The organism is Vibrio sp. 10N.286.49.C3, from assembly GCF_041469545.1.
GTDB lineage: Bacteria > Pseudomonadota > Gammaproteobacteria > Enterobacterales > Vibrionaceae > Vibrio > Vibrio tasmaniensis_A.
In genome coordinates this window covers 58,738-106,322 of sequence record NZ_JBFRKT010000023.1, presented here as the reverse complement: position 1 = coordinate 106,322, position 47,585 = coordinate 58,738, and the positions used below count along the sequence as shown (strand labels likewise).

The window sequence follows — 47,585 nt, the reverse complement described above, 5'->3', positions numbered from 1 at the left end:
AATTAGAGATAAAATAGTGAGTACATAAAATTCATTATTGGCTACTTAGCTCAGTTGGTTAGAGCACATCACTCATAATGATGGGGTCGCAGGTTCGAATCCCGCAGTAGCCACCATTCTTTCTTTATGAAAGAAAAAATACAAACAACGTTATATTGAATCACCAATATCGATATAACTATAAAGATTTGCTGCGGTCGTGGCGGAATTGGTAGACGCACCAGATTTAGGTTCTGGCGCCGAGAGGTGTGAGAGTTCAAGTCTCTCCGACCGCACCATCATTGAATAGAACCCAGCTTTTTAGCTGGGTTTTGTTTTATCTGGAATATGTAAATCTGCAAGCCAAGTCACCAAGTATTCTCTCCTATAACCTCACTTTTACTACAATTTTATTAGACAATGTCTGCTCCATTTCCTAACTGAGTATGACTGTCTATGAAAACCCTCCCTTTAACGATCGGTTGCTACACAGATTCTCCAAGTAATAGCCAAGGTGTATATCAAACTCAGTTAGATCTAGAAACGGGAACGCTGTTGCCTTTAGAGCTTATAGCGGCCTGCACTAACCCCTCGTTTATTACCACGACAAAGTTGGGGGTCTACACAGCTTCTGAAGTTGACCAAAAGATGCAACCACAACTGATTCATATACCGAATTCTGATTCAACAATAGCGTCAAATACTGGGCCAATCTCAGGAGATCACCCTTGTCATATCACGATAGATCCCCACAATAAGTTTGCTATTACATCGCAATATTCATCAGGGACATTCGATATCTTTAGTTTAAGTATCAATGGCAATATCGATAAACGGCTCAAAACACTCAAAATGGTTGGTTCTGGACCTAATGCAGAAAGACAAACAGGCCCACATGCACATCAAAGCCTTTTCCTAAAGAACTCTCCGCAGTTTGTCACCGTCGATCTCGGAGCCGATCGAATCAACTTCTATTGCTTTGACGAAGAGCAAGAAGAGTTCCTTGATGAACCAATGCAATCTATCAAAGTACGTGCAGGGAATGGACCTCGTCACTTAATCTTTAATCAAGCTGAAGATAGAGCCTATGTGATGTGTGAGCTCTCTGAAACAATATTGATTTTAGAAAAGTCTTTGGGCATTTGGAATGTAGTGGAAGAGATTGATGCATTGCCTAATATGGAGAAAGGAGAAGCCGCAGCTGCGATTAAGCTATCGCCAGATGAGCAATTCCTTTATGTGTCTTGCCGACATCAATCCAGAATCAGTTGTTTTAGAATAGACTCCGTCACTCAAAAGCTCATTTTTATGGATAGTTACGATGTTGAAGGTAAGTTCCCTCGCGACTTTCATATCACTAAAGACGGGCAATGGCTTATCGCCGCAAACCAGCATTCCAACAACCTCACATCATTCAAACGAGATATTGAAGATGGCTCCCTCACCTATACTGGATGCTCTTTAGCCATCGATGCACCTGTGTGTGTAACGCAATAGTATTAAGATACTAAGCACTAAGCACTAAGCACTAAGCACTAAGCACTATCACGAAATCAAAAAAGGAGAGCCTCAGCTCTCCTTCTTTTTATAACTCAATAATTTGGACTAACCAATCACAACCCTAAAGCGTATTTAAGTACCTGTGATTTAATCGGCCCTGAGTTTTCTGCTAGCTTTAGTGCAGCATTACGCACAAACTTAAGTGGGCCAATGTCATTGCTAAACGTTTTGTAGAAAAAGTCCATGCCACTTTGCATCATTAGATTGTCACCTCTTCTGATCACTTCATAGCGTCTCGCCACAGATTGATTCAATTCACCTTTCCCTTGGGTGATATCCAATAGTGCTGCCACATCTTTAAAACCCAAGTTAACACCCTGCCCTGCTAGAGGGTTAATCGTATGTGCAGAGTCCCCGACTAAAATACAGTTATTCTTTGAGTATGATTGAGCATGACGTCGTGTCAGAGGAAAAGAACCCGAGTTCAAAACTTTGATATCACCTAACTCTTTAGGAAAGTGAGTAAGTACTTCATTACGTAATTTTTCAGGGGGCATTGCTGACAGTTGCTTAATACGCAGTGGAGAATCATACCAAACTAACGAGCCCTGCCCGACTTCTTGATCGTCAGAGATTAGAGAACACAAAGGCAAAAATGAACGAGGACCACTTGGTAAAAATTGCTGCCAAGTAATATCTTGCTGAGGCTGTTCTGTTTCTACGTTGATAAGCATGCAGTGCTGTCGGTAATCCCAAGCCGTAATACCAATCCCTGCTTGCTGACGGACGGTTGAATTTGCGCCATCAGCGCCAACCACCCACTTCGCGGACAACTGAGTACCCGACTGAAGCTTGACTATATTGGTCTCACCAAACTCAATCTCATCGAGCTTTTCTGGACATAACAGTTCGAGATTGTTGTAGGCATCAAACTGAGCCCATAAACCCAATTGGATTAATCGATTCTCAACGATGTAACCTAAACGAGGTAAATCAAGAGATGCAGCATCAAACCGAGTACGACACTCTGGGTGTTCCCAAGTTTCCAATCGCTTGTAAGAACAGACGCGCATCGCTGCAATACTTTGCCATGCACCAAGATCTTCAAGCAAATCGACCGATGCTTGAGAAATCGCTGACACACGAATGTCCATCGCTTGCGACTCATCAAAAGCTTGTGGGGCAAAACCTTCGATCACCGCAACACTCAGACCTTGCTTTGCAAAACCGATTGCTGTTGCTGCACCAACCATGCCGCCACCGACGACTACAATATCGTAACTGTTCATATTTTGTACTTATCAGTTTGATTCTTTGACTGTTTTTGATTGTACTTTTTCATAACGAACTTGTAACCAAAAACCTTATTCGAAAGAAGGGTTATCCCTTATGGCATATGGCGTTAACGATAATAAAAACCACTACATAAGAGATTTGTTCAGACTACTAGTCAGTCGGTTTTGAAACCAGTACAATACGCCGCTTGCCGCTAGAGCCTGTCATAAAATTGAATACCGAATTATGACGAACGGAGCTAGCGGATGAATAATGGGCGATTTGCTCCCTTAAATTAAACTAACGATCGAGCGAACATATAATGAGTAAGAAACTGCTAATTAAAACTTGGGGCTGTCAGATGAATGAATATGATTCATCAAAAATGGCCGACCTGCTTAACGCTGCAAATGGCTATGAGCTAACTGAAGTACCTGAGGAAGCAGACGTACTACTATTGAATACTTGTTCTATCCGCGAAAAAGCGCAAGAAAAAGTATTCCACCAGCTTGGTCGTTGGAAAACGCTTAAAGATAAAAAAGAAGGTGTGGTGATCGGTGTGGGTGGCTGTGTAGCGACTCAAGAAGGTGATCACATTCGTCAACGTGCACCTTACGTAGACGTTATCTTTGGCCCACAAACATTACACCGTTTACCAGAGATGATTAAGTCATCACTGTCTAACGAAAAGCCAGTAATGGACATCTCTTTCCCAGAGATCGAAAAGTTCGATAACCTGCCAGAGCCAAAAGCAGACGGCGCAACAGCCTACGTTTCTATCATGGAAGGTTGTTCTAAGTACTGTACTTACTGCGTTGTTCCATATACTCGTGGCGAAGAAGTTAGTCGTCCAATGGATGATGTGCTATTCGAAGTTGCACAACTTGCAGAGCAAGGCGTACGTGAAGTAAACCTGCTAGGCCAAAACGTAAACGCATTCCGAGGCCCTACTCACGAAGGTGACATCTGCACATTTGCAGAGCTCCTTCGCCTAGTTGCGTCTATCGACGGTATCGACCGTATTCGTTTCACAACAAGCCACCCGCTTGAGTTTGGTGACGACATCATTGAAGTTTACAAAGATACCCCTGAACTAGTGAGCTTCCTTCACCTACCAGTACAAAGTGGTAGTGACCGTATTCTTACGATGATGAAGCGTCCACATACGGCTATCGAGTACAAATCTATTATCCGTAAACTGCGTAAAGCTCGTCCTGACATTCAAATCAGCTCTGACTTTATTGTTGGTTTCCCTGGTGAGTCTAAGCAAGACTTCCAAGATACAATGAAGCTAATTAAAGAAGTTGATTTCGATATGAGCTTCAGCTTTGTTTTCTCTCCACGTCCAGGTACGCCAGCGGCAGATTACCCATGTGATGTACCAGCACAAGAGAAAAAAGATCGTCTGTACGAACTGCAACAAACAGTAAACACACAAGCTATGCGTTTCTCTCGTCTAATGCTAGGCACAGAGCAGCGTATTCTTGTTGAAGGTCCATCAAGAAAGAATCTCATGGAACTGCGTGGCCGTACTGAAAACAGCCGTGTTGTGAACTTCGAAGGTTCTGCAGACCTAATCGGTCAGTTTGTAGATGTGAAGATCACTGAGGTTTACACTAACTCACTACGTGGTGAGCTAGTTCGCACAGAAAAAGACATGGGTCTACGCGTTGTAATGACTCCAGCAGAAATGATGGAAAAAACAAAGCGTGAAGACGAGCTAGGTGTAGCGACATTTACGCCATAGGCAATACAACTGTTTGAGCACAAAGCGCAAACACAAAGCTTGAAATTACCTAACTAAGTGACCATCTTAGAAATAGGGATATCACCATCAAAAGCCCGGTCTAAATCGGGCTTTTTGCTCTTTTTTATATTTAAGAGTGAGTGGCACAAAATGAGAGGCTAATTTGAGCAATAAAATCGTTACCTTAGAGATAAATCTAGAGCCAGCAGACAACAAGCGCTTGGCAAGTTTATGCGGACCATTTGACGACAACATCAAGCATCTTGAGCGTCGTCTGGGCGTTGAGATTAATTACCGTAGCAACTTTTTCACGATTGTCGGTAAGCCTCACACTACAGCCGCCGCTTTAGACATCATCAAACACCTCTATGTTGAAACGGCTCCAGTTAAAGGCAACATAATCGATATCGAACCAGAGCAAGTGCATCTGGCGGTCACTGAGTCTGGCATTTTGGAGCAACACGTCGAGTCTGAAATCGACTACGGCAAAGAAGTGACCATTAAGACTAAAAAAGGCGTCATCAAACCTCGTACGCCAAACCAAGCACAATACCTAATGAATATGGTCACTCATGACATCACTTTTGGTATTGGACCTGCTGGTACTGGTAAAACGTACTTAGCTGTTGCGGCTGCGGTTGATGCACTTGAACGTCAAGAAGTTCGTCGAATCCTACTGACTCGTCCTGCTGTTGAAGCTGGTGAGAAGCTTGGTTTCCTACCAGGTGATTTAAGCCAAAAAGTAGACCCATATTTGCGTCCGCTTTACGATGCACTGTTTGAAATGCTTGGCTTTGAGCGTGTTGAGAAACTGATTGAGCGTAACGTAATTGAAGTTGCTCCACTGGCTTACATGCGTGGTCGTACATTGAATGATGCGTTTATCATTCTTGATGAGAGCCAAAACACCACGGTAGAACAGATGAAAATGTTCTTAACCCGTATCGGTTTTAACTCACGCGCTGTGATCACAGGTGATATTACACAAATCGATTTACCTCGTGGGGCAAAATCAGGCCTACGTCATGCAACTGAAGTACTCAGTGAAGTGGATGATATTAGCTTTAACTTCTTCATGTCTGAAGACGTCGTTCGTCACCCTGTGGTTGCTCGTATCGTTAATGCGTACGAGAAGTGGGAAGCCAAAGACCAAAAAGAGCGTAAAGAGTTTGAGGCTCGCAAACGAGAAGAACGAGAAGCCAAACTTCTTGAGGCTCAGCAAGCTGTTACGACACAATTAGCAACACAAAATAGTTCTGTCATTGCAGAGCAAGGTGATAAATAGATGTCTATTGAACTAGACCTGCAATTAGCAGTCGAAAATGAGCAAGGTCTTCCAACTGAGCAAGATATTCAACTTTGGTTAGACAAGACAATTCCTCAGTTTCAAGAGAGTGCCGAGTTGACGGTTCGTATTGTTGATACACAAGAAAGCCACCAGCTCAATCATGACTATCGTGGAAAAGATAAGCCAACTAACGTGCTGTCTTTCCCATTTGAAGCACCACCAGGAGTGGAATTAGATCTACTGGGTGACCTCATTATTTGCCGCCAAGTTGTCGAAAAAGAAGCAGAAGAGCAAAGTAAGCCTCTGCTAGCACACTGGGCTCATATGGTTGTACATGGCAGTCTGCATCTGCTAGGTTATGATCATATCGAAGATGATGAAGCTGAAGAGATGGAGTCACTCGAAACAGAAATCATGCAAACTATGGGGTTTGAAGACCCGTATATTCTAGAAAAGTAAATCGATTCTAGTAAAGTAGGTTGCAGAGAAACAATAACTCATCGAACCTGTGATTTTCGCAGGAATCTGAGTTGTAACGTGTGCTATCACACTTCTGATAGCGTTATTTTTTGAGAAATCATGAACGAAGGTAACCCCCCCACTTCTGAGGGAAGTAAAAAATCTGAAGGTCCGAGTAGAAAGTCCTTCTTTGAACGCCTAGGCCAACTATTTCAAGGTGAAGTAAAAGATCGCCAAGAGCTCGTAGATGTAATCCGCGACTCAGAAATTAATGACCTAATTGACCACGACACACGCGACATGCTCGAGGGTGTTATGGAAATTTCAGAGATGCGAGTACGCGATATCATGCTGCCTCGCTCTCAAATGGTTACAGTTGAACGCACCGATGATCTAGATACATTGATTGCGCTCATTACTGATGCTCAACACTCTCGCTACCCAGTGATCAGTGAAGATAAAGACCATGTTGAAGGCATTCTATTAGCGAAGGACCTACTTAAGTATTTGGGTTCAGAAAGTGCCCCATTTGATATCGAACAAGTGATTCGCCCTGTCGTGGTTGTTCCTGAAAGTAAGCGTGTTGATCGCCTACTCAAAGAGTTCCAAGAAGAGCGCTACCACATGTCTATCGTTGTCGATGAGTTTGGCGGAGTTTCTGGCCTGGTAACCATTGAAGATATCCTCGAAGAAATCGTTGGTGAAATTGAAGACGAGTTCGACGATGAAGAAGAGCTAGATATTCGTAAGCTGAGCAAGCATACTTTCTCTGTTAAAGCTTTAACCACTATTGAAGAGTTCAACGATACGTTTAACACTGCCTTTAGTGACGATGAAGTGGATACGGTAGGCGGCATGGTTATGACAGCACTCGGTCACCTGCCAGTTCGTGGCGAAATTGTAGAAATCGAAAACTACCATTTCAAAATTACGTCTGCAGATAACCGTCGTGTGATTCAGCTACAGGTAACGATACCTGACGAACAACCTCTTCCGACTATCGAAGAATAACAACTTCTCTCTAAAGAGATGACAGAAATTAGATGACTAAGACCTTTATTCATCGCCTATTACGGCCGCTAGCGGCCGTTTTTGTTGGCGCTATAACCACCCTTTCATTCGCTCCATACTCTATATGGCCTCTTGCTATTCTCAGCCCAGCTTTGTTGCTGTTACTGATCCACAACCGTTCTCCTAAAAGTGCGCTTTGGATTGGCTACGGATGGGGTTTAGGCCAATTCGCAACAGGTATCAGCTGGGTATACGTCAGCATCGATCATTTTGGCGGCATGCCACTGGCAGCCAACCTGTTTTTGATGGCTTTGCTCATTGGCTACCTAGCGGTTTATTCAGGCCTATTTACCTGGAGCTTAAACAAGTACTTCCCTGCTAATAACCTAAGCCGCTTTTTCCTCGCAGCTCCTGCATTGTGGTTAATCAGTGATTGGCTGCGTGGTTGGGTAATGACGGGCTTTCCTTGGCTTTGGCTTGGCTACAGCCAAATCGATTCTCCACTAGGCTCGTTTGCACCGATTGGCGGTGTCGAGTTAATTACTCTGGCAGTCATTGTCTCTGCATCTGCACTCGCTTATATGGTTATCAATAAAGCATGGAGTGTTGGCATCATCCCTGCGATCGTATTCAGTGCAGGTTTTGGCATTCGAAATATCGATTGGGTGACACCGAACCCTGAAAAAACAACCTCAGTGGTATTGATTCAAGGCAATGTAGATCAAGACAGTAAATGGCTACCAAGCCACCGCTGGCCTACGATGATGAAGTACACAGATCTAAGTAGAGAAAACTGGGATGCCGATATCATCATTTGGCCTGAAGCCGCTATTCCAGCATTCGAAGTTGAAATTCCATCTTTCTTACGTAACTTAGATAGCGCAGCGAAGATGAACAACAGCTCAATCATCACTGGCGTACTCAATCAGTCTGAAGATAAGAAGTACTACAACAGCGTTCTTTCTCTAGGTGTCAATCCATACGGTGAATACAGCTACGATCCAGACGAACGCTACCATAAACATCACCTATTGCCATTTGGTGAGTTTGTGCCGTTTGAAGATATCTTGCGCCCATTGGCACCGTTCTTCAACTTGCCGATGTCATCATTTAGCCGTGGCGATTTTGTTCAACCAAACATCGTGGCAAATGGCCGTCACTTAGCACCTGCGTTGTGTTATGAGATCGTCTTTAATGATCAAGTTAGACAAAGCGTGACTGATGAGACGGACTTTATTTTAACGCTCTCTAACGATGCGTGGTTTGGTCGTTCGATTGGTCCACTGCAACATATGGAAATCGCACAGATGCGTGCTCTAGAGCTTGGTAAGCCGCTTATTCGCTCTACCAACAATGGTGTGACGGCTGTTACCGATTATAAAGGCAACATCATCAAACAAGTGCCTCAGTTTGAAACGGCCGTATTAAAAGCTGAACTCATTTCAACGGATGGTCAAACGCCTTATCACACAGTTGGTACTTGGCCACTGTACATCTGGGCGTTGCTCAGTTTGGTGATGGGTTGGGTAATTAGAAAGCCAAAGAGCTAGATTCGAAGAAAAGTGATTAGAGGGTTGACTGATTGAGTCAACCCTTTTTTATTGCCGCAGTTTGAAGTTAATTACATGTTTACGGTTTAAGGGCTTTACGACTAAACCCTTTAAAACCACATTTAATGCATGGAATGATATTGGTTGGGTGGTTATATTCGGTTTGATGACCACACTCGTCACATACCAAAGTACCTAACCCAATGACTTCACCCGCTTGATATAGGCCCTGATGCTCTAAATCTTGGAACAGTTCAACCCATTCCACCTTAGTTCGATCAGTGATGTCCAACAGGCCTTGCCAAATAGAGTCTGCAATCATCAAATAAAACGGACCACTTTTGCTCTCTTCATAGCTTTCGGAAAACTCTTTTAAATCCGATTTTACGTAAGCGGAAATCAACGACAGCTCGTCTTTGGTCATGTCATTGGCTGCTTTCGCAAATTTACCTGACGTTTCGATTTTGTTGTTGAGCTCTTCAGGACTATGCTTCAGCGTTTCGATGACCTCTTCAACCACTTCTTCATAGAGTGCTTTTTTCTTCGGCATAACAACCTCCTTAAGATAACCAACTTTTACGCGGGCAAACGGATGTGCCGCAATGCACTCCCGCTCACAAACAAATGCAATTCATACTCTTAAGTATAGTTGCCCTGCGAAATTCAGTGAAAATTACGCCATCTACTAGGTAGCAACTGCAAGTATGAAGGGTATAACTATTGTTGTACTAGGCTCCTTTAGGTATTCTATGACGATCTGTAAGATTCTGTTCTAACCGAACTCACAAATTCCAAGATAACCGGATACCATCGATGCAAGAACAATATAACCCGCAAGAGATTGAACAAAAGGTTCAACAACACTGGGATGGCAGCGAGACTTTCGTTGTAAGTGAAGACCCAAACAAAGAAAAATTCTACTGTCTTTCTATGTTCCCGTACCCAAGTGGCCGACTTCACATGGGTCACGTGCGTAACTACACCATCGGTGATGTGGTATCTCGTTTCCAACGTCTACAAGGCAAAAACGTAATGCAGCCAATCGGTTGGGATGCATTCGGCCTACCAGCAGAAAACGCAGCTGTAAAAAACAACACAGCGCCTGCTCCGTGGACTTACGAAAACATCGAATACATGAAAAACCAGCTTAAACTTTTAGGCTTTGGTTACGACTGGAAACGTGAATTCGCAACATGTACTCCAGAGTACTACCGTTGGGAACAAGAGTTCTTCACTAAGCTTTACGAAAAAGGCCTAGTTTACAAGAAGACTTCTTCTGTGAACTGGTGTCCAAACGACCAAACGGTTCTTGCGAACGAGCAAGTAGAAGACGGTTGCTGCTGGCGTTGTGATACTCCGGTAGAACAAAAGAAAATTCCTCAGTGGTTCATCAAAATCACTGAGTACGCTCAAGAGCTACTAGATGATCTAGACAACCTTGAAGGTTGGCCTGAAATGGTTAAGACCATGCAGCGCAACTGGATCGGCCGCTCTGAAGGTGTTGAGCTATCTTTCGCTGTTAACGGTGAAGAAGCGCCACTAGAAGTTTATACAACTCGCCCAGACACACTGATGGGTGTTTCTTATGTTGGTATCGCTGCAGGTCACCCACTTGCAGAGAAAGCATCAAAGAACAATCCTGAGCTTGCAGCATTCGTTGAAGAGTGTCGAAACACCAAAGTGGCTGAAGCAGAACTAGCAACGATGGAAAAGAAAGGTATGGATACTGGCCTAACGGCTATCCACCCTCTTAACGGTCGTGTTGTTCCTGTTTACGTAGCTAACTTCGTTCTTATGGATTACGGCACAGGTGCTGTAATGGCGGTTCCTGCTCACGATCAGCGTGACTACGAATTCGCAACTAAGTACGGCATCGATATCATCCCAGTAATCAAACCTGAAGACGGTTCTGAGCTAGATGTGTCTGAAGCGGCTTACACTGAGAAAGGTGTACTGTTCGATTCTGGAGAATTCGACGGTCTTGCGTTTCAAGAAGCATTCGATGCAATCGCTGCGAAACTGGAAGCTGAAGGCAAAGGTAAGAAAACAGTAAACTTCCGCCTACGTGACTGGGGTGTATCTCGTCAGCGTTACTGGGGTGCTCCAATCCCAATGGTAACCACTGAAGACGGTGAAGTTCACCCAGTACCAGCAGACCAACTGCCCGTTATTCTTCCAGAAGACGTGGTAATGGATGGCGTTACTAGCCCAATCAAAGCTGACAAATCTTGGGCTGAAACAACATTCAATGGCGAACCTGCGCTACGTGAAACTGATACGTTCGATACGTTCATGGAATCATCATGGTACTACGCACGTTACTGTTCACCACAAGCTGATGACATTCTAGATCCAGAGAAAGCTAACTACTGGCTGCCAGTTGACCAATACGTTGGTGGTATTGAGCACGCTTGTATGCACCTGCTTTACTCTCGTTTCTTCCACAAGCTTCTACGTGATGCGGGTTACGTGACATCTGACGAACCGTTCAAGCAACTTCTATGTCAAGGTATGGTTCTAGCTGACGCGTTCTACCACACCAACGAGAAAGGCACTAAAGAGTGGATTGCTCCAACTGACGTGACTATCGACCGTGATGCGAAAGGCCGCATTGAAAAAGCTGTCGACAACCAAGGCCGCAACGTTGAGCACTCAGGCATGATCAAAATGTCTAAGTCTAAGAACAACGGTATCGACCCACAAGAGATGGTAGACAAGTACGGCGCTGATACAGTACGCCTATTCATGATGTTTGCATCGCCTGCAGACATGACGCTTGAGTGGCAAGAGTCTGGCGTTGAAGGGGCAAACCGTTTCCTTAAGCGTGTTTGGAAACTGGTTCACGCTCACTCTTCTAAAGGTGCAGCTGAAACTGTGGATGCTTCTGCTCTATCTGGTGACCAGAAAGCACTTCGTCGTGATATCCACAAAACTATCGCGAAAGTAACGGACGATATCGGCCGTCGCCAAACGTTCAACACAGCAATCGCTGCAATCATGGAGCTGATGAACAAGCTAGCGAAAGCGCCTCAAGAGTCTGTACAAGATCGTGCAATTCTTGATGAAGCACTAAAAGCAGTTGTACGTATGCTTTACCCTATGACGCCACACATCTCTTACGAAATGTGGATTGCATTGGGTGAATCAAACGTAGACTCAGCAACATGGCCAACTTTCGATGAGAAAGCGCTAGTTGAAGACGAGAAGACTATCGTTGTAATGATCAACGGTAAGCTACGAGCAAAACTAACGGTTGCTGCTGACGCGACAGAAGAGCAAGTTCGTGAGCTTGGTCTAAATGATGAGAACGCTAAGAAGTTCCTAGATGGGTTAACTATCCGTAAAGTTATCTTCGTACCTGGTAAGCTTCTAAACATCGTTGCGAACTAATTTCGCTAACATTGTGCAATTGCTAAAGAATTAAAGAACTTAATTCATCAAAAGCAGTCTGTAGACAGGGTAGCTAATAACCCTGTCTACTTATTTAAGCGCTTTAGACTTGAGCCTAACAACTCTAACTAACTAAAGCTTTTTAATAAGTATTCTACCTTCATGAGAGCCATCAAATAATGCGCCTGAATTCACTATCTTCATTGAAAGTTACTATTGTTGTTCTAACCGTTAGCCTACTGAGCGCCTGTGGTTTTCACCTGCGCGGTGATTACTCTGTGCCAGAAGAACTCAACAAAATCTCTGTGACCAGTTACGACCAATACAGTACGTTTACACGTATGATGAAAAGCCAGCTGCGTATGAATGATGTAGAAATCGTGCCACCTGCTGAGAACACACCTAACCTGCACATCATTAGCGAAGGCGTCGGTGAGCGAACGCTGTCTCTTTATCAAGGTTCTCAAAAAACAGGTCCTCGAGCAGCTGAAAAAGAGCTAACGTTCAAAGCAAGATACCGCGTAACTATCCCGGATTTAGGCTCAAAGACATTCTCAACCAGCGTAACCCGCAGTTATCTAGATAACCCGTTAACTGCACTTGCGAAATCGGTTGAGCGTGACATGATAGAAGACGAAATGCGCAAACTTGCTACGAGCCAAATCCTTCGTCAAATGGCTCGATTAAAAGCTAACATTGCAGCTGATAGTATGAACCTAGAAAAGCTTGAACAGGTTCAAGTAAAAGAGCTTGAGAAACAATACAACATCAAAAACATTGAAATTGAAGACGTAGAGATCACTCCGACTTCAGAAGAAGAGTCAACGTTAAGTGAATCAGCTGAGCAATAGGTTTATTTAATGCGTATTTTTGCTGATCGTTTATCTGAGCAACTTGCTAAGCAGTTAAGCAACGTTTACCTAATTTTTGGTAACGAACCTTTACTACTGCAGGAAAGCCGAGAAGCGATTCAAAAGACAGCCAAAGAGCAAGGTTTCGAAGAACGCCACCGCTTTGCTATTGATAGCAGTCTCGACTGGAATCAAGTTTACGACTGCACTCAAGCATTGAGCCTATTCTCTAGTCGTCAGCTCATCGAACTTGAATTGCCAGAGTCCGGGGTCAATGCCGCAATAGCAAAAGAGCTGCTCGCAATTTCAGAGCATATTCATAGCGACATCTTGTTGATCTTGGTGGGTACCAAGCTCACTAAAGCTCAAGAAAGCGCTAAGTGGTTTAAAGCACTCTCGAATCAAGGCCACTGGATCAGCTGCCTAACCCCAGACGTTAGCCGATTACCTCAGTTTGTTCAAACACGCTGTCGTCAGATCGGCTTATCACCGGATCCTGAAGCGATACAAATGTTGGCGCAATGGCATGAGGGTAATCTATTTGCGCTCACCCAAAGCCTAGAAAAACTGGCTCTCCAATACCCAGATGGAAAGCTCACATTAGTACGTTTAGAAGAATCGCTGAGTCGACACAACCACTTTACGCCATTCCATTGGAGTGATGCGTTATTAGCAGGCAAAGGCAATCGTGCACAGCGAATCCTGCGTCAGTTAGAAGCCGAAGGTGTCGAACCCGTTATCTTATTGCGCAGCATACAACGTGAGCTTGCTCTGCTATTACAAATGCAGCAACAAATGAAGCAGATGCCAATCGCGCAGGTATTTGAAAAGCACCGTGTCTGGCAATCCAAAAAAACTATTTATAACGCTGCGCTAACAAGAGTTTCGATATCTCAATTACACTCCCTGTTTGCGCTACTCACTCAAGTAGAATTAATGACAAAAACGCAATATGAACAGTCGCCTTGGCCACTAATTCATCAGTTAAGCGTAGAGTTTTGTACCCCTTCAGCTTCAATCCCATTTCACGCATAAAAGCGTGGTATATTCTAGGGTCAACAGACCCTAAAAAGCTAAACTCAGATTAAAGGAACACCCCGTGTTACGTGAAGAACTAAAAGATTTTCTTGCAGACAAAGCCGACGACATGAAAGCAGAATCGATTGTGACTATCGATGTAGAAGGCAAATCAAGTGTTACTGACTACATGATTGTTTGTACTGGTACATCTAAGCGCCATGTTGCCTCTATTGCACAGCATGTTGCTGATGAAGTGCGCAAGGCTGGCATGAATCCCCTTGGCATGGACGGCCAAAAAGAAGGTGAATGGGTTGTTCTAGACATGGGCACAAGCATGCTTCACGTTATGCAAGAAGAGCATCGTGAGCTGTACCAACTAGAAAAACTTTGGGGCTAAGCTTTGAAGATCCAGTTAATCGCAGTTGGTACAAAAATGCCAAAGTGGGTTGAAGAAGGCTTTAAAGAATATAAACGCCGCTTCCCTCATGATATGCCATTAGAACTCATTGAAATCACTGCGGGAAAACGCGGTAAAAATGCCGATATTGCACGTATTCTTCAAAAAGAAGGCGAAGCAATGTTAGCTGCAGTTCCAAAAGGTAACCGCATTGTCACACTCGATATCCCAGGTAAAAAGTGGGATACGCCTCAACTCGCAGAGCAATTGGAAAGTTGGAAGCTGGATGGCCGTGACGTTTCTATCCTTATTGGCGGGCCCGAAGGATTAGCACCAGCATGTAAAGCGGCAGCAGACCTAAGCTGGTCTCTATCAGCACTTACTCTCCCTCACCCATTAGTACGCGTTATCATGGCTGAAAGCTTATATCGAGCTTGGAGCGTCACTGCTAACCACCCTTATCATCGAGAATAAGCGTTAATGTTACGTAAACGTAGCCAAATTCGTGATTACAAAGCAGAAGCACGACTATTTACTAGTCGTGCTTTTGTTGCGTTTGCAGGGATTATAGTGATGATGAGCTTGCTGGTTGTGAACCTTTACAACATCCAAGTTAATCAATATCAGGACTATAAAACCCGCTCCAACGACAACCGCATCAAGGTCGTTCCAATCGCACCCAATCGTGGTTTAATTTACGACCGCAACGGTGTACTTCTTGCAGAAAACCGGCCTGTTTTTAATCTGGAGATCACCCCAGAAAAAGTCAAAAACATGGAAGATACGCTTGTTCGTTTACAAGCGTTAATCGACATACCACCGGAGCGTATCGAACGTTTTAATCGTGATCGTCGTAATTCACGTCGCTTCAAATCAGTACCTATTCTTAATCAGCTTACCGAAGAACAAGTGGCGGTCTTTTCTGTAAATCAACATAAGTTCCCAGGCGTTGAAGTGACAGGGACGCTAAAACGTTTCTACCCTTATGGTGATGTGTTAACTCACGTGATTGGCTACGTATCTCGCATCAACGACCGTGATATGCAGCGCTTGGTTCGTGAAGAGAAAGACGCCAATTACCAAGCCACCCGCGATATCGGTAAACTCGGCATTGAGCGCTATTACGAAGACATGCTACACGGCACCGCTGGCTATCAAGAAGTCGAAGTAAACAGCCGTGGACGAGTGATCCGCACTCTTAAATTTGTACCTTCGGCTCCGGGGAAAGATATCGTGCTCAACTTGGATATCAAACTTCAGCTATACGTGCATAAACTGCTTGATGGACGTCGTGGTTCAGCCGTGGTTCTCGACCCGAAAGACAATGGCGTATTAGCCATGGTTTCCAGCCCAAGCTACGACCCAAATGCCTTTGTGCATGGTATTTCCTCGAAAGGTTATAATGCCCTGCTTCAAGACAAAGACCGACCTTTAGTTAACCGTGCAACGCTAGGAATTTATCCGCCAGCATCGACGATCAAACCCTTCATTGCCGTCGCAGCTCTACAAGAAGGCGTAATTACTCCGAACACGACGCGTAATGACCCGGGCTATTGGAAGATTCCAAACTCAAAAACGAAGCCGTTCCGCGACTGGTTACGTTGGGGACACGGTGTCGTTGACATAGAGAAAGCCATTGAAGAATCGGTTGATACCTTCTTCTACCAAATTTCATTTGATTTAGGCATCGATCGCTTATCTAAATGGATGATGTTATTCGGTTTTGGTGATTACACTGGCATCGACATTTACGAAGAAAGCAAAGCGAATATGCCCACTCGCGAATGGAAAATGGCCAGACACCGTGTACCTTGGTATCAAGGTGACACCATCCCTGTCGGTATTGGCCAGGGCTACTGGACAGCAACACCAATGCAGATTGCAAAAGCGACTTCAGTATTGGTCAATGAAGGAGAGGTAACCGCTCCCCATTTACTACGCGCGACAATTGAGAACGGTCAACCGTTCGATGAACAAACGATATCTGAAATCGAAACGTACCCTCCGGTAACTGGTGTTAAGCAGAGATACTGGGATATCGCGCAAGAAGGCATGAGATTGGTAAACCACGGAAAGAAAGGCACAGCAAGACGCTCATTCCAAAAAATGTCTTATCAAACTGCTGGTAAATCAGGTACTGCACAAGTATTCGGTCTAAAAGAAGATGAAGAATACAACGCAGATGAAATCGCAGAACATTTACGCGATCATGCCCTCTTCACCGGTTATGCGCCTTTTGAAGATCCTGAAGCGGTCGTAACTATCGTTTTGGAGAATGCCGGTGGTGGTTCATCAAATGGTGGCCCAGTTGTAAGAAGAATTTTAGACCATATTATTCTTGCAGAAGATTATGAAAGTGAGCCAATAAAATAATGAAACTTGATCCTTCAACTGGACGAAATAGAGCCCTATTTGAACGGCTGCATATCGACCTTCCGCTATTGCTTGGCATTCTGGTTTTAATGGGCTTTGCCCTATTGATCATGTACAGCGCAAGCGGACAAAGCCTTGCGATGATGGATCGCCAAGCGATGCGTATGGTGCTGTCTTTAGGTGTGATGATCTTTTTAGCGCAAATCTCGCCTCGTACTTATGAGACCTTGGCTCCACTACTGTTTGCGGGCGGCGTTATTCTACTACTCGGAGTGTTGTTCTTTGGCGAGGCCTCTAAAGGTGCACAGCGCTGGTTAAACTTCGGCTTTATTCGATTCCAACCCTCTGAACTATTGAAGCTTGCAGTACCTTTGATGCTGGCTCGATTTATTGGTAAGCGCTCACTGCCACCCACTTTCCAAACTTTAGCTATCTCATTAGTGATGGTGTTTGTACCTACAATCCTTATCGCTAAACAGCCCGATTTAGGCACATCGATACTCATCGCAGCGTCCGGTATCTTCGTGATATTCCTGGCAGGTATTAGTTGGAAGATCATTGCCAGTGCCGCGATTGCACTGGGTGGGTTTATTCCAATCTTATGGTTCTTCTTGATGCGTGAATATCAAAAAGTTCGTGTAAGAACCCTTTTTGACCCTGAATCAGATCCATTAGGTGCAGGCTATCACATCATCCAAAGTAAGATTGCAATTGGCTCTGGTGGTATATCAGGAAAAGGTTGGCTGCAAGGTACTCAATCTCAACTAGAGTTCATTCCAGAGCGCCATACCGACTTTATTTTTGCGGTCATCGCCGAAGAGTGGGGCATGATTGGTATTTTGTTTTTGCTCGCTATCTACCTGTTCATTATTGGCCGTGGCTTAGTGCTTGCAAGCCAAGCTCAAACAGCATTTGGGCGAATGATGGGCGGCAGTATCGTACTGAGTTTCTTCGTCTATATTTTCGTAAACATTGGTATGGTAAGCGGCATTCTACCTGTGGTTGGTGTCCCTCTACCTCTGGTCAGCTATGGCGGTACCTCTATGGTTACCCTTATGGCCGGTTTCGGTATTTTAATGTCAATCCATACACACAGAAAAGCATTCTCAAAGGCGACCTAATTGATGTCTGTTAAAGTAACTCCTATAAAAACATCTTTGGTTAATGAGCTGCCAATAAAAAAACTAGTGTCTATAGTGAGCCTAGCCGTTGTTATAAACGGTTGTTCTTCGACAGAACCAACAGGCCGCTACGATATAGATTCAGATATTGCACCAGACGCACCGATCTCAGTAGAGCATCTCGAGGATGCTCACCCTCAGTATGAACCTTATAGTTTAGGTGGTAACACGGATTACACTTTGCGTGGCGAAGACTACAAGATCGTAAAGAAGACAGAAGGGTTTACTGAGAAAGGCAAAGCCTCTTGGTACGGTAAGAAATTTCATGGTCATTTAACGTCGAATGGCGAGATCTACGACATGTATTCGATGTCTGCGGCACACAAAACATTGCCGATTCCGAGCTATGTAAAAGTGACGAATACCGACAATGACAAAACGACGATTGTGCGCATCAATGACCGAGGCCCATTTCATGAAGGGCGAATCATTGACCTTAGTTATGCCGCAGCATACAAACTCGATGTATTGAGAACAGGCACGGCAAATGTTGAGATAGAAGTCATCACTGTGGCTATGCCAACTGACGCAAATAAAAAGGCGGCTTTACCTCAATTTATTATTCAAGTAGCCACTTCCCAACATGAAGATAGAACCGAGAAGTTAGCCAAAGATCTAGGCGAAAAGTTAGCTGTAGCAACGTTCTTGCAGCCAAATGATGATAACTACCGCCTGATGCTTGGCCCATTTCATGACTATGCTCTGACTCAAGAAAAATTAGAACAAGTTAAGCTAATGGGTTACCCGTCAGCTTATATAAAAAAACACACGCTAACTCGCTAATTTATCTAACAGTTACTTCTGGTAATCAGCGCTCTGGTGTGACAGAGTGATTCTGTTAATATATGAATAGTTCACCTAATAATTGCATTCAAAATGATTAAATCTAATAAACTTGTTAAATCGATTTTTGCTACTTCAGTTGCACTTTCTGCAACGATAGCAACATCGTCATTCGCCGCTCCTATTATTGTTCCTGACGCTCCTCAAATCGCTGCTAAGGGATTTGTTCTGATGGATTACCATTCAGGCAAAGTACTCGCAGAGAAAGAGATGAACACTCAACTTTCTCCAGCAAGTTTAACCAAGATGATGACGAGCTACGTAGTCGGCCAAGAGCTAGAGCGCGGCAACATCAACCTAAACGACGATGTTGTTATCAGTGAAAATGCTTGGGCTAAAAACTTCCCTGATTCATCTAAGATGTTCATTGAAGTGGGTACAACCGTTAAAGTTGAAGAGCTGAACCGCGGTATCATTATTCAATCAGGTAACGATGCTTGTGTTGCGATGGCTGAACATATTGCTGGCTCTGAAGATGCATTTGTTGACTTAATGAACGCATGGGCGAGCTCTATCGGAATGAAAGACACGCACTTTGCTAACGTACACGGTCTAGACAACCCTAACCTTTACTCAACGCCTTACGATATGGCGCTACTAGGTCAGGCGCTGATTCGCGATGTTCCTGATGAGTACCGTATCTACTCACAAAAGAAATTCACTTACAACGGCATCACCCAGTACAACCGCAACGGTCTGTTATGGGATAAGAGCATGAACGTTGATGGCATTAAAACGGGCCACACAAGCAATGCAGGTTACAGCCTAGTAAGCTCAGCAACCGAAGGTAAAATGCGCCTAGTTGCTGTTGTTATGGGCACCAAGAATGCTAACGCTCGTAAAACAGAAAGCAAAAAACTGCTTAGCTACGGTTTCCGCTTCTTCGAAACAGTGGCACCACACACCGCTGGTGAAACCTTCGTTGAAGAGAAGATCTGGATGGGTAGCAAGGACACGGTTGCACTCGGTGTCGACGAAGATACGTTCGTGACTCTGCCTCGTGGCCAAGCTAAGAACCTGAAGGCAAGCTTCGTTCTTGAGAAAGAGCTAGAAGCACCAATCAGCAAAGGCGACGTTGTGGGTAAACTATTCTACCAAGTCGACGGTGAAGACGTTGCTGAATACCCACTACTTGCACTTGAAGATGTAGACCAAGGCAGCCTATTTAGCCGCCTGTGGGATTACCTAGTACTGCTGTTTAAAGGTTTGTTCTAAACCAGTCAACAGTTTGTTCTACGTAAAATCTAAGCTTGCTGTATAGCTAACCTAATGAGTAGGTTCATGATTTGCTCATTAGCTAAACAAAAGCCGCCATGTGCGGCTTTTGTTGATCTTGAGTTCGGTGATATTTACACGTAATATTCCGCCTTATTACTCGTGTCTGTTGACCGAACACGCTTTTTATCGACATTTCGCCAATTTGCGAGAGTCTAGCCTTTTGGAGCTAATCATGAACATCAATTCTGATGCAAAACTAAAAGACCTCTTAGAGTTCCCTTGTTCATTCACTTACAAAGTTATGGGCTACGCTAAGCCAGAACTTACTGAACTAGTGCTAGAAGTGATCCAGCGTCATGCTCCTGGTGACTACAGCCCAACTCTAAAACCGAGTGCGAAAGGTAACTACCACTCTGTTTCTATCAATATTACTGCGACTTCAATTGAGCAAGTAGAAACGCTATATAAAGAACTGGGCGAAATCGAAATCGTTCGTATGGTTCTGTAACTTTCGATTACGCATGAAAAACAGCGGCTTATTGCCGCTGTTTTTGTTTGAAACCCTCGCTCCCCTTCCAAAGCATTCAACTTAATTTTCAATAAATACAAAGAAAGTTGAAAAACCTTGCTGTCCGTCTGTAGTTAGAAACCTGTTTCGCGTTTATAATGCGCTCACTTTATTAATCCTTGAGGAAGTGCCGCTTTGCAAAATAAGCTAATCGTAAAAAAATTAGGTCGTCAGGATTACGAACCTGTATGGAAAGCCATGCATAAGTTCACAGACGAACGCACGGATGAAGACGTAGACCAAATTTGGTTGGTTGAACACAACCCAGTTTTCACTCAAGGACAAGCAGGTAAAGCTGAGCATGTATTAAATGCTGGTGATATCCCTGTGATACAAAGCGATCGCGGTGGCCAAGTGACGTACCACGGGCCCGGTCAGTTAGTCGCTTACTTCCTGATAAACATCCGCCGCAAGAAATTCGGAGTGCGTGATTTGGTTACTCATATTGAGAACCTCGTAATCAATACTCTGAAAGCTTACAATATAGATTCAACTGCCCGACCTGACGCTCCTGGTGTTTATGTCGATGGCAAGAAAATCTGTTCACTCGGATTACGAATTCGACGCGGCTGCTCGTTCCACGGGCTAGCACTCAACGTCGATATGGACTTGTCTCCATTCCAACGTATTAACCCATGTGGTTACCAAGGGATGGAAATGGCGCAAGTAAGCCAACTCGGCGGTCCAAGTGAACTAGAAAACGTTGAGCAACAGTTAATACAAGAGCTCGTAGAACTACTCGGCTATGACCAAGTAGACATTCAAGCCACCAGTAACATTACAGCAGAAGCATAAAATCATGAGCAAACCAATCCAAATGGAAAAAGGCGTTAAATATCGTGACGCTGACAAAATGGCATTAATTCCCGTAAAGAATATGCCTGCTGAACAGAAAGAAGTTTTACGTAAGCCTGCATGGATGAAGATTAAACTTCCTTCAGACAGCCATCGTATTCAAGAAATCAAATCTGCAATGCGCAAAAACAACCTGCACTCAGTTTGTGAAGAAGCGTCTTGCCCTAACCTAGCTGAGTGTTTTAACCACGGCACGGCAACGTTTATGATTCTTGGCGCTATCTGTACTCGTCGCTGCCCGTTCTGTGATGTTGCCCATGGTCGACCGAATGCTCCAGAAGCCGAAGAGCCGAAGAAACTGGCTAAGACGATTAAAGACATGAAACTGAAGTACGTTGTAATCACTTCAGTAGACCGTGATGACTTACGTGATGGCGGTGCTCAACACTTTGCTGATTGTAACCGTGAAATTCGCGAGCAAAACCCAAACATTCGTATCGAAACACTGGTTCCGGACTTCCGTGGTCGTATGGACGTTGCGCTTGAACTAATGAAAGACAACCCACCAGATGTTTTCAACCACAACCTAGAGACAGCGCCGCGTCTATACCGTAAAGCGCGTCCAGGTGCGAACTACAAGTGGTCTCTTGATCTGTTAAGAAAATTCAAAGAGCAGCATCCAAGCATCCCAACCAAATCAGGTGTGATGATGGGCCTTGGTGAGACGAAAGAAGAGATCGTTCAAGTATTGAAAGATCTTCGTGAACATGGTGTAACGATGCTGACTCTAGGCCAATACCTAGCACCAAGCCGTCACCACTTGCCAGTTGAACGCTACGTGCCGCCTTCTGAGTTTGATGAGTTGAAAGAGATTGCTCTAGAGCTAGGCTTCACTCACGCAGCATGTGGTCCGTTTGTACGTTCTTCTTACCATGCAGACTTGCAAGCACAAGGTATGGAAATTAAGTAATCACGATTGCTTAACGAACAATACAAAGGCGCTGAATTTTATGTTCAGCGCCTTTTTTCTATCGAACAAGCTTGTTCGATACAAAAACAACAAAGCCACTCATTAAGAGTGGCCTTGAACTGCAAGTCTAATCATCTAGATGTTAAATGCTCTACTAGCCAAAAGATGCCCAGATAACCGTTGCGACTAAAATTGGGCACACGAGCTTCACATACATTGGCCAAACCTTACCAAACCAACCAAGTTGAAAGTCAGGACAACCTTGCTCAAGCTCTTTCACTTTTGACGCTCGGCTCCATACCCAACCACCAAACACACAGAACATCAGTGCAGCGACTGGTTGAAGGTACTGAGTCGCAATCATCGCTACCATGCCAAACATCGCAGCAAAGTTGTAAACAATCACCACACTGAACAATGCGATAGCACCACCAATTACCCAACTTGTTGGCGTTCGTCTGGTCTTGAAACGCTCACTAACAAGAGCGACAGGGGCTTCCAACATTGAAATCGATGAAGTAAGTGCAGCAATCGTTAGCAATAAGAAGAAGACAATTGCGAAGACCTGACCCAGCATACCTAAGCTATCAAACATCAAAGGCAGAACCGTAAATACTAGGGTATCAGAGCTCAGTAATGAGCCATCTTCAGCATAGATTTGAACACCTTTTTGCATCGCAACAAACATCGCAGGCATCACGACTAAACCCGCAATAAAAGCAACCGCGGTATCAACTAAGGTAACGTTCATTGCCATTTTGGGCAGGTTCTCTTTCTTACTTAAGTAAGAGCCATAAACCAACATCGAGCAACCGCCAATAGTGAGCGAGAAGAAGCCCTGTCCCATTGCCGCCAGAATCAGTTTTCTATCCCACACTTTCTCAAAGTCTGGAACAAGGTAATGTTTTAGGCCTTCCATCGCGCCAGATTGCGTCATGATGTAAACAAACAATAAGCCAAATAACACAAATAGCGCAGGCATCAAACGGGTCGACCATTTCTCGATCCCCTGCTTAACACCGCCCTGAACAATCAAGATAGTCAGTACATAGAATGCGACGGTACCAAAAACATTGCGCTCAACACTGAAGCCTTTAAACCAATCAGCAGCAGCCTCTAGACCAATCAGGTCAGCGACAGCACCAATTAGGAAGCAGATCAACCAACCACCGACAATGCTATAAAACGCTAGCACTGCACTTGGAACACTCAACCCAATCCAACCGACAAATTCACCGACTTTCTTGCCTAACGGGTTTGTAGTCAAAGAACGCATGCTATCGACAGGATTTGCTTGGCCATGTCGACCAATAGCCATCTCAACCACCAGCATCGGGAAAGCAACCACGAAAATCATAATTAGGTAAACAAGCAGAAAAGCACCACCGCCGTTACTGGCGACTTGGGTTGGGAAACCCCAAATATTACCTAAGCCAACAGCTGCACCCGCCGCTGCTAAAATAAAACCCAAACGAGAGCTAAAGTGCTCTCTTGAAGAGGAAGATTGTTGGTCCATATTGCCCGCATTAAAAATCAGTGAACTAGTTGAGAAGTACAGTAATCAAAAGCAATGATAGGTACAACTAATAAATGAGCAATCTTCTGATTTTTACAACAAACACGCTATTTAGAACCATTAAATTAACAAATAACTGGTCTTATCGTTTACCAAAAAGCAGTAAAGCAAGGTTCAGGACTAGACAAATCATGGATTTAATTGAGATGAATACTCGTCGTATTGTTCAATTTATACGAACAAAAAGAGCACCAAATGGTGCTCTTGTGACTTATAGTTAGATTCAGATTAGATCGTGAAGACTTGATAGTCTTTTAGGTTCGGAATGATTTCATGCAGCTGTTGCTCTTGTTCTGCCATCTCATCAAGAGAATCACAGAACTCATTCGCTTCCTCTTGCACTTGTTGAGAGTGTTCTTTCATGCGCTCTTCAACTTTAAGCTTTAATGCAGCCATGCTGTCAGCCAATTCAGTAAGATTTAAGCCACCATCTTGTTTCATTTTTTCTGACATCGCATTAAAAGCGCTAGAGATAAATTCTTGGTTAAAGATCTCCTTAGCCTTCTCGAAATCTTCAGACCAACCATTGGCCATCGAATCAAAACTGTCTGCTGGTAAAACTAACTCGCCATCTTTGTAGTAACGAGCTTCCAGTTCAGCAAAGTAGGTTTTCATTGACTCTTTTACATTATCAAATGATTCCGGTGAATCTAGGCTAGCAGCAATGTCATCAATAACATCATTCGCTAACGCTAAACCATCGTTAGCCATTTGTTTCGCTCTTGGTAAGTACTCACTCATTTTTTCGCGGTATTTCTCAATCGCCGCTTGTTGGTCGGCATCAAGCTCAACCTTCTCACCATGGATATATAAGTCGTTGTTACCATCAAAAACGGCAGTATCACCATTCACTTGATGGATTTCGACTTTCTGGTCATCGATTCGCAATTCATTTTTCAAATCAACTCGACACTGAGCAGCAAAAGTTGGCAGGCTCACAACAGAGATTACCGCTGTTAACGATGCGATTAATACATTGTTCTTCATAAACATTTTGTTTTTCATAAATACATTGTTTTTCATAACATCCTCTCATCAATCTGACAGATTACTATACCCTTGGTATATGCTTCTTTGTCAGAGAAACGTTTTATATATATCCGTTACTCAGTTAGTCGATAGATATTACTTCATAGCAAAACTGTTTATCTGCGACCTTAAACTCAATCTCATCACCGACTTCTTTCCCCATTAGAGCCTGACCAAAAGGTGCATTTTCCGTCACGATAGCAACTTCATTGTTATTCCACGTAACAGAAAGCCCACCGACTCTCGGCCCCATGAAAAAGTGTTTATATTGATCATGCTCGTCAATGACCACTACATAGCTGCTCACTGTAATCTTCTCACTATCACGCAGCACTAAGTTACGATAACACTGAATGTCACCTTCACACTCTTGCACTCTTACTGCTTGACCGTGGGCAAGATACGAAGCTTCTAGTGCCAATGTATCGTACTTATGCTCAGGCACAGTCTCTTCATCGGTCGCCGCATCAATAGCGCGTTGAGTCGCAGATTGTGCGATACGTAATCGGGATTCAAGTTGCTCTATGATTATTTGGCGAAGCTCAGACTTATTCATACTATTGGGGTGCTTTTCTATAGGAGCTACAGAATAGAATTAGGTACAATCAGGTGCAAGACATTTGATTCATCAAGCGACGCAATCATCAATAGGCGCCCGCTTTAACATCAATACGACACTTAATAACTCAGGTAGAACATAAATGATTGAGCAGAAGCTAAAACAAGTATTCGGATTCGACTCACTGCGTAATGGGCAAAAGCAAGTCATTGATAATGTTCTATCTGGTCACTCGACTGCCGCTATATTCCCAACAGGCTCAGGCAAGTCGCTTTGCTACCAATTGCCAGCATTAGAGTTGCCGCACTTAACCTTAGTGATATCACCATTGTTAGCCTTAATGAAAGACCAGCTCAGCTTCTTACACAGTAAGGGAATAAGCGCGGCTGCAATCGAATCAAGCCAAGACAGACAAACCACACAACAGGTGATGCAATCCGTGCGTAACGGGGACACCAAAATCCTAATGATCTCTGTTGAGCGCTTGAAGAATGAACGCTTTCGTCAGTTTATCTCCCAAGTTCCCATCTCGTTACTGGTGGTCGATGAAGCGCACTGTATTTCAGAATGGGGGCACAACTTCAGACCAGACTACCTGAAGCTTCCCCAATACCAAAAGCAGCTCAATATTCCACAAGTACTGCTACTGACAGCTACTGCAACGACATCGGTTATCCAAGATATGAAGTCGAAGTTTGATATCGATGAGGAGCGCGTGGTGGTTACGGGTTTCTATCGTCAAAATCTTGATCTGTCGATTCAACCTTGCGAACAAACCAGCAAACTAGAAACCTTGTGCAATGTCGTTAACCAAGCTTCTCTCGCTCCGACTATTGTTTATGTCACCCTTCAACAGACAGCAGAGATGGTGGCTCAGCAACTCCGTAATGCTGGCGTTAATGCCGTGGCTTACCATGCCGGTCTTAAGCCTGAAAACCGAGATGCCATTCAACATCAATTCATGAATGATGAAGTGAGCTGTATCGTGGCAACCATTGCTTTTGGTATGGGCGTGGATAAGTCCAACATTCGCCGAGTGATTCACTTTGACTTACCAAAATCGATAGAGAACTACTCACAAGAGATCGGCAGAGCTGGCCGAGATGGGAAAGCATCTGAATGTATTTTACTGGCTAACAAACATGGTTTGAGCACACTCGAGAACTTCGTTTTTGGTGATACGCCAGACAACATATCAATTCAAACGGTCTTAAAAGAAATATACGAAAACCAAAACATTGCGGTTGCTGGCGCAAACCAATGGGAAATCATGCTCAACCAACTATCGCGTGAGTCCAACATTCGTCAGTTACCACTTAAAACGCTACTGGTGTATCTCGAAATTGAAGGCGTGATTGAGCCTAAATACAGCTACTTTGCTGACTACAAATTTAAATTCATACGTACTAAGCAGCAGATCATCGAGCAATTCCAAAGCGAACGTCGCCATTTTGTAGAAGCAATTTTCCAATGCTCTCCTCAAGCCAGAGTTTGGTGCCAAGTCGATTTCGATGCCCTTTGGACTCACTTTCAAGCAGATCGTCAGCGTGTGATTGCGGCTATCGATTACTTCAATGAACAAGGTTGGATTGAGTTGGAAAGTAAGCAGATCACAGATGTGTATGCGATCCACAACACCACTGAAGACATGATGCAGTTATCGGAACGTCTAACTGAATTGTTTAAGGCAAAAGAGAACAGTGAGATAAACCGCCTTAACCAAATGCTGAGCTTCTTTGAGGCTGATACCTGCCTAAGCTCTTGCCTTGCGAGTTACTTCGCCGATGATAAAGCGCCAGCCAAGTGTGGTCACTGCTCAGTATGTCGCGGTCAAGTAGCAATATTACCAACCGTTGATGTTGAGCCTATTGATGATGAAACGGTAATGACATGGATTCATGAATTTGTATCTAAGAGTCAACAATTGATCACCGACGAAGCTATTACTCGTTTTCTATGCGGAATCGCAACTCCACTTTCAACCAAGCTTAAAGCCAGCAAAATGGTTGGATACGGAAAGCTAGAGCAACAACCATTCAGTGATACCTTAGCGCGAGTTAAACAACTTCCTAGATAAGGCATATCACGTATTGATATAGAAGCTGGCTAGGCTGTGGAGTCTAGTCGCTATTCAAACTCTAACCCTTCCAGCAACACCTCTAAATCTAAACTCTCAGCGCCTTTCCCTAGAAGAAACTCAATTGACGCATTTGGTCTTTGGGTTGTAGCATTACGCTTAAACCAAGTAGGCGTATTTCTCGCCCTTGCTGCCTTTTAAGTATCTCACTCAACAGTTCTTTAAAGTGCTCTCGATCGAGAGAGGCGTGTATGTGCTCAATAGTGGTTTGCTGGAAGTCGGCAAACTTGAGCTTAATGCCCTGCTTGATGATCGCTTTACTTGGGCTAGCTTTCTCTAGACGTGCTTCAAGCTCAGGAAAAAGCTTGTCTTCAATTACCTGCCAACATTCTGCGTAAGTAGAAATATTCTGAGTAAAAGTTCGCTCCACGCCTACCGATTTTCGTTCACGCTCAATAATAACTTCTCTGTCATCAATACCATGGCTGCGCTTCCAGAGTGATGCGCCTTGACGGCCAAACCGGAGCAATAGATCTCGATAGTCAGATTCCTTAATGTCCTTACAAGTAAAGAAGCCAGCTTGATGGAGCTTTTCAATACTGACCTTGCCAACGCCTGGGATTTTTTCGAGTGGCAGCTCATCAATCACTGATTGAACATCCTGTGGAGGAATAACAAACTGACCATTGGGCTTGTTTAGATCCGAGGCCACCTTCGCCAAAAATTTAATCGGCGCAATACCAGCAGAAGCGGTCAGGTTAAGTTCATTCCAGATATCGCTACGAATTGCTTCGGCAATAAGTGTTGCCGAACCACGACACAGCGTCGAATCCGTGACATCAAGAAAAGCTTCATCTAAAGACAGGGGTTCAATGATGGATGTATATCGAGAAAAAATCTCGCGAATCTTTTTCGATATCTCGACGTAGACCGACATCCTCCCAGGAACAACCAACAGATTGGGACAAAGCTGCAGCGCCTTTCCCGTCGGCATTGCAGAACGAATACCAAACTTGCGAGCTTCGTAATTACAGGTACTCAAAACGCCACGCTGCTTTTCATGCCCCCCTACTGCAAGTGGTCGATTTCGGTAAGCGGGATTATCTCTCATTTCAACAGCTGCGTAAAAACAGTCCATATCAACGTGGATTATCTTTCTTACTTTCTCTTCACCCGCACTACACATCTAGGAATAACCCAACCTTACAACTGTATTTATAAACAGTATAATCAATTATTCTCAGATTTAAAATGATCTGGAGCCCAGCTAAATAGCTTTAACTTCATTAGCCACTTACTATTCTGATAGTATTGTTAGAGAGTATTTAACCTATAAGTAGGGATAACTTTTGAGTGATAAAATACTAGTAGTCGAAGATAGTCGTGCATTCAGAAACTACCTGTACCAGCAATTGAAAAATGATGGCTATGAGGTTGCGCTGGCTGAATCAGTGGCTGAAGCTGAAGCAATCTTAGAACAAGATACGGATTTCTTGTGCGCGGTGCTCGATTACTGCTTACCCGATGGTCAAGATGGCGAGATCATTGATTTGGTACTCGGCTATCAACAAAAAATTATAGTCCTAACCGGCATGTTCAACAACACACTTCGAGAACAAGTACTCGCGAAGGGTGTGATTGATTACATCCTCAAAGACAGCATGTCATCAGTCAGTTATTTGCTTCCTTTGGTTAATCGAATCTCAAATAACCGATATCATAAAGCCTTGGTTGTTGATGATTCTGCGGTTGTTCGTCGATATGTAGTGCAACTTCTTGAGCACCAATATATTCAAACGATTCAAGCGGAAGATGGCGAACAAGCACTAGAGCTTCTCCAAAACGACCCCGACATCACTTTCGTCGTTACCGATCATGACATGCCAAACAAAGATGGCATTTCGATGACCCGTGACATTCGAGTACACCATGATCGTAATCAACTCGCTATTCTTGGGCTATCTGGCAGTGACGACCGAACCATGACAGCTCGTTTCCTTAAGGCTGGTGCCAACGACTTCCTTTACAAGCCATTTAACCAAGAAGAGTTTTTCTGCCGTATTCATCAGCTACTCGATATGAAAGAGGCCACCAATGAACTATTTCGTCATGCAAATGAAGATGCTCTGACCGGGCTTTGGAACCGTCGTTATCTATTCAATCAAACATGTAAAGGCTGCGAACATCGCAGCATCGCCATGATGGATATAGACTTCTTTAAAAAGGTGAATGATACCTACGGTCATGATGGTGGCGATGCGGTACTCATTGAAGTCGGAAAGATCATCAAAAATCATTTTAAAGATGATGTCGCCGTTCGTTTCGGCGGTGAAGAGTTCTGCATTCAATCATGCCGACCATTTGAAGAATTTGTCGACACGCTAGAGTCAATGAGGATTGCGATACAAAACCAAGAAGTTATTCATGACTCACAACGGATTAAAGTCAGCATGAGTATCGGGTTAAGCGACTTAGTTGGCAGTTTGGATGAGCAAATAAAAGCCGCGGACGAACTACTTTATACTGCAAAAGAACAAGGTAGGAACCAACTGGTCTTTGCGCGCAATAACATGCAAATCGACCACTAGAAATTCGTTTTTGTTTCCGTTTTTAGCATTCCAAAATAGACAGTTCACTCAAACAAAAAAAGCTCAAGACGATAATCTTGAGCTTCTTATTCTAAGGGCATAGACAACTCTATTCCCCTATGACTGTCACCAATTAAGCGATACGGTCTTTACTCCAAGCCGCTTCTTTTTGTTGACGTTCTGCCAGTTTCTCTTCACGGTATGCTTCACGTGCTTCACGTTTTTTACGCGCATCACAAGGTTCAGGGCAGTTACATACTTTATCAATACCAACAGCACCTAAGCCACCACAGCTACCTTTCACAACTTTCTTTTGGATAATATAGCCAATTGACATCGCTGCGATTACTGCAAGAAAAACACCAAATGTAATCAGAAATGTATTCATAATTATCTCGCTTACCTTATTTACCTAAGTATGGCTTAAATGCTTCTGAAGCAATTTCTTTAAAGCCATCAGCTGTTTTTACCACCATGAACACTGGGATGTTATGTTGGTTTGCGACTTCCAGTCCTTTTTCTTCACCTAAGACCATAAGGCCAGTAGATAAACCGTCTGCAGTCATTGAAGACGGGTTTAAAACAGTCACTGAAACCACTTTGTGATGAAGCGGCTTACCTGTTTCTGGGTTGATGATGTGTGAATAACGAACACCATCACGCTCAAAATAGTTTCGGTAGTCGCCAGACGTTGCGATCGCCATATCACCAGGCTCGATGATCTCTTGAATGTTGCGCTCGTCAACACTTGGCTTCTCGATGGCGATACGCCAACCCACACTTTCACGGTTTAAGCCCTTCAAACGGATTTCACCGCCCACTTCTACCATGTAGTTATGAATGCCAATTGAATCGAGGTAGTCAGCAACGACATCCACGCCCCAACCTTTTGCGATAGTCGAAAGGTCAACATACAAGTTAGGCAAATCTTTGCTTAGCTTATTACCTTCAACGCTTAAGTGGTGAATACCAATCTTAGCCTTACGAGCCGCAAGCTCTTCGTCTGATGGAACCACTTCAGGACGTGCTTCTGGACCAAAACCCCACAAGTTAACTAATGGACCAACCGTCACATCCAACGCACCTTCAGTAAGACCGTTCAAACGAATCGCTTCTTTCACAACGATAGCGGTTTGTTCAGATACTTCGAATGCGTCCGCACCTTTATGTTGGTTGAAACGGCTCAGCTCTGAATCTTCACGGTAAGTCGACATTTGATCATTTACTTCTTCAAGTAGACGATCGATCTCGGTATGAACTTCTTTAGACTCAGGAAATTCATCGCCATTGATGTACTTAATGTTATAACTGGTCCCCATTGTCGGACCACTTAAATGTACTTGCTCTCTTGCCTGCTCACAGCCCGCAAGAAAAATTAAAGAAGTTAATGCAACAAGCCAAATTCTCACTTGCTTACTCCTGTCTAATGTTGAGGATTTATATAAGGAAAAATAAGAGTGAAAAATAGGTATTTTAAATGCCTTACTCTTTCTTATATAAGCCAGTTTGTTGTCACGAGTAGTCTTAGAAAAACAAATGGCTGACTCGTAAGAGTCAGCCATAATATCAATCACTTAAATGGATTAACCACCGAAGTCATCTAGTAGGATGTTTTCATCTTCTACACCAAGATCTTTCAGCATGCCGATCACAGCCGCGTTCATCATTGGTGGACCACACATGTAGTACTCACAGTCTTCAGGAGCTTCGTGATCCTTCAGGTAGTTTTCGTACAATACGTTGTGGATGAAACCAGTGTAACCGTCCCAGTTGTCCTCTGGTTGAGGATCAGACAGAGCACAATGCCACACGAAGTTTTCGTTTGCAGCTGCTAGGCCGTCGAAGTCTTCAATGTAGAACATCTCACGCTTAGAACGTGCACCGTACCAGTAAGACATCTTACGAGTAGAGTTAAGACGCTTAAGTTGGTCGAAGATATGTGAACGCATTGGCGCCATACCTGCACCACCACCGATGAATACCATTTCATTGTCTGTGTCTTTAGCAAAGAACTCACCAAATGGACCAGAAATAGTACATTTGTCGCCTTCTTTAAGAGACCAGATGTATGAAGACATCACACCAGGAGCTACGTCAGGGTTGTTTGGCGGCGGAGTTGCGATACGCACGTTAAGCTTGATGATGCCTTTCTCTTCTGGGTATGAAGCCATAGAGTAAGCACGGATCGAATGCTCTTTAACGATAGACTCGTAACGGAACAAGTTGAACTTATCCCAGTCACCACGGTATTCCTCAGGAATATCGTAATCTGCGTATTTCACGTGATGTGGTTCAGCTTCAATCTGAATGTAACCACCCGCGCGGAACGGAACTTCTTCACCTTCAGGGATAGCTAGAGCCAATTCTTTGATGAAAGTAGCTTCGTTATCGTTAGAGATAACAGTACATTCCCACTTCTTCACACCAAAGATATCTTCGTCTAGTTCAATCTCCATGTCAGTTTTCATAGCAACTTGACATGCAAGACGTTCGCCTTCGCGAGCTTCACCTTTTGTGATGTGATCAAGTTCAGTTGGAAGGATGTCGCCACCACCAGACTTAACTTTTACACGACACTGACCACAAGAGCCACCGCCACCACAAGCAGAAGATACGAAGATACCTGCGCCAGCTAGGGCACCAAGTAGCTTGCTACCAGGCTGAGTAACGATCGCCTTTTCAGGGTCGCCGTTTACAGCAATAGTGATGTCACCTGATGGTACTAGCTTAGACTTAGCGAAAAGAATCACTAGTACTAGAGCCAATACAATAATGGTAAACATCGCTACGCCAAGAATAATGCTTTGCATTTGTTATTCCTTATTACTGGGTGCTTACCCTACAGTTGAACACCAGAGAAAGACATAAAGCCTAACGCCATCAGACCAACAGTAATGAACGTGATACCAAGGCCACGAAGACCTGGAGGTACGTCAGAGTACTTCATCTTCTCACGGATACCCGCAAGAGCAACGATAGCTAACATCCAACCCACACCAGAACCGAAGCCGTAAACAACAGATTCAGCAAAGTTGTAGTCACGCGTTACCATGAAAGATACACCACCAAAGATTGCACAGTTAACTGTGATCAGTGGAAGGAAGATACCTAGTGCGTTGTACAAAGGTGGGAAGAAACGGTCTAAAACCATCTCTAGGATTTGTACAAGTGCCGCGATAACACCGATGAATGCGATGAAGTTAAGGAAACTTAAATCGACACCTTCAACAAGCGCGTTTTCTTTCAGGATGTGTGTGTAAACAAGGTTGTTTACAGGAACAGCAATTGTAAGTACTACAACTACCGCAACACCAAGACCAAAAGAAGTTTTAACTTTCTTAGATACCGCTAGGAACGTACACATACCTAGGAAGAAAGAAAGCGCCATGTTTTCGATGAAAATCGATTTAACTAGCAGACTAATATAATGTTCCATGACTACCTTACCCCTTCGCTTCTACTTGTTCTGGTTTGAACACACGAATTGCCCAAATCAAGAAACCAATTAGGAAGAATGCTGAAGGTGCTAGAAGCATCAAGCCGTTTGGCTGATACCAACCACCGTTGCTCACTAGAGGTAGTACTTCCATACCAAATAGTTTGCCAGAGCCTAGAAGCTCACGGAAGAAACCAACAGTGATAAGAACGAAACCGTAACCAAGACCGTTACCAAGACCGTCGATAAACGATGGGATTGGCGCAGACTTCATTGCGAATGCTTCAGCACGACCCATTACAATACAGTTAGTAATGATTAGGCCAACGAATACAGATAGCTGCTTAGAGATATCGTATAGGTATGCTTTAAGCACTTGGTCTACCACGATTACTAATGATGCGATAATTGCCATCTGAACGATGATACGCACACTGTTAGGAATGTGGTTACGGATTAAAGAAACGAAGAAGTTAGACAGAGCAGTAACGAACATTACCGCGATAGTCATAACAAATGCTGTTTCTAGCTTAGTGGTTACTGCAAGAGCAGAACACACACCAAGAACCTGTAGCGCGATTGGGTTGTTATCCAACACAGGCGCTAAGATGCTCTTTTTAATTTCTTTTGCACTAGACATTAGTTCAGACCTCCGTCACGAACTTTTGCTAGGAACGGACCAAAGCCCATATCACCTAACCAGAAGTCAAATGTATGTTGAACACCAACGCTAGTCAGTGTTGCACCAGAAAGGCCATCTACACCGTGCTCAGAACCTTGAGGAGCGCCACCTTTAACAACCTGAATAGCAGGTTTGTGGTTTTCGTCGAATAATTTCTTACCAACGAATTGAGCGCGCCAAGTTGGGTTCTCAACTTCACCACCAAGTCCAGGAGTTTCACCTTGCTCGTAGTAAGTGATACCAGAAACTGTGTTGCCATCAGTTTCTACCGCAACGAATGCGTACATCATTGACCAAAGGCCGTTACCGTGAACAGGGATGATAACTTTAGAAGTCTCAGCGCCATCTTTCACTAGGTATACAGTACCCGTGTTAGCACGACGAATGATCTTAGCGATGTCATCTTCAGCTGAAAGCTTGATTGACTGAGCTGGATCTTTTGCCGCTTTACGTTGGTCGTATGCAGCGGCATCGCCGTCAACGAAATCGCCAGTAGCGAAATCAACTAGACGAGGTTCGATGTTCTCTGCGTAGAGTGCTGGGATATCACCTGCAAGCTCAATACCCGCAACTTCAAGGATCTTAGTTTGCTGATCCAGAACTGCGTTAGCTTGCTGCTTAGGTTTAAGAACAACTGCAGCTGTTGAAACGATGATTGAGCACACTAGGCTCAATGCGATAACAACAAACAGCGTCTTTTTAATGCTATCGTTATTACTTGCCATAGCGCGCTAGTCTCCGCTTAATGTTCTTCTCGATTACAACGTGGTCAAACAGAGGAGCAAATAGGTTTGCGAATAGAATCGCAAGCATCATGCCTTCTGGGTATGCAGGGTTAACTACACGAATCATTACACACATTGCGCCGATTAGGATGCCGTACCACCACTTACCTTTGTTGGTAAATGAAGCTGATACTGGGTCAGTCGCCATGAAGAACATACCGAATGCGAAGCCACCTAGAACTAGGTGCCAATGCCAAGGCATGCTGAACATTGCGTTAGTATCAGAACCGATCACGTTGAACAGCGTAGACACAGCAATCATACCGATCATTACACCGGCAATGATACGCCATGAAGCGATACGCATGTAAACGATCATCGCTGCACCAATCATAAGTGCTAGAGTTGATACTTCACCGATAGAACCTGGGATGTTACCAATGAATGCGTCCATCCAAGTGATTGCTTCACCTGATGTCACGTTCATTAGTGCGCTACCGCCACCTTGAGCCCATTGGCTAAGAGCAGTTGCACCAGAGAAACCATCTGCAGCAGTCCAAACTACGTCACCTGAAATCTGTGCAGGGTATGCAAAGAATAGGAACGCACGGCCAGCAAGTGCAGGGTTCAGGAAGTTACGACCCGTACCACCGAAGATCTCTTTCGCCACAACAACACCGAAGGTAATACCTAGTGCTGCTTGCCATAGAGGAAGCGTTGGCGGAACGATAAGCGCGAATAAGATAGAAGTAACAAAGAAACCTTCGTTTACTTCGTGCTTACGCACCATACAGAACAGAACTTCCCAGAAACCACCTACGATGAATACCGTTGCGTAGATAGGTAGGAAGTATGTCGCACCAAGTAGCATCTTGCTGCCAACACCTGCATCGGCTCCTAAGGAGGCTCCAAGCATTTCGGTTAGCCAGTAGTGCCAGTTACCACTGATAACAGATGCTAGTTCAGCGCCTGCGTACATATGGTTAAGTGCAGCGATAGCTTGGCCACCCGCGTTGTACATACCCCAGAACATTGCTGGGAATACCGCGAACCAAACCATGATCATGATACGTTTTAAATCAACGCTATCACGAACGTGCGAGCTTTTCTTTGTAATAAGACCTGGCGTGTAGAACACTGTCGCTGCTGCTTCGTAAAGCGCAAACCACTTCTCGTGTTTACCACCTGGCTCAAAATGATGCTCGATGTCTTCAAGAAACTTTTTAAGGCCCATGAAAATTACCCTTCCTTCTCAATCGTATCTAGGCATTCACGAAGTAGTTGACCGTACTCGTACTTACCTGGACATACAAAGGTACACAATGCTACATCTTCTTCGTCTAGTTCTAGCGCACCAAGTGCTTGAGCACTATCAATGTCGCCTGCACATAGATCACGAAGCAGCAATGTAGGTTCCATATCTAGAGGCATTACGCGCTCGTAGTTACCAATTGGAACCATTGAGCGGTCACTACCGTTTGTCGTCGTTGTCATGTTGAACAACTGACCTTTAAACAGGTGACCAAGGAATGAACGAGTAACAGAGAACTTGTTCTTACCAGGCATAGCCCAGCCGAATAGCTCTTTATCACGACCTTCACGTAGAACAGAAACTTGCTGATGGTAACGACCAAGGAAAGCATGTGGACCTGTTGCTTCAGTACCCGTAAGTACAGAACCAGAAATCACACGAACTTCGCCTGGCATTAACTCGCTGTCTGTCAACTCTTCAAGGCTAGCACCAATTTGAGTACGAACTAGACGTGGGTTATTCACCACTGGACCAGCCAGAGAAACAACACGCTCAGAGTAAATCTCACCAGTAAGGAAAAGCTTACCGAATGCGATAACATCTTGGTAGTTAATGCTCCACGCTACATTTTGTGCATTTACCGGATATAGGTAATGCATATGCGTGCCTGCAAGACCTGCAGGGTGTGGGCCATCAAAAACATGTTCTTCAACGTTAGACTGAGCTGAACGAGGTAAGCTAGTACCTTTTTTACAAACGTACACTTTACCGTTAGTCAGAGTTGAAAGAAGATCTAAACCAGCAACAAAAGCATCAGACTGCTCGTTAATGATTAATTCTGGCTCAGCTGCTAGCGGATTAGTATCCATAGCAGTAACGAAAATAGCCTGAGTTTCAGAATCAACTGCTGGAACCTTGCTGAACGGACGAGTTCGCAAAGCGGTCCATGCGCCAGACTCAACTAACTGAGTTTTAACCGTTTCACGGTCAAGACTTACTAGTTGGTTAGCTTCATAGCTATTGAACGTGATTTGCTCATTGCCTGCTACTTCAATCACTACTGATTGAAGAACACGCTTAGCACCACGGTTCACTTCAATAACTTTACCGCTTGCTGGAGAAGTAAATACAACACCTGGGTTCTTTTTATCTGCAAAAAGAACTTGGCCTTTCTTCACTTCATCACCAACGCGAGCATGCATCGTAGGACGCATACCAACGTACTCTTCGCCAAGCAAGGCGACTTTAGTGATGGACTTACCATCATTAATCACCTGGGATGGAGTTCCTGCGATAGGAAGATCCAAACCCTTCTTTATTGTAATCATACGCACTTGCACTACTTTATCGGGAAAAAGATTCTTTTAATTGCGTAAATTCGGGACGTTTTAAAATCGCCCTTAGACACGACATTACAGTGTCCGGTTTTGGTAAATTAGAGATACCAAAATCGCAACATTACATTAATAAACTCATCACAAAGATTATGTGAGATTTATCAGGTGCCGTATTCTAGCATTTTTTGACAACTTGATGCCATGACCAATAACTTGAATACGGCCTTAATTTGGTGAGATTTGAAGCATATGGACTCTCAAATATGTATAAATTTGACGAACCGCACAGATAAAATGGCTTTTGAATCGTGTTTTAAACAAGAGATTAATACTCTGTCACAAACTAATATTTTACGAGTTATGTTGAAACACTGTTAATAAAAACATTACTCATTGTGGGTATTTAAAGACGCCTAATTTGACATCAATTTGAGTAATATAAACCCTAAAAACACATCAGCCTGGCGATAAAAAAGGCAGCATCGCCACCTCTTCTATCAGTTAGTTTTATTACTTACCACCGCCCATACACATAGGGCTGTCTGGCACGTTATCGAGTTGCTTCATCCATTCATCTTTTGTATAAGTGTGAATAGATAGTGCGTGAATATTATTCGCTAGCTCTTCTGAAAGTGCTTTATTTACCGCTCGATGACGACCAATAAGGCGCAAGCCTTCAAACGCATCGCTGACAACAATCACTTTAAAATGACTCTCAGAACCAGCCGGAACATTGTGCATGTAGCTCTCATTGACCACGTTTAAATGACTTGGTGAAAACTCATTGTGCAATTTTGTTTCGATAACTTCTTGGATCATTATGATTCCTTAATAACGTATTGGCATTATCTGTGGGGGAAGTATAAACCCTAACTGGTCGACTGTCTGAGTATTTCATAACGAACGACTTAGGTTTGGTTGAGTTTTTTCTATCTTGTTCAGGCTGCATTTGAGACAATATCTTTGTTATTTCTTACATAAGTATCTCAAGCTATGAAAACCGAACTTACTCTTCTCGATAGAACTTTGACCTTACATCGTTTCCCCAACCGTTCAAATGAAACCCTTCAAGCTTGGGATGCGGGCGACGAATACATTATTAGTCACGTTGAAGAGATGAATCTGGAACCTGGCAAACACATCCTGATCATGAACGATAGCTTTGGTGCCCTGTCGGCATGGTTCTCTAAAGATCATGATGTCACCATGATGAGCGACTCGTTTATCTCTCATCGCGGTGCGCTAAAAAACTTGCAGCGCAATCAAAGTAACCGTGTGAACTTCCTGAATACGATGGATGATATCCCACACGGTATCGATCTTGTGATCATGCAACTACCGAAAACAAACCGTCATCTAGTATGGCAATTGAGCCAACTACGCCAAGCGTTGCCAGAAGGCTGCCAAGTCATCGGTGTAAACAAAGTAAAAGATATCCACACATCTACACTTAATATTTTCGAAAAGTACCTAGGTGAAACCAAAACTTCTCTAGCGAAGAAGAAACATCGCTTGGTTTTCTCTTCACCAAATTGTCAGCCGATTCAAACGGTCGAACCTTTTGTTGAATGGGATGTAGACGGTGAAGATATTCGCCTGAAAAATTTACCGAACGTTTACTCAGGCGAGGCACTCGATCAAGGCGCTCGCTATATGCTAGAGCACATCCCTCAAGATCCTGAACTGCGTCATATTATCGACCTAGGTTGTGGCAACGGTGTATTGAGTGTAAAAGCTGGGCAATTAAACCCACAAGCGCGTATCACCTGTGTTGATGAAAGCTTTATGGCAGTGGAATCAGCGCGCCAAAATATTAAGGATAACCTTGGCGAAGAAGGTAATTTCCAGTTCATCGCCAATAACTGTTTAGATGGTTTTAAGAAAAACAGCACTTACTTAGTTATGTGTAACCCTCCGTTCCACCAACAACAAGCGATTACAGATCACATTGCATGGCAAATGTTCTGTGATGCAAAGCATGTTCTTAGCAACGGAGGCAAATTAATTGTTATTGGTAACCGACACCTCGGATACGATGTCAAACTAGCAAGACTATTTGGTGAAGCAAACGTTGAAACGCTTGAACTAAACCAGAAATTTGAGATATTACAAGCAACAAGAGAACCTGCGAATTTTAATAAATAAGCAGAAACGACGTCACAAGAATTTAAGATACCGAGCTCCTGGTGTGAATTTAGAAAGGATAAAGGAATGAAAAAACTGATTTTGGCTGCTTCTATTTTGGCTTTGACAGCATGTTCAGCCCCTCAGAAAGAACAGATCAACGTAATGCCAGAAGCTTCACTAAGCTCAAGCAACCTTGTACAAGGCAAAACATACACACTAACCAGTAAAGATGTTCGTGCCGCTCAATATGTTGCATTGGTTGATAGTGGCCGTTCAAACATTCAGCCAATTCACGCTAAGCAAAACATGCGTATTTCTCTAGAAAACGCTATTGCTCAACAATTAGAGTCTCAAGGCTTTCGTGCAAGCGTAAACAGTGAAAACTCAATTGTTTTAGAGATTCAAGAAGCGCTTGTTACCGTCAAGCACACCATCATGGAAAACCAAATGGATGGTAAAGTAACACTTGAAGTAACCGCTGAAACGCCTGAAGGCAAGCTAGTTAAGACATTCAATGGTACAGCAACTCGTACAGGCGCATTAAGTGCATCAAATGACGATATCGCAATGGTACTAAACGATGTTATCGACTTAGTTCTTAAAGAGATTGCCAATGACCAAGAGCTCCAAACTTACATGAAGGAACGTTTCTAATGGGACGCATTCTATCTTCTATTGCATTGATGTTGGTGAGCGTGAGCGTTTGGGCTGGTCCTAAAGTGAATGTAGAAACAACATTAGGCGGCTTCACTATCGAGCTAAACCAAGAGCAAGCACCGGTTAGTGTTGATAACTTTCTGAAATATGTTGCTGACGGTAGCTACGAAGGCACTCAGTTTCACCGTGTGATCCCGGGCTTTATGGCTCAGGGTGGTGGCTTCGATCAAGATATGAAGCAATTAGCAACTTATGCGCCTATCAAAAATGAAGGCAGCAATGGCCTGAAGAATGATACTGCAACGATCGCAATGGCTCGCACCAATGCACCAGATTCTGCAACTCGCCAGTTCTTCATTAACTTTGCAGACAACGATTTCTTAAACGCGAAAGACGGTAATCCTGGTTACGCTGTGTTTGGTAAAGTAACCGATGGTTTTGACGTTGTTCAGAAGATGGCAACAATTCCAACCAAGCGAATGGGCCGCATGTCAGACATTCCTGTCGACCCAATCGTCATCACTAAAGTGACCCTTCTTAAGTAATCCAATGTAACGCCCTTATTCTTAAGGGCGTTTTCTATACAAGGACGCCCCATGTCATCAGGCACCCCCTCTCTTTCTTGGATGCAAACTTTCCGCAGCTACTTAGACAAACGTCTACTTTGGGTGTTTATGCTCGGTTGTTCGAGTGGCTTCCCATGGGTTCTGATTGGATCCAACATGTCTGGTTGGCTAAAAGATGCCGGTTTAACTCGTGCTGCGATCGGTTATTTCGGCAGTGTGTTTGCTGTCTATGCTATTAACTTTTTATGGGCACCGTTGGTAGACCGAGTCAAACTGCCAGTTTTACACGCGATATTAGGCCAACGACGCAGTTGGATATTCTTGTGCCAAAGCTTGGTATTGATCTGTACCCTGTTCATTGCTGGAGTAAACCCAGCCAATGACTTGATGTTCACCTCTATGCTTGCTCTCGGAATAGCTATCGCCTCAGCAACTCAAGATGTCGCAATAGATGCCTTCCGTATTGATTCATTTCCAAAATCGGAAGCATCAAAGTTGCCACAAGCATCCGCAATGGCCGTGATGGGATGGTGGACTGGCTATTCTCTTCCAGGTTATCTTGCTTTTATCAATGCTGACTCAATCGGTTGGAATGGTGTGTATTACGGCATGGCTGGTGTGGTTGTCGTGTTAATGCTGTTTACTCTTTTTGTCGGAGAACCCAATACACAACGTGAAGCATTACAAGAGCAAGCACAACAACGTCACAACAGAGTTGTGGGTTCAAAAGTCGTCGCTTGGTTCAGCGTTACAGTACTAGAACCGTTTTATGATTTCTTCAAACGAAACGGAGTTCAAGTTGCCATCACCCTTCTACTGTTTGTGTTCCTATTTAAGATTGGTGAAGCCTTCTTGGGTAGAATGTCTATCACCTTCTATAAAGAGATAGGCTTTAGCAATGAACAGATTGGCCACTACTCTAAGTTAATCGGTTGGGGCGCGACGATATTCTTCACCTTGCTAGGCAGTATCTTCAATGTGAAATTCGGTATTGTACGCGGACTAATGATTGGTGGCATCGCAATGGCAGCCAGCAACCTAATGTTTGCGTGGATCGCTCAGGCAGGCCCTAGTGAAACTCTGTTCTTGGCAACTATCATTGTCGACAACTTCACAACCGCCTTTTCGACGGTAGCATTTGTCTCTTTCTTAACCTTACTGACTGGTCAAGCTTTCTCAGCGACGCAATATGCCTTATTAGCATCCTTAGGCAATTTCGGTAGAACAACACTGGCTTCATTCAGTGGCGAGCTCGTCGATTACCTCAATGATTGGTCAACCTTCTTTATACTGACGTCATTAATGGTGATTCCGAGTTTGATCATGCTCTATTCGCTACGCCACTTTTTCACTGATTTATTAGAAAAAGCGAAAAACAACCACGAATAAAAGAAAAAGAAAGCAAAAGAGAAGAGGGGAGCATTGAGCTACCCTCTTCTCTTTTCTCTTTTCTATTTTCTATTTTCTATTTTCTATTTGCAGACGCTTAACGGATTAATCTGTGGTTTCACTTACTATTAAGTTAAATCCCGTTCCCATCGAATCATCAATCGCCACTACTTGATACACAACACCGTTAACTAAGGTCGCAGGCGCGGAGTCAATAGCAACAGTAGATGGATCGCCAGCCACCGTAATCGTCACATAGTAAGTTCCCGCAGCTACATAAATACCATTCGCGAAATCTTTGAATTTCACATTACTCAACGCAGGAGTACTTCCAGAAATTCCCACGTTCTCGGTTAAATAAATATCAACCGAAGCTGCAATTGGATTAGCTGCAGCATGAGTAATGTTCAATACTGCACTGGTTGCAACAGAGCGTCGATTTTCTGGAACAACTAGCGCTTCCAAATTGAAAGGACTTACCGTCCCCACGGCATAGATACTGTAATCCATTCCGGCAAACACCGCTAAACCGTCAACATCAATGAATGTTGGAGAGGTGGTTGCTGTTTCATAAATATCGATATCGTAACTGCCTGCTGCCAAATCTAAGAAGCCACGAACTTCTTTAAACATTAGAGCATCAAGAGGAGCAAACTTAGCCGAGTTTACATACACATCCACAGAGGGTGCACCATCAACTAAATGCCCTACTCTCACTTCTGCAGATTCTGCCATGTCGTAAATTATAGATGAACCTTTGCCATCCATTACCATCAGCTTCACCTGAGACGTACTGGTTGAATCCGCTCTTGGCACGGCTGCAATGGTCAGCTCGCTACCAGCAGGGAGAGTGATCTCTCCTGAATCAAACGCGATAGCACTTCCACTCACGGTTTCTAATCTCACTCGATATTGTCCTGCAGGTATGTTTAGCACATCAGTGAACCCTTTGTATCCCAAAGTTCCAATCGGTGCGCCTAGAGGATCATTCGGCGCTGTAACGTATAGATTCACATCACCAACTCCAGTTGCCGCGTGAACAACTTGCACATCCAAACTCGAACTCGTCGCCGTGCCTGCTGCAGGTCGTGTCACAACGAGAGCCTCAACTGGGTTGTTGGAACCGTCAGCATCACCGACCACCATCACCGTGTAATCTAAATCACCGCTTAAATCGAACTGGCTTGGCGGAATCACTGTCGCCACACCATCTCCAGGGAGTTGAACATCGACCTGTAGAGTTGTCTGGCCTTGATTGACCGAGGTATATCCAGATGCCTGAGCATAATCAACCCCAGTCCAACGAGCCTGACTATTAACTAACACATTAGCTAGTGGAGCATCTGGCGATGCGTGAACAGCTTGCAGCTGGGTTGTTGGTTGATCGTCATCGTTACACCCTACAATGAATAGGGCTGACATCGCTACAGCGAGTATAGGTGAATATTTCATTGGTCTTCTCTCCAAAAAGTTCGACCAGTTCGTCACACAGCAGATAAGCTCAGGAGCAGATCTTTAAATGTTGCCTCAAAATTGGTGCAATGAACGGTCTCAATATTATCAGCGATGAAAAAACAAACAGATTTAAAAGTCAGGCTAGTCATCACATGAATTGTTCATCAATTGATTCAAACTTCAGTACGGAGTTGCTTGGAAATGGATCAAAGGCAGGATCGAAACGTTCGCTGAGTGAGGTGTTTTTTACGAGAAAACGCTTAGAAAGAAATACTGTTGATTTTGATATGCATGTCACACTTTTTGGTATAATCGTTTGCTTAGAGCGGTATTTCACCAATTTATACACAAAATAATCGAATTTCACAAAATCAATAGAAGTGGGGATTCATCAAGATGCATAGCAACATTAAAGTTCCATCATTTAGATCGTTAGTGTGATCACGCTCACCATAATAATCATAGTTTTCACTCTGTCTCACTTTTATTTGAGAACAAAATCGCTATTATGCTCGGCATTCGGACATATAAACACGCACGGATTAGCGGGTTACTTATTTCAAACATAGAGAGTTCCATTATGCGTAAATCACTTTTAACTCTTGGCCTACTTGCAGCAGCTTCTGCTCCAGTAATGGCGGCTGATTATTCTGACGGCGATACTCACAAGAATGATTACAACTGGATGCAGTTTAATATCATGCACACTATCGATGAGAAGCCTCAAGACAAAGATCATACTTATCTTGAAATGGAGTTTGGTGGACGCTCTGGTATCTTCGATCTTTACGGTTACATTGATGTATTCAACCTAACTAACGATAGTGGCAGTGATAAAGCAAATGACGATCAACTGTTTGTTAAATTTGCGCCTCGTATGTCTATCGATGGTCTGACTGGTAAAGACCTTTCTTTTGGTCCAGTACAAGAACTATACGTTGCAAACTACACAACTATCGATGGCAAAGCTGACGGTGGTTACGCAACTAAAACAGGTATCGGTTCAGACGTAATGGTACCTTGGTTTGGTAAAATGCAATTCAACCTTTACGCTACGTACGATCTAAATGCGAAAGACTGGAACGGTTACCAATTTTCTACAAACTGGTTTAAGCCATTCGTAAACTTCGATAACGGTTCATTCATTGCTTACCAAGGTTACATCGATTACGAGTTTGGTCGTGATAGTTCATACAACCAGTCGAGCAACGGCGGATCTATGTTCAATGGTATTTACTGGCACAATGACCAATTTGCTGTAGGTTACGGTCTTAAATTATACCAAGATGTATACGGTCTAAGAGATGGTGCTCTAATGGATCCGAATAAACCACAAATTGGTGAATTCTCTACTTCAGGCGTAGGTCACTACTTCGCTGTAACTTACAAGTTCTAATCGAACTTCTAAGAAAGTTTCCAAAATGGCACCCTCGGGTGCCATTTTTTATTGCTTTCATTTAATGCCTCGCTATCCTTGCAGCACCACTTTCTTATCTCGGTATTGCTGTGAACATCACTATTGTTGGGCCTGGGGCTATCGGCTCTTTGTGGGCGATAAAACTACTTCAAGCGGGTCATAATGTGGCTTTGTGGAGTCGTTCCGCAGATAACTCAATTGACTTATCGCTTGATGAACAAACTTCACTTTCCTTCAGTAACAACAATATTGAGAAGCTACCAGAAAGTGATCTAGTGATCTTCACGGTCAAAGCTTGGCAAGTAGAAGAAGCCACCACTCCGTTACTTCAGTATCTAGACTCTGACACCATTCTCATGTTCATGCACAACGGTATGGGAGCGGTCGATAACATTGCTAATCAAATTGACGCTCACCCTGTAGTATTGGCGACCACGACTCAAGCAGCATTCAAACCCAATAGCAACAATGTATCCCACACCGGAATCGGCCAAACTCAATTGGGTGCTTTTAACCTAAAGGGGCAACAGTGCACTTTTTTAGTTGATGTGTTGGAACATGCCTTCCCTGCCGTGAGTTGGAATCCAGAAATAACAACGGCGCTGTGGGCTAAACTCGCCATAAATTGTGCAATCAACCCACTGACTGGGCTGGAACAAATCAAAAATGGAGAGCTTGCTGACCAAAGGTTTAACGATATTTTGAGTTCTATAGTTAAAGAACTCACGCAAGTGATGCTGGCGGAAGGCATTACTTGTTCATTCGACGAATTAGAAACAAGCGTCAACAAGGTTATTCAAGCGACAGCAAAGAACAATTCATCAATGAAGCAAGATATGTTTTACCAACGAAAGACAGAGATCGACTTCATTACCGGACACTTGATAAAAACAGCACTTAAGCATCAGATAGAGGTTCCTGTTAACCAAAAGCTGTTTACGCAGGTTAAAGAACGAGAAAATCGCTGGAATCATCAAGATTAGTCAGCAACGATTAACAAGTCGCGATAAAATAACGATACCGCTCAGCATAACGCTAGCAACAATTTCCAAGATTTTAGGTAAGAATAGATGCTTGATATCAATCACATCCGAGAGCAGTTTCCTGCGCTATCACAAACCATCAATCAACAACCGTTGATTTATTTAGACAGCGCAGCAACGACACAAAAACCTCAGGTGGTTATTGATGCCATTAGCCAATACTACTCCAAACAAAATGCCAATGTTCACCGTGGTAGTCATAGCTTAACAGCCAACGCGACCAGTCAATTTGAAGCCGCCAGAGATAAGGTCGCTCCGTTTATCGGCGCAAGCTCTTCAAAAGAGATTATTTGGACTCGCGGCGCAACCGAAGCACTTAACCTGATCGCACAAACTTACGCAAGAAGCACGCTTCAACCTGGCGATGAGATCTTAGTCAGTGAAATGGAACATCACGCCAACATCGTGCCTTGGCAAATTGTGGCTGAACAAACGGGTGCTAAAGTCGTGAAAGTACCAATGACATCAGATTGTGACTTTGACGTTGTTGCGTTTGACGCCCTTTTGAATGAACGAACTAAGATTGTTGCTCTGGCTCAGATAACTAATGTGACTGGTTCTCGTCAGCCCATTGAAGAAGTGATCGAGAAAGCGCACAAGATTAATGCGATTGTTGTGGTAGATGGAGCGCAAGGTATCGTTCATGAACCCGTTGATGTTGCGGCTTTAGGTGCGGATTTCTACGTTTTCTCAGGACACAAGCTCTACGCCCCTGCAGGCATCGGTGTACTTTACGGCAAGCTAGAATTGCTCGAAGCGATGCCCCCTTGGCATGGCGGTGGCAAAATGGTTGAGCGCGTATCTTTCTCTGGTACCACATTTTCTGAACTGCCGGGAAAATTTGAAGCGGGCACGCCAAACGTAGCGGGAGCCATCGCATTAAGTGCAGCGATAGAATGGTTAAGTGGTTTTGCCCAGCAAAATGTCGAAAATCATATCCACCAGCTACAGCACGAGACTTATCTTGCACTCAGTAAACTGGATGATATTCAGATATTGGGTTATCAACCCAACGCGAGTGTGATTACTTTTGTGATGGACGGTGTTCACCATCAAGATATTGCTACTCTGCTGGATCAACAAGGTATCGCAGTTCGTGCTGGCCACCACTGTGCTCATCCATTAATGGATGCACTTAATGTGAAAGGAACTGTTCGTATTTCATTTGGTATTTATAACAATCTAGATGATGTTGAAAAGCTCGTAGCGGCGATAGAAAAAGCCGTTGATATGCTGTAGCGAGTAGCGAGTAGCG

At 43.8% G+C, this 47,585-nt stretch carries 43 protein-coding genes and 2 tRNA genes; 29 read left to right on the top strand and 16 right to left on the bottom strand.

Annotated features, from left to right (window positions below; all coding sequences use genetic code 11):
• Positions 1–39: 39 nt before the first annotated feature.
• The 3 genes from AB4180_RS11280 (at position 40) to AB4180_RS11270 (ending at position 1,476) form a co-directional block, all read left to right on the top strand.
• Positions 40–116, top strand: a tRNA-Met gene (locus AB4180_RS11280).
• Between the two features lie 77 nt (positions 117–193).
• Positions 194–278 (top strand) — tRNA-Leu (locus tag AB4180_RS11275).
• 157 nt (positions 279–435) lie between these two features.
• Entirely contained in the window at positions 436–1,476 is a 1,041-nt protein-coding gene (locus AB4180_RS11270) for a lactonase family protein (RefSeq protein WP_102250053.1), read from the top strand.
• Between the two features lie 116 nt (positions 1,477–1,592).
• On the opposite strand, the gene AB4180_RS11265 is transcribed toward AB4180_RS11270, so the two are convergent.
• Positions 1,593–2,768, bottom strand: coding sequence for a 2-octaprenyl-3-methyl-6-methoxy-1,4-benzoquinol hydroxylase (locus AB4180_RS11265; RefSeq protein ID WP_102250052.1), 1,176 nt, complete (start codon positions 2,766–2,768; stop codon positions 1,593–1,595).
• A gap of 308 nt (positions 2,769–3,076) precedes the next feature.
• Between AB4180_RS11265 and miaB the strand changes: the two genes are divergently transcribed.
• From miaB to lnt, 5 genes are all read left to right on the top strand, one after another.
• On the top strand, positions 3,077–4,501 hold the full coding sequence (miaB, locus tag AB4180_RS11260) for a tRNA (N6-isopentenyl adenosine(37)-C2)-methylthiotransferase MiaB (RefSeq protein WP_009848484.1): 1,425 nt from the start codon (positions 3,077–3,079) through the stop codon (positions 4,499–4,501).
• Positions 4,502–4,664: 163 nt separating this feature from the next.
• The gene (locus AB4180_RS11255) at positions 4,665–5,786 is read left to right on the top strand and encodes a PhoH family protein (protein ID WP_009848483.1); all 1,122 of its coding nucleotides are present in this window, start codon (positions 4,665–4,667) and stop codon (positions 5,784–5,786) included.
• Positions 5,787–6,248, top strand: coding sequence for an rRNA maturation RNase YbeY (ybeY, locus tag AB4180_RS11250; RefSeq protein WP_009848482.1), 462 nt, complete (start codon positions 5,787–5,789; stop codon positions 6,246–6,248).
• A 120-nt stretch (positions 6,249–6,368) separates the two neighbouring features.
• Positions 6,369–7,259, top strand: coding sequence for a CNNM family magnesium/cobalt transport protein CorC (corC, locus tag AB4180_RS11245; protein WP_012603382.1), 891 nt, complete (start codon positions 6,369–6,371; stop codon positions 7,257–7,259).
• A gap of 32 nt (positions 7,260–7,291) precedes the next feature.
• Positions 7,292–8,809 carry an apolipoprotein N-acyltransferase gene (lnt, locus tag AB4180_RS11240; RefSeq protein ID WP_102250051.1) on the top strand — a complete coding sequence of 506 codons (1,518 nt, stop codon included), beginning with the start codon at positions 7,292–7,294 and terminating at the stop codon, positions 8,807–8,809.
• A 79-nt stretch (positions 8,810–8,888) separates the two neighbouring features.
• Here lnt and AB4180_RS11235 read toward each other — a convergent pair whose 3' ends face one another.
• On the bottom strand, positions 8,889–9,359 hold the full coding sequence (locus tag AB4180_RS11235) for a zinc ribbon-containing protein (RefSeq protein ID WP_102250050.1): 471 nt from the start codon (positions 9,357–9,359) through the stop codon (positions 8,889–8,891).
• 263 nt (positions 9,360–9,622) lie between these two features.
• On the opposite strand from AB4180_RS11235, the gene leuS reads away from it, so the two are divergent.
• The 12 genes from leuS to lipA all read left to right on the top strand — a co-directional run bounded on the left by leuS (position 9,623) and on the right by lipA (position 22,415).
• The gene (leuS, locus tag AB4180_RS11230; RefSeq protein WP_102250049.1) at positions 9,623–12,199 is read left to right on the top strand and encodes a leucine--tRNA ligase; all 2,577 of its coding nucleotides are present in this window, start codon (positions 9,623–9,625) and stop codon (positions 12,197–12,199) included.
• A gap of 179 nt (positions 12,200–12,378) precedes the next feature.
• Positions 12,379–13,050 (top strand): LPS assembly lipoprotein LptE, encoded by a 672-nt coding sequence (lptE, locus tag AB4180_RS11225; RefSeq protein WP_017096209.1) that lies wholly within the window; start codon positions 12,379–12,381, stop codon positions 13,048–13,050.
• Between the two features lie 9 nt (positions 13,051–13,059).
• On the top strand, positions 13,060–14,085 hold the full coding sequence (holA, locus tag AB4180_RS11220; RefSeq protein WP_102250048.1) for a DNA polymerase III subunit delta: 1,026 nt from the start codon (positions 13,060–13,062) through the stop codon (positions 14,083–14,085).
• 64 nt (positions 14,086–14,149) lie between these two features.
• On the top strand, positions 14,150–14,467 hold the full coding sequence (gene rsfS / locus AB4180_RS11215; protein WP_009848475.1) for a ribosome silencing factor: 318 nt from the start codon (positions 14,150–14,152) through the stop codon (positions 14,465–14,467).
• A 3-nt stretch (positions 14,468–14,470) separates the two neighbouring features.
• The gene (gene rlmH / locus AB4180_RS11210; protein ID WP_102250047.1) at positions 14,471–14,941 is read left to right on the top strand and encodes a 23S rRNA (pseudouridine(1915)-N(3))-methyltransferase RlmH; all 471 of its coding nucleotides are present in this window, start codon (positions 14,471–14,473) and stop codon (positions 14,939–14,941) included.
• Between the two features lie 6 nt (positions 14,942–14,947).
• Positions 14,948–16,840, top strand: a complete 1,893-nt coding sequence (gene mrdA / locus AB4180_RS11205; protein ID WP_012603375.1) for a penicillin-binding protein 2 — start codon at positions 14,948–14,950, stop codon at positions 16,838–16,840.
• The gene (gene rodA, locus AB4180_RS11200; protein ID WP_009848472.1) at positions 16,840–17,961 is read left to right on the top strand and encodes a rod shape-determining protein RodA; all 1,122 of its coding nucleotides are present in this window, start codon (positions 16,840–16,842) and stop codon (positions 17,959–17,961) included. The genes mrdA and rodA overlap by 1 nt, the downstream gene beginning before the upstream one ends.
• Before the next feature lie 3 nt (positions 17,962–17,964).
• The gene (locus AB4180_RS11195) at positions 17,965–18,804 is read left to right on the top strand and encodes a septal ring lytic transglycosylase RlpA family protein (RefSeq protein WP_029225605.1); all 840 of its coding nucleotides are present in this window, start codon (positions 17,965–17,967) and stop codon (positions 18,802–18,804) included.
• 93 nt (positions 18,805–18,897) lie between these two features.
• Positions 18,898–20,079 (top strand): serine hydrolase, encoded by a 1,182-nt coding sequence (locus tag AB4180_RS11190; protein ID WP_012603373.1) that lies wholly within the window; start codon positions 18,898–18,900, stop codon positions 20,077–20,079.
• 232 nt (positions 20,080–20,311) lie between these two features.
• Entirely contained in the window at positions 20,312–20,590 is a 279-nt protein-coding gene (gene ybeD / locus AB4180_RS11185; RefSeq protein WP_029223108.1) for a DUF493 family protein YbeD, read from the top strand.
• Positions 20,591–20,785: 195 nt separating this feature from the next.
• Positions 20,786–21,445 (top strand): lipoyl(octanoyl) transferase LipB, encoded by a 660-nt coding sequence (gene lipB, locus AB4180_RS11180; protein ID WP_012603371.1) that lies wholly within the window; start codon positions 20,786–20,788, stop codon positions 21,443–21,445.
• A gap of 4 nt (positions 21,446–21,449) precedes the next feature.
• Positions 21,450–22,415: a lipoyl synthase gene (gene lipA, locus AB4180_RS11175; protein WP_017096213.1), complete on the top strand. Its 966-nt coding sequence runs from the start codon at positions 21,450–21,452 to the stop codon at positions 22,413–22,415.
• Positions 22,416–22,569: 154 nt separating this feature from the next.
• Here lipA and AB4180_RS11170 read toward each other — a convergent pair whose 3' ends face one another.
• From AB4180_RS11170 to AB4180_RS11160, 3 genes are all read right to left on the bottom strand, one after another.
• A complete protein-coding gene (locus tag AB4180_RS11170) occupies positions 22,570–23,931 on the bottom strand; it encodes a sodium-dependent transporter (protein ID WP_102250046.1) in 1,362 nt (453 codons plus the stop codon).
• Between the two features lie 288 nt (positions 23,932–24,219).
• A complete protein-coding gene (locus AB4180_RS11165) occupies positions 24,220–25,014 on the bottom strand; it encodes a YggN family protein (protein WP_102250045.1) in 795 nt (264 codons plus the stop codon).
• A gap of 88 nt (positions 25,015–25,102) precedes the next feature.
• Complete coding sequence (locus AB4180_RS11160; RefSeq protein WP_009848382.1) at positions 25,103–25,576, bottom strand: GreA/GreB family elongation factor; 474 nt, start codon at positions 25,574–25,576, stop codon at positions 25,103–25,105.
• Between the two features lie 145 nt (positions 25,577–25,721).
• Here AB4180_RS11160 and AB4180_RS11155 point away from each other — a divergent pair, with 145 nt between their 5' ends.
• A complete protein-coding gene (locus tag AB4180_RS11155) occupies positions 25,722–27,656 on the top strand; it encodes an ATP-dependent DNA helicase RecQ (protein WP_102250044.1) in 1,935 nt (644 codons plus the stop codon).
• Between the two features lie 109 nt (positions 27,657–27,765).
• On the opposite strand, the gene dinB is transcribed toward AB4180_RS11155, so the two are convergent.
• Positions 27,766–28,842 carry a DNA polymerase IV gene (gene dinB, locus AB4180_RS11150; protein ID WP_017101907.1) on the bottom strand — a complete coding sequence of 359 codons (1,077 nt, stop codon included), beginning with the start codon at positions 28,840–28,842 and terminating at the stop codon, positions 27,766–27,768.
• A 163-nt stretch (positions 28,843–29,005) separates the two neighbouring features.
• On the opposite strand from dinB, the gene AB4180_RS11145 reads away from it, so the two are divergent.
• Complete coding sequence (locus tag AB4180_RS11145; protein ID WP_017101906.1) at positions 29,006–30,244, top strand: response regulator; 1,239 nt, start codon at positions 29,006–29,008, stop codon at positions 30,242–30,244.
• 133 nt (positions 30,245–30,377) lie between these two features.
• On the opposite strand, the gene nqrM is transcribed toward AB4180_RS11145, so the two are convergent.
• From nqrM to bolA, 9 genes are all read right to left on the bottom strand, one after another.
• Positions 30,378–30,632: a (Na+)-NQR maturation NqrM gene (nqrM, locus tag AB4180_RS11140; protein WP_009848378.1), complete on the bottom strand. Its 255-nt coding sequence runs from the start codon at positions 30,630–30,632 to the stop codon at positions 30,378–30,380.
• Between the two features lie 16 nt (positions 30,633–30,648).
• Complete coding sequence (locus AB4180_RS11135) at positions 30,649–31,653, bottom strand: FAD:protein FMN transferase (protein WP_009848377.1); 1,005 nt, start codon at positions 31,651–31,653, stop codon at positions 30,649–30,651.
• Positions 31,654–31,827: 174 nt separating this feature from the next.
• Positions 31,828–33,054, bottom strand: coding sequence for an NADH:ubiquinone reductase (Na(+)-transporting) subunit F (gene nqrF / locus AB4180_RS11130; RefSeq protein ID WP_009848376.1), 1,227 nt, complete (start codon positions 33,052–33,054; stop codon positions 31,828–31,830).
• Positions 33,055–33,083: 29 nt separating this feature from the next.
• The gene (gene nqrE / locus AB4180_RS11125) at positions 33,084–33,680 is read right to left on the bottom strand and encodes an NADH:ubiquinone reductase (Na(+)-transporting) subunit E (RefSeq protein ID WP_009848375.1); all 597 of its coding nucleotides are present in this window, start codon (positions 33,678–33,680) and stop codon (positions 33,084–33,086) included.
• Positions 33,681–33,687: 7 nt separating this feature from the next.
• Complete coding sequence (locus tag AB4180_RS11120) at positions 33,688–34,320, bottom strand: NADH:ubiquinone reductase (Na(+)-transporting) subunit D (protein WP_004735210.1); 633 nt, start codon at positions 34,318–34,320, stop codon at positions 33,688–33,690.
• On the bottom strand, positions 34,320–35,087 hold the full coding sequence (locus tag AB4180_RS11115; protein WP_017098020.1) for a Na(+)-translocating NADH-quinone reductase subunit C: 768 nt from the start codon (positions 35,085–35,087) through the stop codon (positions 34,320–34,322). Before AB4180_RS11115 ends, AB4180_RS11120 begins: the two co-directional genes overlap by 1 nt.
• Entirely contained in the window at positions 35,077–36,321 is a 1,245-nt protein-coding gene (locus tag AB4180_RS11110; RefSeq protein WP_017067139.1) for an NADH:ubiquinone reductase (Na(+)-transporting) subunit B, read from the bottom strand. The genes AB4180_RS11115 and AB4180_RS11110 overlap by 11 nt, the downstream gene beginning before the upstream one ends.
• Before the next feature lie 5 nt (positions 36,322–36,326).
• On the bottom strand, positions 36,327–37,667 hold the full coding sequence (locus AB4180_RS11105) for a Na(+)-translocating NADH-quinone reductase subunit A (RefSeq protein ID WP_009848371.1): 1,341 nt from the start codon (positions 37,665–37,667) through the stop codon (positions 36,327–36,329).
• A gap of 519 nt (positions 37,668–38,186) precedes the next feature.
• Complete coding sequence (gene bolA, locus AB4180_RS11100; protein WP_009848370.1) at positions 38,187–38,495, bottom strand: transcriptional regulator BolA; 309 nt, start codon at positions 38,493–38,495, stop codon at positions 38,187–38,189.
• Between the two features lie 174 nt (positions 38,496–38,669).
• Between bolA and AB4180_RS11095 the strand changes: the two genes are divergently transcribed.
• The 4 genes from AB4180_RS11095 to AB4180_RS11080 all read left to right on the top strand — a co-directional run bounded on the left by AB4180_RS11095 (position 38,670) and on the right by AB4180_RS11080 (position 42,415).
• The gene (locus AB4180_RS11095; RefSeq protein ID WP_012603366.1) at positions 38,670–39,821 is read left to right on the top strand and encodes a class I SAM-dependent methyltransferase; all 1,152 of its coding nucleotides are present in this window, start codon (positions 38,670–38,672) and stop codon (positions 39,819–39,821) included.
• A 66-nt stretch (positions 39,822–39,887) separates the two neighbouring features.
• Positions 39,888–40,457: a YajG family lipoprotein gene (locus AB4180_RS11090; RefSeq protein ID WP_017101905.1), complete on the top strand. Its 570-nt coding sequence runs from the start codon at positions 39,888–39,890 to the stop codon at positions 40,455–40,457.
• Positions 40,457–41,005 carry a peptidylprolyl isomerase gene (locus AB4180_RS11085; protein WP_102250043.1) on the top strand — a complete coding sequence of 183 codons (549 nt, stop codon included), beginning with the start codon at positions 40,457–40,459 and terminating at the stop codon, positions 41,003–41,005. The genes AB4180_RS11090 and AB4180_RS11085 overlap by 1 nt, the downstream gene beginning before the upstream one ends.
• 51 nt (positions 41,006–41,056) lie before the next feature.
• Positions 41,057–42,415, top strand: a complete 1,359-nt coding sequence (locus tag AB4180_RS11080) for an AmpG family muropeptide MFS transporter (protein WP_012603364.1) — start codon at positions 41,057–41,059, stop codon at positions 42,413–42,415.
• A 105-nt stretch (positions 42,416–42,520) separates the two neighbouring features.
• On the opposite strand, the gene AB4180_RS11075 is transcribed toward AB4180_RS11080, so the two are convergent.
• Complete coding sequence (locus AB4180_RS11075) at positions 42,521–43,867, bottom strand: DUF4397 domain-containing protein (RefSeq protein ID WP_102250042.1); 1,347 nt, start codon at positions 43,865–43,867, stop codon at positions 42,521–42,523.
• Positions 43,868–44,378: 511 nt separating this feature from the next.
• Between AB4180_RS11075 and AB4180_RS11070 the strand changes: the two genes are divergently transcribed.
• From AB4180_RS11070 to csdA, 3 genes are all read left to right on the top strand, one after another.
• On the top strand, positions 44,379–45,266 hold the full coding sequence (locus tag AB4180_RS11070) for an outer membrane protein OmpK (RefSeq protein ID WP_017101903.1): 888 nt from the start codon (positions 44,379–44,381) through the stop codon (positions 45,264–45,266).
• A gap of 110 nt (positions 45,267–45,376) precedes the next feature.
• Positions 45,377–46,270, top strand: coding sequence for a 2-dehydropantoate 2-reductase (gene panE, locus AB4180_RS11065; RefSeq protein ID WP_017101902.1), 894 nt, complete (start codon positions 45,377–45,379; stop codon positions 46,268–46,270).
• Between the two features lie 87 nt (positions 46,271–46,357).
• Entirely contained in the window at positions 46,358–47,569 is a 1,212-nt protein-coding gene (gene csdA, locus AB4180_RS11060; protein WP_102250041.1) for a cysteine desulfurase CsdA, read from the top strand.
• Positions 47,570–47,585: the final 16 nt, after the last annotated feature.

Coding starts and splice junctions, on each gene's coding strand:
- AB4180_RS11270 (WP_102250053.1), top strand. CDS start 436: ATGAAAACCCTCCCTTTAACGATCGGTTGCTACACAGATTCTCCAAGT.
- AB4180_RS11265 (WP_102250052.1), bottom strand. CDS start 2,768: ATGAACAGTTACGATATTGTAGTCGTCGGTGGCGGCATGGTTGGTGCA.
- miaB (WP_009848484.1), top strand. CDS start 3,077: ATGAGTAAGAAACTGCTAATTAAAACTTGGGGCTGTCAGATGAATGAA.
- ybeY (WP_009848482.1), top strand. CDS start 5,787: ATGTCTATTGAACTAGACCTGCAATTAGCAGTCGAAAATGAGCAAGGT.
- corC (WP_012603382.1), top strand. CDS start 6,369: ATGAACGAAGGTAACCCCCCCACTTCTGAGGGAAGTAAAAAATCTGAA.
- lnt (WP_102250051.1), top strand. CDS start 7,292: ATGACTAAGACCTTTATTCATCGCCTATTACGGCCGCTAGCGGCCGTT.
- AB4180_RS11235 (WP_102250050.1), bottom strand. CDS start 9,359: ATGCCGAAGAAAAAAGCACTCTATGAAGAAGTGGTTGAAGAGGTCATC.
- leuS (WP_102250049.1), top strand. CDS start 9,623: ATGCAAGAACAATATAACCCGCAAGAGATTGAACAAAAGGTTCAACAA.
- lptE (WP_017096209.1), top strand. CDS start 12,379: ATGCGCCTGAATTCACTATCTTCATTGAAAGTTACTATTGTTGTTCTA.
- holA (WP_102250048.1), top strand. CDS start 13,060: ATGCGTATTTTTGCTGATCGTTTATCTGAGCAACTTGCTAAGCAGTTA.
- mrdA (WP_012603375.1), top strand. CDS start 14,948: ATGTTACGTAAACGTAGCCAAATTCGTGATTACAAAGCAGAAGCACGA.
- rodA (WP_009848472.1), top strand. CDS start 16,840: ATGAAACTTGATCCTTCAACTGGACGAAATAGAGCCCTATTTGAACGG.
- AB4180_RS11195 (WP_029225605.1), top strand. CDS start 17,965: ATGTCTGTTAAAGTAACTCCTATAAAAACATCTTTGGTTAATGAGCTG.
- AB4180_RS11190 (WP_012603373.1), top strand. CDS start 18,898: ATGATTAAATCTAATAAACTTGTTAAATCGATTTTTGCTACTTCAGTT.
- lipA (WP_017096213.1), top strand. CDS start 21,450: ATGAGCAAACCAATCCAAATGGAAAAAGGCGTTAAATATCGTGACGCT.
- AB4180_RS11170 (WP_102250046.1), bottom strand. CDS start 23,931: ATGGACCAACAATCTTCCTCTTCAAGAGAGCACTTTAGCTCTCGTTTG.
- AB4180_RS11165 (WP_102250045.1), bottom strand. CDS start 25,014: ATGAAAAACAATGTATTTATGAAAAACAAAATGTTTATGAAGAACAAT.
- AB4180_RS11160 (WP_009848382.1), bottom strand. CDS start 25,576: ATGAATAAGTCTGAGCTTCGCCAAATAATCATAGAGCAACTTGAATCC.
- AB4180_RS11155 (WP_102250044.1), top strand. CDS start 25,722: ATGATTGAGCAGAAGCTAAAACAAGTATTCGGATTCGACTCACTGCGT.
- dinB (WP_017101907.1), bottom strand. CDS start 28,842: ATGTGTAGTGCGGGTGAAGAGAAAGTAAGAAAGATAATCCACGTTGAT.
- nqrM (WP_009848378.1), bottom strand. CDS start 30,632: ATGAATACATTTCTGATTACATTTGGTGTTTTTCTTGCAGTAATCGCA.
- nqrF (WP_009848376.1), bottom strand. CDS start 33,054: ATGCAAAGCATTATTCTTGGCGTAGCGATGTTTACCATTATTGTATTG.
- nqrE (WP_009848375.1), bottom strand. CDS start 33,680: ATGGAACATTATATTAGTCTGCTAGTTAAATCGATTTTCATCGAAAAC.
- AB4180_RS11120 (WP_004735210.1), bottom strand. CDS start 34,320: ATGTCTAGTGCAAAAGAAATTAAAAAGAGCATCTTAGCGCCTGTGTTG.
- AB4180_RS11115 (WP_017098020.1), bottom strand. CDS start 35,087: ATGGCAAGTAATAACGATAGCATTAAAAAGACGCTGTTTGTTGTTATC.
- AB4180_RS11110 (WP_017067139.1), bottom strand. CDS start 36,321: ATGGGCCTTAAAAAGTTTCTTGAAGACATCGAGCATCATTTTGAGCCA.
- AB4180_RS11105 (WP_009848371.1), bottom strand. CDS start 37,667: ATGATTACAATAAAGAAGGGTTTGGATCTTCCTATCGCAGGAACTCCA.
- bolA (WP_009848370.1), bottom strand. CDS start 38,495: ATGATCCAAGAAGTTATCGAAACAAAATTGCACAATGAGTTTTCACCA.
- AB4180_RS11095 (WP_012603366.1), top strand. CDS start 38,670: ATGAAAACCGAACTTACTCTTCTCGATAGAACTTTGACCTTACATCGT.
- AB4180_RS11090 (WP_017101905.1), top strand. CDS start 39,888: ATGAAAAAACTGATTTTGGCTGCTTCTATTTTGGCTTTGACAGCATGT.
- AB4180_RS11085 (WP_102250043.1), top strand. CDS start 40,457: ATGGGACGCATTCTATCTTCTATTGCATTGATGTTGGTGAGCGTGAGC.
- AB4180_RS11080 (WP_012603364.1), top strand. CDS start 41,057: ATGTCATCAGGCACCCCCTCTCTTTCTTGGATGCAAACTTTCCGCAGC.
- AB4180_RS11075 (WP_102250042.1), bottom strand. CDS start 43,867: ATGAAATATTCACCTATACTCGCTGTAGCGATGTCAGCCCTATTCATT.
- AB4180_RS11070 (WP_017101903.1), top strand. CDS start 44,379: ATGCTCGGCATTCGGACATATAAACACGCACGGATTAGCGGGTTACTT.
- csdA (WP_102250041.1), top strand. CDS start 46,358: ATGCTTGATATCAATCACATCCGAGAGCAGTTTCCTGCGCTATCACAA.